Origin of the sequence: Halorubrum sp. Atlit-8R (assembly GCF_003666025.1) — an archaeon.
Lineage (GTDB): Archaea > Halobacteriota > Halobacteria > Halobacteriales > Haloferacaceae > Halorubrum > Halorubrum salinarum.
In genome coordinates this window covers 221675-277768 of the sequence record NZ_QPLV01000004.1, presented here as the reverse complement: position 1 = coordinate 277768, position 56094 = coordinate 221675, and the positions used below count along the sequence as shown (strand labels likewise).

General features: G+C 71.7%; 51 protein-coding genes (2 of these 51 only partly in view). 24 read left to right on the top strand and 27 right to left on the bottom strand.

Going from position 1 to position 56094, the window contains the following annotated elements; translation table 11 throughout:
- Positions 1-430: the 3' portion of an MBL fold metallo-hydrolase gene (locus tag DVK05_RS12330; protein WP_121563662.1), read on the top strand. Its footprint begins 212 nt before the window's first position; the window shows 430 of its 642 coding nt (coding positions 213-642); the start codon falls outside the window, past its left edge; its stop codon occupies positions 428-430.
- Positions 431-535: 105 nt separating this feature from the next.
- Here DVK05_RS12330 and DVK05_RS12325 read toward each other — a convergent pair whose 3' ends face one another.
- Both DVK05_RS12325 and DVK05_RS12320 read right to left on the bottom strand, forming a co-directional pair.
- Complete coding sequence (locus DVK05_RS12325; RefSeq protein WP_006111655.1) at positions 536-685, bottom strand: 50S ribosomal protein L40e; 150 nt, start codon at positions 683-685, stop codon at positions 536-538.
- A gap of 137 nt (positions 686-822) precedes the next feature.
- Positions 823-1092, bottom strand: a complete 270-nt coding sequence (locus DVK05_RS12320) for a co-chaperone YbbN (RefSeq protein ID WP_004598787.1) — start codon at positions 1090-1092, stop codon at positions 823-825.
- A gap of 169 nt (positions 1093-1261) precedes the next feature.
- Here DVK05_RS12320 and DVK05_RS12315 point away from each other — a divergent pair, with 169 nt between their 5' ends.
- The 3 genes from DVK05_RS12315 (at position 1262) to hisE (ending at position 2433) form a co-directional block, all read left to right on the top strand.
- On the top strand, positions 1262-1423 hold the full coding sequence (locus tag DVK05_RS12315) for a preprotein translocase subunit Sec61beta (RefSeq protein ID WP_077152317.1): 162 nt from the start codon (positions 1262-1264) through the stop codon (positions 1421-1423).
- Positions 1424-1513: 90 nt separating this feature from the next.
- On the top strand, positions 1514-2107 hold the full coding sequence (pdxT, locus tag DVK05_RS12310) for a pyridoxal 5'-phosphate synthase glutaminase subunit PdxT (protein WP_121563660.1): 594 nt from the start codon (positions 1514-1516) through the stop codon (positions 2105-2107).
- A complete protein-coding gene (hisE, locus tag DVK05_RS12305) occupies positions 2104-2433 on the top strand; it encodes a phosphoribosyl-ATP diphosphatase (RefSeq protein ID WP_121563658.1) in 330 nt (109 codons plus the stop codon). The genes pdxT and hisE overlap by 4 nt, the downstream gene beginning before the upstream one ends.
- 3 nt (positions 2434-2436) lie before the next feature.
- Here the strand turns inward: hisE and DVK05_RS12300 are convergent, their stop codons facing one another.
- Positions 2437-2832 (bottom strand): hypothetical protein, encoded by a 396-nt coding sequence (locus tag DVK05_RS12300; RefSeq protein WP_121563656.1) that lies wholly within the window; start codon positions 2830-2832, stop codon positions 2437-2439.
- Positions 2833-2952: 120 nt separating this feature from the next.
- Here DVK05_RS12300 and DVK05_RS12295 point away from each other — a divergent pair, with 120 nt between their 5' ends.
- Together DVK05_RS12295 and DVK05_RS12290 are read left to right on the top strand one after the other, a co-directional pair.
- Positions 2953-3885, top strand: coding sequence for a glycerophosphodiester phosphodiesterase (locus DVK05_RS12295; RefSeq protein ID WP_233559378.1), 933 nt, complete (start codon positions 2953-2955; stop codon positions 3883-3885).
- A 68-nt stretch (positions 3886-3953) separates the two neighbouring features.
- On the top strand, positions 3954-6284 hold the full coding sequence (locus DVK05_RS12290) for a hypothetical protein (protein WP_121563654.1): 2331 nt from the start codon (positions 3954-3956) through the stop codon (positions 6282-6284).
- Positions 6285-6305: 21 nt separating this feature from the next.
- On the opposite strand, the gene DVK05_RS12285 is transcribed toward DVK05_RS12290, so the two are convergent.
- Positions 6306-7085 (bottom strand): creatininase family protein, encoded by a 780-nt coding sequence (locus tag DVK05_RS12285; RefSeq protein ID WP_121563652.1) that lies wholly within the window; start codon positions 7083-7085, stop codon positions 6306-6308.
- Positions 7086-7215: 130 nt separating this feature from the next.
- Between DVK05_RS12285 and leuS the strand changes: the two genes are divergently transcribed.
- The 6 genes from leuS (at position 7216) to DVK05_RS12255 (ending at position 18753) form a co-directional block, all read left to right on the top strand.
- On the top strand, positions 7216-9900 hold the full coding sequence (gene leuS / locus DVK05_RS12280; RefSeq protein ID WP_121563650.1) for a leucine--tRNA ligase: 2685 nt from the start codon (positions 7216-7218) through the stop codon (positions 9898-9900).
- A gap of 78 nt (positions 9901-9978) precedes the next feature.
- Positions 9979-11415, top strand: a complete 1437-nt coding sequence (gene kynU, locus DVK05_RS12275; protein WP_121563648.1) for a kynureninase — start codon at positions 9979-9981, stop codon at positions 11413-11415.
- 58 nt (positions 11416-11473) lie between these two features.
- Entirely contained in the window at positions 11474-13741 is a 2268-nt protein-coding gene (locus DVK05_RS12270; RefSeq protein WP_121563646.1) for a PAS domain S-box protein, read from the top strand.
- A gap of 100 nt (positions 13742-13841) precedes the next feature.
- Positions 13842-16757 carry a DEAD/DEAH box helicase gene (locus DVK05_RS12265; RefSeq protein ID WP_199712324.1) on the top strand — a complete coding sequence of 972 codons (2916 nt, stop codon included), beginning with the start codon at positions 13842-13844 and terminating at the stop codon, positions 16755-16757.
- Positions 16758-16802: 45 nt separating this feature from the next.
- Positions 16803-18308, top strand: coding sequence for a stage II sporulation protein M (locus DVK05_RS12260; RefSeq protein ID WP_121563644.1), 1506 nt, complete (start codon positions 16803-16805; stop codon positions 18306-18308).
- Between the two features lie 97 nt (positions 18309-18405).
- Positions 18406-18753: a PLD nuclease N-terminal domain-containing protein gene (locus DVK05_RS12255; RefSeq protein WP_121563642.1), complete on the top strand. Its 348-nt coding sequence runs from the start codon at positions 18406-18408 to the stop codon at positions 18751-18753.
- A gap of 41 nt (positions 18754-18794) precedes the next feature.
- On the opposite strand, the gene DVK05_RS12250 is transcribed toward DVK05_RS12255, so the two are convergent.
- The 4 genes from DVK05_RS12250 to DVK05_RS12235 all read right to left on the bottom strand — a co-directional run bounded on the left by DVK05_RS12250 (position 18795) and on the right by DVK05_RS12235 (position 22680).
- Complete coding sequence (locus DVK05_RS12250) at positions 18795-19184, bottom strand: DUF6276 family protein (protein WP_121563640.1); 390 nt, start codon at positions 19182-19184, stop codon at positions 18795-18797.
- A 104-nt stretch (positions 19185-19288) separates the two neighbouring features.
- Entirely contained in the window at positions 19289-19990 is a 702-nt protein-coding gene (locus tag DVK05_RS12245) for a V-type ATP synthase subunit D (RefSeq protein WP_053772454.1), read from the bottom strand.
- Between the two features lie 162 nt (positions 19991-20152).
- Positions 20153-20905 carry a hypothetical protein gene (locus tag DVK05_RS12240; RefSeq protein ID WP_233559376.1) on the bottom strand — a complete coding sequence of 251 codons (753 nt, stop codon included), beginning with the start codon at positions 20903-20905 and terminating at the stop codon, positions 20153-20155.
- Positions 20905-22680, bottom strand: coding sequence for a hypothetical protein (locus DVK05_RS12235; protein WP_121563636.1), 1776 nt, complete (start codon positions 22678-22680; stop codon positions 20905-20907). Before DVK05_RS12235 ends, DVK05_RS12240 begins: the two co-directional genes overlap by 1 nt.
- Before the next feature lie 177 nt (positions 22681-22857).
- On the opposite strand from DVK05_RS12235, the gene DVK05_RS12230 reads away from it, so the two are divergent.
- Positions 22858-23985 carry a hypothetical protein gene (locus tag DVK05_RS12230; protein WP_121563634.1) on the top strand — a complete coding sequence of 376 codons (1128 nt, stop codon included), beginning with the start codon at positions 22858-22860 and terminating at the stop codon, positions 23983-23985.
- A 51-nt stretch (positions 23986-24036) separates the two neighbouring features.
- Here DVK05_RS12230 and DVK05_RS12225 read toward each other — a convergent pair whose 3' ends face one another.
- The 8 genes from DVK05_RS12225 to ahaH all read right to left on the bottom strand — a co-directional run bounded on the left by DVK05_RS12225 (position 24037) and on the right by ahaH (position 32236).
- The gene (locus tag DVK05_RS12225) at positions 24037-25458 is read right to left on the bottom strand and encodes a V-type ATP synthase subunit B (protein ID WP_053772453.1); all 1422 of its coding nucleotides are present in this window, start codon (positions 25456-25458) and stop codon (positions 24037-24039) included.
- Positions 25459-25460: 2 nt separating this feature from the next.
- Positions 25461-27224: an ATP synthase subunit A gene (locus DVK05_RS12220; RefSeq protein WP_053772452.1), complete on the bottom strand. Its 1764-nt coding sequence runs from the start codon at positions 27222-27224 to the stop codon at positions 25461-25463.
- Between the two features lies 1 nt (position 27225).
- The gene (locus tag DVK05_RS12215; protein ID WP_121563633.1) at positions 27226-27555 is read right to left on the bottom strand and encodes a V-type ATP synthase subunit F; all 330 of its coding nucleotides are present in this window, start codon (positions 27553-27555) and stop codon (positions 27226-27228) included.
- Positions 27552-28598 carry a V-type ATP synthase subunit C gene (locus DVK05_RS12210; protein WP_121563632.1) on the bottom strand — a complete coding sequence of 349 codons (1047 nt, stop codon included), beginning with the start codon at positions 28596-28598 and terminating at the stop codon, positions 27552-27554. Before DVK05_RS12210 ends, DVK05_RS12215 begins: the two co-directional genes overlap by 4 nt.
- Complete coding sequence (locus DVK05_RS12205; RefSeq protein ID WP_121563631.1) at positions 28595-29173, bottom strand: V-type ATP synthase subunit E; 579 nt, start codon at positions 29171-29173, stop codon at positions 28595-28597. Before DVK05_RS12205 ends, DVK05_RS12210 begins: the two co-directional genes overlap by 4 nt.
- Before the next feature lie 21 nt (positions 29174-29194).
- The gene (locus DVK05_RS12200) at positions 29195-29449 is read right to left on the bottom strand and encodes a hypothetical protein (RefSeq protein WP_004598766.1); all 255 of its coding nucleotides are present in this window, start codon (positions 29447-29449) and stop codon (positions 29195-29197) included.
- 200 nt (positions 29450-29649) lie between these two features.
- Entirely contained in the window at positions 29650-31875 is a 2226-nt protein-coding gene (locus DVK05_RS12195; RefSeq protein WP_121563630.1) for a V-type ATP synthase subunit I, read from the bottom strand.
- Positions 31876-31879: 4 nt separating this feature from the next.
- Entirely contained in the window at positions 31880-32236 is a 357-nt protein-coding gene (gene ahaH, locus DVK05_RS12190) for an ATP synthase archaeal subunit H (RefSeq protein ID WP_121563629.1), read from the bottom strand.
- Positions 32237-32413: 177 nt separating this feature from the next.
- On the opposite strand from ahaH, the gene minD reads away from it, so the two are divergent.
- On the top strand, positions 32414-34096 hold the full coding sequence (gene minD / locus DVK05_RS12185; protein WP_121563628.1) for a cell division ATPase MinD: 1683 nt from the start codon (positions 32414-32416) through the stop codon (positions 34094-34096).
- A gap of 59 nt (positions 34097-34155) precedes the next feature.
- Here the strand turns inward: minD and DVK05_RS12180 are convergent, their stop codons facing one another.
- Positions 34156-35127, bottom strand: a complete 972-nt coding sequence (locus DVK05_RS12180; protein ID WP_121563626.1) for a transcriptional regulator — start codon at positions 35125-35127, stop codon at positions 34156-34158.
- Positions 35128-35339: 212 nt separating this feature from the next.
- Between DVK05_RS12180 and DVK05_RS12175 the strand changes: the two genes are divergently transcribed.
- Together DVK05_RS12175 and DVK05_RS12170 are read left to right on the top strand one after the other, a co-directional pair.
- The gene (locus DVK05_RS12175) at positions 35340-36785 is read left to right on the top strand and encodes a tRNA(Ile)(2)-agmatinylcytidine synthase (protein WP_121563624.1); all 1446 of its coding nucleotides are present in this window, start codon (positions 35340-35342) and stop codon (positions 36783-36785) included.
- 67 nt (positions 36786-36852) lie between these two features.
- Entirely contained in the window at positions 36853-37206 is a 354-nt protein-coding gene (locus DVK05_RS12170; RefSeq protein ID WP_121563622.1) for a VOC family protein, read from the top strand.
- 46 nt (positions 37207-37252) lie between these two features.
- Here DVK05_RS12170 and DVK05_RS12165 read toward each other — a convergent pair whose 3' ends face one another.
- A complete protein-coding gene (locus DVK05_RS12165) occupies positions 37253-37483 on the bottom strand; it encodes a hypothetical protein (protein ID WP_121563620.1) in 231 nt (76 codons plus the stop codon).
- A gap of 106 nt (positions 37484-37589) precedes the next feature.
- Positions 37590-37766, bottom strand: a complete 177-nt coding sequence (locus DVK05_RS17380) for a hypothetical protein (protein WP_199241222.1) — start codon at positions 37764-37766, stop codon at positions 37590-37592.
- Between the two features lie 93 nt (positions 37767-37859).
- On the opposite strand from DVK05_RS17380, the gene DVK05_RS12160 reads away from it, so the two are divergent.
- Both DVK05_RS12160 and DVK05_RS12155 read left to right on the top strand, forming a co-directional pair.
- Complete coding sequence (locus DVK05_RS12160; RefSeq protein WP_121563618.1) at positions 37860-39020, top strand: aminopeptidase P family protein; 1161 nt, start codon at positions 37860-37862, stop codon at positions 39018-39020.
- A gap of 302 nt (positions 39021-39322) precedes the next feature.
- Positions 39323-39622 carry a DUF5789 family protein gene (locus DVK05_RS12155; RefSeq protein ID WP_053772440.1) on the top strand — a complete coding sequence of 100 codons (300 nt, stop codon included), beginning with the start codon at positions 39323-39325 and terminating at the stop codon, positions 39620-39622.
- Positions 39623-40071: 449 nt separating this feature from the next.
- Here the strand turns inward: DVK05_RS12155 and DVK05_RS12150 are convergent, their stop codons facing one another.
- Positions 40072-41307: a cation:proton antiporter gene (locus tag DVK05_RS12150; protein ID WP_121563616.1), complete on the bottom strand. Its 1236-nt coding sequence runs from the start codon at positions 41305-41307 to the stop codon at positions 40072-40074.
- Positions 41308-41395: 88 nt separating this feature from the next.
- Positions 41396-41878, bottom strand: a complete 483-nt coding sequence (locus DVK05_RS12145; protein ID WP_121563614.1) for a cation:proton antiporter regulatory subunit — start codon at positions 41876-41878, stop codon at positions 41396-41398.
- A gap of 153 nt (positions 41879-42031) precedes the next feature.
- Between DVK05_RS12145 and DVK05_RS12140 the strand changes: the two genes are divergently transcribed.
- The 5 genes from DVK05_RS12140 (at position 42032) to DVK05_RS12120 (ending at position 46629) form a co-directional block, all read left to right on the top strand.
- Entirely contained in the window at positions 42032-42403 is a 372-nt protein-coding gene (locus tag DVK05_RS12140) for a hypothetical protein (protein ID WP_121563612.1), read from the top strand.
- A gap of 36 nt (positions 42404-42439) precedes the next feature.
- On the top strand, positions 42440-43297 hold the full coding sequence (locus DVK05_RS12135) for a hypothetical protein (RefSeq protein WP_121563610.1): 858 nt from the start codon (positions 42440-42442) through the stop codon (positions 43295-43297).
- An 80-nt stretch (positions 43298-43377) separates the two neighbouring features.
- On the top strand, positions 43378-44679 hold the full coding sequence (locus DVK05_RS12130) for a ribonuclease R family protein (protein WP_121563608.1): 1302 nt from the start codon (positions 43378-43380) through the stop codon (positions 44677-44679).
- A gap of 40 nt (positions 44680-44719) precedes the next feature.
- Positions 44720-45178, top strand: coding sequence for a hypothetical protein (locus DVK05_RS12125; protein WP_121563606.1), 459 nt, complete (start codon positions 44720-44722; stop codon positions 45176-45178).
- Between the two features lie 62 nt (positions 45179-45240).
- A complete protein-coding gene (locus DVK05_RS12120; protein WP_121563604.1) occupies positions 45241-46629 on the top strand; it encodes an MmgE/PrpD family protein in 1389 nt (462 codons plus the stop codon).
- A 21-nt stretch (positions 46630-46650) separates the two neighbouring features.
- On the opposite strand, the gene DVK05_RS12115 is transcribed toward DVK05_RS12120, so the two are convergent.
- From DVK05_RS12115 to DVK05_RS12105, 3 genes are all read right to left on the bottom strand, one after another.
- Positions 46651-47103, bottom strand: a complete 453-nt coding sequence (locus DVK05_RS12115) for a universal stress protein (RefSeq protein ID WP_121563602.1) — start codon at positions 47101-47103, stop codon at positions 46651-46653.
- A gap of 108 nt (positions 47104-47211) precedes the next feature.
- Positions 47212-48525 (bottom strand): MFS transporter, encoded by a 1314-nt coding sequence (locus DVK05_RS12110; protein ID WP_121563600.1) that lies wholly within the window; start codon positions 48523-48525, stop codon positions 47212-47214.
- Positions 48526-48625: 100 nt separating this feature from the next.
- Positions 48626-49819: an MFS transporter gene (locus DVK05_RS12105; protein ID WP_121563598.1), complete on the bottom strand. Its 1194-nt coding sequence runs from the start codon at positions 49817-49819 to the stop codon at positions 48626-48628.
- A gap of 164 nt (positions 49820-49983) precedes the next feature.
- Between DVK05_RS12105 and DVK05_RS12100 the strand changes: the two genes are divergently transcribed.
- On the top strand, positions 49984-51231 hold the full coding sequence (locus tag DVK05_RS12100; protein ID WP_121563596.1) for an acyl-CoA dehydrogenase family protein: 1248 nt from the start codon (positions 49984-49986) through the stop codon (positions 51229-51231).
- A gap of 434 nt (positions 51232-51665) precedes the next feature.
- Here the strand turns inward: DVK05_RS12100 and DVK05_RS12095 are convergent, their stop codons facing one another.
- From DVK05_RS12095 to DVK05_RS12085, 3 genes are all read right to left on the bottom strand, one after another.
- The gene (locus DVK05_RS12095) at positions 51666-53933 is read right to left on the bottom strand and encodes a TRAP transporter fused permease subunit (RefSeq protein ID WP_121563594.1); all 2268 of its coding nucleotides are present in this window, start codon (positions 53931-53933) and stop codon (positions 51666-51668) included.
- Positions 53934-53986: 53 nt separating this feature from the next.
- Complete coding sequence (locus DVK05_RS12090; RefSeq protein WP_233559373.1) at positions 53987-55057, bottom strand: TAXI family TRAP transporter solute-binding subunit; 1071 nt, start codon at positions 55055-55057, stop codon at positions 53987-53989.
- 154 nt (positions 55058-55211) lie between these two features.
- Positions 55212-56094, bottom strand: partial view of an acetyl-CoA hydrolase/transferase C-terminal domain-containing protein gene (locus tag DVK05_RS12085; RefSeq protein WP_121563591.1) — the 3' portion only. 632 nt of this gene lie beyond the right edge of the window; the window shows 883 of its 1515 coding nt (coding positions 633-1515); its start codon lies off the right edge, out of view — the gene reads right to left on this strand; the stop codon is at positions 55212-55214.

The window sequence follows — 56094 nt, the reverse complement described above, 5'->3', positions numbered from 1 at the left end:
GGCCGACCGGTTCGACCCCCGGGTGTTCGCGTACGCGGACCACCCGCGCCGCGACGTGGCGCTCGAAGACGGCGACGAGGTGCTCGTCGGGAGCGAGGCGTGCGAGGTCGTCCACACGCCCGGCCACGCCGACGACCACGTCTCGCTCGTCGGCGAGGAGCGGCTCTACTCCGGCGACGTGGTCGTCTACAACGACGGCGCCTTCGACGACGGCTCGTTCGGCCGGACGGACATGGCCGGCCAGTCCCGCGAGCGCCTGATCGAGAGCCTCCGCGAGATCCTCGACCGCCTGCCCGACACGACCGCGGCGATGTTCCCCGGCCACGGCGACGTCTACCGCGCCGCCGACGGCCCCGACACCGTCCGCGAGGTGATAGAGCGCGCGGCGGAGCGCGCCGAGCGCCGCGAGCCGAAGTACCCCGACGAGTGAGCGCGGGGCGCGACCGAGGCCGGATACGAAAGGGAGACGCGCGGCTGTTCGTCGAGGGGGAATAGCTCGGAGGAAGGGCCGAGGGCGGCCCGGCGGCCGACCGGATTACGCGGCGCGGCGCTCGGTCGCCTTCGGGCGGAGCTTGGTGTAGCCGCACTTGCGGCAGCGCTCGGCCTCGGAGGCGTTCCGGGCGTTACAGCGCATACAGATCTGTCGGTCGAGCATGCGGCGTTCGGCGGCGTCGAATTTAGCCATACCCTCACTGCGCGTGCGGTGCTGTAAAAGGTTGCGAGACGCCGCGGCGGCGGGTCGCGCCCCCGAAGCGGCTGTCTGAAAGCGTTCGGGTGCGGCCATCGGCCGCGAGAAGAACGGCTACCGAACGGGACCGACGGTCAGGCGCCCGCTTCCGTGAGGGCGGCCTCGATGTCCTCGCGCTGCGTGACGCCGACGAAGCGGTCGACGACGCCGTCGTCGTTCTCGACGATGAGCGTCGGGAGCGAGCGGACCTGGTACTGGTTCGCGACGTCCTGCTCCTCGTCGACGTCGACCTTCTGGAGCTCGAACGCGTCGCCGAGGTCCTCCTGAATCTCCTCCAGGATGGGGTCTTGGGTCTTACACGGGCCGCACCACTCGGCGTGGAAATCCAGCAGTCGAACGGTCATAGTCGGCGTCAACTATCGCCGGCCCGCGCATAAGGGTTTCCCACTCGTGTACGCCGGCGGTCCACGCGGCGCGATCGGCGGCCGCGACCCGGCCCGAGGACGCGGCCGCGGCCCGTCGGCTCGGACGGCGAACGAAACGTTTACGCCGCGTCGCCGTCCAGCAACGGACATGAGTGGTTCCAACTCCGGCGGGCTGATGTCCAGCGCGGGACTGGTCCGCTACTTCGAGAACGAGGACCGGAACGCCATCTCGATCGACCCCAAGACGGTCGTCGCGTTCTGCGTCCTCTTCGGCGTGTTCGTCCAGATCCTGTCGCTGACCGTCGCGTAGGCTCCCCTTCTCCTCGCACCGACGGACCGAGCACGAACCGTTCGCCCGCGTAGCGCGCCCTTTTTCCACGCGCCCGCCCCACCCCTTCGTATGAAAGCAGGCGTCATCGCCGTTCAGGGCGACGTGGCCGAACACGCCGCCGCGGTCCGCAACGCCGCGGCCGCCCACGACGAGTCCGCGGAGGTCGTCGAGGTCCGGGACGCGGGGATCGTCCCCGACTGCGACGTCCTCCTGATGCCGGGCGGGGAGTCGACCACCATCTCCCGGCTGATCCACCGCGAGGGGATCGCCGCCGAGATCGAGGAACACGTCGCGAGCGGGAAGCCCGTCCTCGCGACCTGCGCCGGGCTCATCGTCTGCTCGAACGACGCGAAGGACGACCGGGTCGACCCGCTGGGGCTGGTCGACGTCTCCGTCGACCGCAACGCGTTCGGCCGACAGAAGGACTCCTTCGAGGCGAAGGTGCCGGTCGCCGGCCTCGACGACCCCTTCCACGCCGTGTTCATCCGCGCGCCCGCCATCGACGAGGTCGGGCCGGGGGTCGAGACGCTCGCGACGGTCGACGGGCGCCCGGTCGCGGTGCGCGACGGCCCGGTCGTCGCCACCGCGTTCCACCCGGAGCTCACCGACGACCCGCGGATCCACGACCTCGCCTTCTTCCCCGAGCGGGAGGTGGTCGCGTGAGCGACCAGGGCCCGGAATCCGGCGAGGAGTCGGCGACGCCGCCCGACGCGGTCCTCGACGAGCTGTTCGCCACCATCGAGTCGCGGAAGGATGAGCTGCCGGAGGGGTCGTACACGGCCTCGCTTTTTACCCACGAGAAGGGCGAAAACGCCGTCTTAGAGAAGATCGGCGAGGAGACGACGGAGGCGATCCTCGCGGCGAAAGACGACGACCGCGACGAGCTCACCGCGGAGAGCGCCGACCTCGTCTACCACCTGCTCGTGCTGTTCGCGATGAAGGACCTCGACGTCGACGACCTCCGCGGAGAGCTCCGCGACCGGTTCTGATCCTCAGCGCTCGCGTTCGAGCTCGCGGTCGATGTCGTCGACCTCCTCGGTCTCTAACTCCTCGCCGATGCGGCGCTCGAACTCCGTCTCGCTGATCTGTCCCTCGACGTACTGCTGGCGGAGGCGGTCCTGCCGGCTCGTCGCGGCGTCGGCGGAGGCGGACGACGAGGACCCGATCGAGTCGAGCGAGTCGGCGCCGGCGTCCCCGTCGCCGAGCAGCCACGAGCCGGCCTTGTACGCGGCGTACGCGAGCCCCGCCAGCACGGCGAGCGTGACGATCCCGGAGACGACCGCCCACGCGAGGCTCAAGAGGGCCGAGACCACGCTGACGACGATGCTGATCCCGACGAGCACCGCGATCGCGATCGCCGCGTAGTAGAGGGCCTGCTTCCCGTCCATGCCCCGGAATCGGGCTGCCGGCCGCAAATACCTTCTCCCGGGCGAGCGCGGTCGCCGACCGGGCGTCGCCGACCGCGAGCTTTTGTCCGCGGGGCCGAACTGCCCCACGAGGACGGCCCCGTGACCGACCCCAGCGCGCCCGAGCCGGCGACCGCCCCGTCCCGCAGAGCGGTGCTTCGGCGGTGCGGGTCGCTCGCGGTCGGCGGGGCGGCGACCGCGGGGTCCGCCGCCCTCGCGGGCTGCGTCGGGCGCGAGAGCGGCGGGACGACCGCGGCCGACGGCGAGCGCGGCGCCCCCGACCCGCCCCTGATCGCGCACCGCGGCTTCGCGGCCGAGAACCCGGAGAACACCGTCGCGGCGGTCGAGGCGGCCGCGGCGACGACCGACCGGATCGAGCTCGACGTGCGCCGCTGCGGGACGGGCGAGCTCGTCGCCTTCCACGACGCGACGCTCGGCCGGGTGACGGACGCGACCGGGCGCATGAGCGAGACGCCGTACGAGCGGCTCGCGGCGCTCTCGGTCGAGGGGTCCGGCGAGCCGGTGCCGACGCTCGCCGAGGCGCTCGACGCCGTACCGCCGGGCGCGTGGGTCATGCTCGACCTGAAGGAGCGGGGCGTCGCGGCGGACGCGGTCGCGGCCGGCGCGGACCGGGAGTTCGATCTCGCCGTCGCCGCCGACGACCCGGCGGCCATCGAGGCGGCGACCGCGGCCGACCCGTCGGTGCCGACCGTCTACGGCGTCCGCGAGTCGGTCCCGGCGCGGGCCCTCCGACCGCTGGTTCCGGGGCCGGTCGGCGGCGCGTCGCTGCCCCAGTGGGCGTACCCGCCGCAGGACGTGGCCGGGATGATCGAGACGGCGACCGATCTGGGGTGTGCGGCCGTCTCGCCGCGGTACGAGCTGTGTCTCGGGACCGACCTCGTCCGGCGCGCGCGGGACGCCGGACTGCGGGTGCTGCCGTGGACCGTCGCGTCGGCCCGGGAGTACGAGGCCGTCGCGACCGCCGGCGTCGACGCCGTCGTCTCGGACGTCTCCCGCGGCCGCCGCGAGACGTGACAACCGAGACGAAAGAGCGGCGCAGGGCGACAGAAAGGTTATTCCTCCGGCTCTCATGGTTCCACGGAATGGATCGGCACTCCGACGCCGGCGACGGCGCGACCGGGGGCGACCGGGGCGGAGCGCTCGGCGGCGGCGAACCGAACGAAGCGTCCGACGGGACGAGCGCGACCGGCGTCGACCGGCGGACGGTCCTCGGCGCGCTCGCGGGCGCCGGGAGCGCCGCGGTCGCCGGCTGCTCGGGCTCGCGGCCGGACGACGCCGCGACCACCGACCTGGAGTCGGACCGGCTCGACGAGCTCGCGGCGCGGTTCGCGCCGACGCTGTACTTCGACGCCGCGGAGCCGTGGTTCCCGACGGACCCGCGGCCGTACACGGTCGAGGAGGACGGCGAGACGGTCGTCGACGGGTTCGAGGCGTTCAACGGCTACCACGAGCGGTACGACGAGGCGGGCGAGCCGCCGGCCCCGACGGTGTTCTACAACGGGATGCGGTACGAGGACTCCCCGCTCGCGGTCGTCCAGTTCTGGTTCTACTCCGCGTTCGACCAGTTCACGGCGAACTTCCACTGGCACGACTGGGAGGTGCTCCACGTGTTCGTCGACCTCGACACGGGCGACCCCCAGCTGTACGTCGCCAGCTCGCACTCCCGGAGCGTCCCGAACAACGAGTTCCTCGACCCGGACCCGAACGTGGTCCCCCGGATCCTCCCCGAACTCGGCTCGCACTCCAGCACGCTCTCGGTCAACGAGGAGGCGGACACCTTCCAGCGCGTCGGCGAGGAGGGGCTCCTCGCGGACATCACGAACACGACGATAGACACCGTCGAGGACCTCCTCGGGATCCCGATCGCGTACGGCCTCCCCCGGGACGAGGGGGCGCGGCTCCCCTTCGTCGTCCCGGAGTACGAGGGCGAACCGATCTACGACCACCCCGACCTCCCCGCCGTCAGCGAGGGGTCGCTCGTCGACGGCGCCCTGACGATCCGCTCGCTCGACGCGCTGCGCTCGCCGCCGACCGACCTCCCGCTCCGCGAGACGGGGGTCGCCTTCCGCCACGGCGGGCGCCCGGCCGACGGCGAGGACGCCGCGCTCGCCGAGGAGGCCGCCGAGTCGGTCGTCGAGTACGACCTCGTCGAGAGCGCCGAGCTGGAGGACATCGCGGCGTTCACCGGCCCGCAGCTCAGCTTCGAGTTCGCGGTCCCGCAGGCCGTCGAGGACGCCGTCGCGAGCCACATCACGACCACCGGCGTCCCGTGGGACCAGCCCCGCTACGAGAACCCCGCGCTCGACATCACGGCCGGCAACCACCGGTCGGAGATGGCCGCCCGGTACGACGCGATCGCCGACGATCCGTCGTTCGGCGACGACGCCGCGGAGGCCCTCGACTCTGTCGTCGCCCGGGTCACGCGGGCGACCGAGAGCGACGAGGCCCCCGACGGCGAGGGGCTGACGACGACCGGATCGAGCGTCGAGTCGTTCGTCCTGATCGAGAGCGACCCCGAGGCGGTCCCGACGTTCGCCGGCGGCGTCGCGGTCGCGAACGGCGTCCCCGAGGGCGACCACCGCGTCACGGTCAACGGCGCCGGCCGCGCGCCCCACAGCGAGACCCTGACCGTCTCGACGGACGAGCCCGTGACGACCGCGGGCGTCGACGGCGAGATCCCGCTCGTCGCCCGCGAGGACGCGCGGAAGGTGGAGCTGTCGGACGCCGACAGCGACGTCGACCTGACCCGGACCGCGATCGAGGACGACTTCGCCGGGCGGATCTACGACTCCGCGATCGACGGGAGCGACGCGGCCTACGTCCACGCCGGCGGCGCGTACACGACCGAGGTCCGCGACGCCGACGACGAGGTCGGCGCGTACCGGGTGAATCCGGACCCGGCGGCGTCGGCCGGCGACGGCGACGGCGGCGACGACGGTGACGCCGACTCCGGCGGGCCCGACCCGATCCGGATCGAGCGGCCGGAGACGGGCGCGGCCCCGCTGGCCGGCTACGTCGCCGACGTGGCCGAGGAGACGCGGGCCGCGGTCGCGGCCGCGTCGGGCGGCGACGACGACGGCGACAGTGACGACGGCGGGGAAAGCGGCTCCGGAGGCGGGGGCTCCGGGGGCGGCGGCTCCGGCGGCGGCCCGTCGAACGCCGTCAACGGGCTCGAACGCGCGCTCGCCGCGGCGGTCGACCAAGCGAGACGGGCCGAGGAGCGGGCCCGGGAGGGCGACGCCGAGGGCACGAAGCGACAGCTCGCGAACGTCGCCGACCGGATCGCTCGGATCGAGGAGCGTCTCGCGGCCGCGCGAGAGGGCCTCCCGCCCGGACTCGCGAACGCGACCGGGAAGCGCGTCGAACAGGCGACGAAGCGCGTCGAGCAGGCGCAAAACGCCGACAAGCTCTGAGGCGGCGCGCCGCTCCCCCGGCTACTCCGCGAGCTCGTCGACGAGGAGGCAGATGTCGGAGACGGCCGACTCGACGAGCGCCTCCCCCTTCTCCGCGGTCGCGACGGTCGGGTCGCCGACGTTCCCGGCGGGCGTCAGTTCCTCCATGTCCCTCGCCGTCAGCGACCAGCCGACCTCGTTGTCCCCGAGCGCGTCGTAGTCGGTCAGCGGCAGCGACTCCGCGGGCGGGTCGACGTTCTCCGCCCGGTCCATGTGGACCAGCTCCGGGAACAGCGCGAGCATGATGCTGGTCTCGAACTCGGAGGCGTGGAAGGAGACCTCGCCCGTCCGGACCTCCTCGGCGACGTCGGCGAAGACGTTGACGAGGGGGACGTGAAACGCCCGCACGTCGCGCTCGGATCGGAGCCGCCGGACGACGACCTCCAGCTCCGGGTCCTGTGCGAGGTAGTGGCCGTTCAGCAGGAGGACGTTCTCGATCCCCCACTCGCTCGCTGAGGCGCAGATGTCGAAGAGGTACCGCTGGAACGTCTCGGTCGAGACGGTGAACGTCCCCGGCTTGAACGTGTGGTGCGGGCTCACGCCGTACCAGACCGGCGGCGCGAGCAGCGCCGGGCTCCGCGCGATCACGCGCTCGCCGATCGCCTCCGGCATGTACGCGTCGACGCCGAGGGGCATGTGGCGGCCGTGCTGTTCGGTGCTGCCCACCGGCACCAGCAGCGTCCGGGTCTCCTCCAAGGCGGCCTCGATCTCCGGCCACGTCATCTCGGCGACGCGTCCCGATCCGGGCTTCGTGTCGGACATACCGCTGCGTCGGACGGCGGGGATAAAACGCGAGCGGTGCGGCCGCTCGCCGCCCGCGGGGCGGTGTGTCACGGGCCACCAGTGGATGGAAAGCTATACGACGCCGAACCGACCACGAGTATATAAGCAGATGTCTCAGGAGGGATACGACCACGCGACGGTCGAAGAACGCTGGCAGGAGGCGTGGGAGGACGCAGACGTGTACCACGTCCCGGACGACGCCGACGATCCGACGTACGTCCTCGGGATGTACCCGTATCCGTCCGGGAAGCTCCACATGGGGCACGTCCGCAACTACACCATCACGGACGCGTACGCCCGCTACCGACGGATGCGCGGCGACGACGTGCTCCACCCGATGGGGTGGGACGCGTTCGGGCTGCCCGCCGAGAACGCCGCCAAGGAGCGCGACACGAACCCCCGCGACTGGACGTTCGACTGCATCGACACGATGCGCGGGCAGATGAAGTCGATGGGGTTCGGCTACGACTGGGACCGCGAGGTCACCACCTGTACCCCCGAGTACTACCGGTGGAACCAGTGGCTGTTCCGCCGCTTCCACGAGGCCGGCCTAGTGGAGCGGCGCGACGCCGAGGTGAACTGGTGTCCCTCCTGTGAGACCGTCCTCGCCGACGAGCAGGTCGAGGGCGACGCGGAGCTGTGCTGGCGCTGTGACACCCCCGTCGAGACCCGCGAGCTCGACCAGTGGTTCCTGAAGATAACCGAGTACGCCGACGAGCTGCTGGAGGCCATCGACGAGCTGGAGGGGTGGCCCGACTCCGTCCGGCAGATGCAGCGCAACTGGATCGGGCGCCAGTACGGGAGCGAGGTCGACTTCGAGGTGGAGGGCCACGGCCCCGTCACCGCGTTCACGACCCGGATCGACACGATCCACGGCGCGACGTTCTTCGCCGTCGCGCCCGACCACCCGATCGCCGAGGAACTGGCCGCGGAGGACGACGACGTGCGGCGGTTCATCGAGGAGGAGGCCGACCCCGACGGCGACGAGCCGAACGGCGTCGAGACCGGCCTCACGGCCACCAACCCCGTCACGGGCGAGGAGATACCCGTCTACGTCGCCGACTTCGTCCTCTCGGACGTGGGGACGGGCGCGCTGATGGCGGTCCCTGGCCACGACGAGCGCGACCACGCGTTCGCGACGAAGAAGGGCGTCGAGATCCGGCCCGTGATCGCGCCGGAACCGGACGACTGGGACGGCGAGACGGTCCCCGACGCGCCCGACGTGGACGAGGCGGCGTTCACCGACGACGGCGTCGTGATCGACTCCGGCGAGTACACCGGCCTCGACAGCGAGACCGCGCGGGAACGGATTACGGAGGACACCGAGGGCGCGAGCGAGGCGACCCAGTACCGCCTGCGCGACTGGGGCATCTCCCGGCAGCGCTACTGGGGGACGCCGATCCCGATCGTCAACTGCGACGACTGCGGGGCGGTCCCGGTGCCCGACGAGGACCTGCCCGTCGAGCTGCCGGAGTTCATCAACACGACCGGCAACCCGCTGGACGCGGCCGACGAGTGGCAGGCGACGACCTGCCCCGAGTGCGGCGGGCCCGCGACCCGCGAGACGGACACGATGGACACGTTCGTCGACTCCTCGTGGTACTTCCTGCGGTACGTCTCGCCGGATCTGACGGACGCCCCGTTCGACCTGGAGCGCGCGAACGACTGGATGCCGGTCGACCAGTACGTCGGCGGCATCGAGCACGCCGTGATGCACCTGCTGTACTCGCGGTTCTTCACGAAGGTGCTGGCCGACGAGGAGGGCCTCGACCACCGCGAGCCGTTCACGAACCTGCTGGCGCAGGGGATGGTCCAGCTGGAAGGCGAGAAGATGTCGAAGTCGAAGGGGAACGTCGTCTCGCCCCAGCGGATCGTCGACGAGTACGGCGCCGACACCGCGCGGCTGTTCATGATGGAGGCCGCCCAGCCCGAGCGCGACTTCGACTGGTCCGAGGAGGGCGTCCGCTCCACGCACCGCTTCCTGACCCGCCTCAGCGACCTCGTCGAGGCGTACGCCACGGGCGAGGTGGCGCTCGCCGGCGACGGCGACGCCGAGGCCGCCGACCGCGACGAGATCGACGACTACGTCGCCGACGAGACCGACGCCGCGGTCGCCATCGCGGGCGCTGAGTACGACGACCTGACGTTCAACGTCGCGCTGCGGGAGGCCCAGGAGCTGGTCCGCACCCTCCGGAGCTACCGCGAGGGCGCCGACCCGCACCCGGCCGTCTTCGAGCGCGGGCTGGACGTGGCCGTGCGCCTGCTCGCGCCGGTCGCGCCGCACCTGGCCGAGGAGCTGTGGGAGACGCTCGGCCGCGACGGGTTCGTCGCCGAGGCCGAGTGGCCGACCGCGAGCGTCGACCGCGACACCGTCGAGCGCCGGCGCCGGCTGGTCGCGAACACCCGCGAGGACGTGCGCGACATCGTCGACGTCGCGGGGATCGAGGACCCCGAGCGGATCGACGTGGTCGTCGCCCCCGACTGGAAGTACGACGCCCTGTCGATCGCGATCGACAGCGACGCCGACAACCTGATCTCCGAGCTGATGGCCGAGGACCACATCCGCGAGCGGGGCGACGACGCCGCCTCGTACGGCCAGGACCTCCAGGCGAACCGCGAGGCGCTGCGGGAGACCCTCGACGGCGACGCCGAGTACGACGCCCTGCGCGCGGCCGCGTGGCTGATCGAGCGCGAGTTCGACGCGCCGGTCCGCGTCGAGCGCGCCGCCGACGCCGACGAGGGCGTGGTGAGCAAGGCGGAGCCCGGTCGCCCCGCCATCGACATCGTCGAGTAGCGGCCGACGCCCGGCGAGGGATCCGGCGGGCGCGGCCGCCCCCGGAAACGCTTAGTCGCCGGCGCGGTCCCTTCCCGTATGGACGATCCGTACGCTCCCGCGCGCGAGGCGCTCGCGGGCGAGGGGCTCGGTAGCGGCGGCGGCGAGGACGGCACCGACGGGGATGCGGCCGGCGCCGACCCCGCCGTCGTCGCCGCCCGGCTCGACGACGCGGACCCGCTCGCCGGGTTCGCGGACCGGTACCGGATCCCGGACGACCTGCTCTACATGGACGGCAACTCGCTCGGCCCCGCGAGCGACGCCGCCCTCGCGAGCCTCGACCGCGTCGTCGACGAGTGGCGCGACCTGCTGATCGCGGGGTGGACCGACGCCGACCCGCCGTGGTTCGAGGTCGGCGAGCGGCTGGGCGACGCGCTCGCGCCGTTGGTGGGCGCCGACCCGAGCGAGGTGGTCGTCGGCAACTCGATCACGGTGAACATCCATACGCTCGTTGGCACCTTCCTCGACGAGCTGCTGGCCGGGAACGGCCCGGACCGCGAGGGGTTCGAGCGCGCCGACGGTGAGTGGGCGCCGGGCGGCGACCCCGAGGTCGACCCCGCGATTCTCGTCAACGAGCTCGACTTCCCCTCGGACCACTACGCGATCCGCGCCCAGCTCCGGCAGCGGGGGATCGACCCCGACGAGAAGCACCGGGTCGTGCCGAGCCGCGACGGGCGGACGATCGACCCCGAAGACGTCGAGGCCGCGCTGGACGCGCACGACGACGTGGGGATCGTCTTCATGCCGACCGCGCTGTACCGGTCGGGGCAGCTGTTCGACGTGGAGCGGATCACCGAGGCGGCCCACGAGGCGGGCGCGTACGCCGGCTTCGACGCGGCCCACTCCGCGGGCGCCGTCCCGCACGAGTTCGACGCGGCGGGCGTCGACTTCGCGGTCTGGTGTACGTACAAGTACCTCAACGCGGGCCCCGGGTCGATCGGCGCGCTGTTCGTCGCGGAGCGGCACCACGGGCTCACGCCCGCGCTGGCCGGCTGGTGGGGCCACGAGAAGGCGACGCAGTTCGAGATGAACATGACCTACACGCCGGCCGACTCCGCGGGCGCGTGGCAGATCGGCACGCCGCCGCTGCTCGCGGCCGCGCCGCTGGAGGGCTCCGTCGAGCTCCTCCGAGAGGCCGGGATCGAGCGCCTGCGCGAGAAGTCGCTCGCCCTGACGGACTTCCTCATCGCCCTCGTCGACGACCGACTCCCCGCGGTCTCGGTCGGGACGCCGCGCGAGCGCGACGCCCGCGGCGGCCACGTCGCCCTCGAACACCCCGAGGCGGAGCGGCTGAGCGCGGCGCTGAAGGACTGCGGCGTCGTCGTCGACTTCCGGCCGCCGAACGTGGTGCGCGTCTGTCCCGCGGCCCCGTACACCTCCTTTGCCGACGTACTCGAGGTGGTCGACGAGATCGAGGCGATCCTCGACGGCGGCGCGCACGAGAAGTACGCGACGAGCGAGGGCGGCGTGACGTAGCGGGCGCGAGACCTCTCGGATCGGAATTACTTATATTCCGGCCGGGTAACTCAGACGCATGAACGGTCGACAGGGACCGCCCTCCGAGTCGGAAGCCGATCTCGCGGTCGGGGACGAGGAGCGGGGCGTCTACGAGACGATCTTCTGCGAGATGGAGGACGCGGTCTTCCTGATCGACGTCGAGGCCGGAAACGCGGGGTACGACTTCCGGTTCCGACGGACCAACGCGTCTCACCAACGGAACACCGGTATCTCCCTCGAAGAGATCCGCGGCAAGACGCCGCGGGAGCTGCTGGGCGAGGAGCAGGGCGCGGCGGTCGCGGAGAACTACCGCCGCTGCGTCGAGGCCCGCGAGACGATCGAGTACGAGGAGGCGCTCGCGCTGCCGGAGGGGCGGAAAGAGTGGCAGACGCGGCTGAGCCCGGTCGTCGACGAGGGATCGGTGACGCGGATCGTCGGCGTCGCTCGCGACGTCACGGAGCAGCGAGAGCGGGAGCGGACGGTCCAACGGATCAAAGACCGACTCGAACTCGCGGTCGAAGGCGCGAACCTCGGCGTCTGGGACTGGGACATGACCACTGACGAAGTCGAGTTCAACGACCAGTGGGCGGAGATGCTGGGCTACTCGCTCGACGAGATCGAGCCGCACCTCGACGCGTGGGAGCGCCGCGTCCATCCCGACGACCTCCCGGCGGTCGAGGACGCTCTGTCGGCCCACGTCGACGGCGAGACCGAGTACTACGACGCGGAACACCGGATGCGGACCGCGTCGGGCGAGTGGAAGTGGATCCGTGACATCGGGAAGGTGGTGGAGCGCGACGAGGACGGCGGACCGGTGCGCGCGGTGGGGATCCACCTCGACGTCGATGAGCAGAAGCGACGGGAGGAGGAGCTGCGACGGACCCGACGACTGATCGAGCGAACGCAGGAGAGCGCGTCGATCGGGTGGTGGGAGGTCGACCTGGTCGACGAGTCGCTGACGTGGAGCGACGAGGTGTACCGCATCCACGAGCTACCGACGACGGAGCCGGTCGAGCTGGAGGACGGAATACAGTTCTATCATCCGGACGACCGCGACGCCATCGAGAGCGCCTTCGAGCGGCTACGAACGGAGGGCGAGTCGTACGACCTCGAGCTGCGGATCGTCACGGCGACCGGTGAGACCCGGTGGGTCAGAGCCATCGGCGACCCTCAGTTCGGCGAGGACGGAGCGGTCACCGGAGCGCTCGGACTGTTCCAAGACATCACGGAGCGGAGAGAGTACGAGGCCGCCCTCGAATCGACGCGCGAGGAGCTCCGGCAGATCATCGACCTGGTGCCGGACCTCGTGTTCGTGAAGAACCGCGAGGGCGAGTACCTCCTGGCGAACGAGGCGACCGCGGCGGCGTACGGAAAGACGCCCGAGGAGGTCGAAGGGAGGACCGAGGCAGAGATCATTCCGGACGTCGAAGACTCGGAGGCGTTCCGACAGGACGACTTGGAGGTGATCGAGTCGGGCGAGCCGAAGGCGGTCGGCGAGGAGACGCTGACCACGGCTGACGGGGAGACGCGCATCTTCCAGACGACGAAGATACCGTACGAGGCCCCGGACACCGGCGAGGACGCGGTGTTGGGGTACGCCCGCGACGTGACGGAACTCAAGGAGTACGAGCGGACGCTGGAGGAACAGCGGGACAACCTCAAGCTCCTGAACCAGGTCGTCCGCCACGACATCCGGAACCAGCTGATGGTCGTCGAGTCGTACACCGAGTTCCTCGAAGAGTCGCTGCCGGACGAGCAGAGTCGGAGGTACGCGCGGACCGTCATCGGCGCGGCGCGGCAAGCCGCAGACATCACGGAGACCGCCAGAGACGTCACCGACGTACTGCTACAGGTCGGTACCGACCAGACGCCGGTCGACCTCCGCACCGAACTCACCGAGCAGATCGAACAGATCCGGTCGGACAAAGACCGCGCGACGGTCACCGTGGACGAGACGATTCCGGACGTGACGGTGTTGGCGGACGACCTGCTGGAGGCGGCGTTCCGGAACCTCCTGACGAACGCCGTCGTCCACAACGACAAGGACGTGGCGGAGATCACGGTGTCGACCAGCGTGTCGGACGAGACGGTGCGCGTGTCGATCGCGGACAACGGTCCCGGGATCGCGGACGACCACAAGGCGCAGATCTTCCAGGAGGGCGAGAAGGGACTCGAAAGCGGTGGAACGGGGATCGGGCTGTACCTCGTCAAGACGCTCGTCGACAGGTACGGCGGCGACGTGTGGGTCGAGGACAACGAGCCGACCGGGAGCGTGTTCACCGTCGAGCTCCGCCGCGCCGACTGAGCGCGTCGGGGCGGGGCGACGGCCCGGACGGCGTGAGCGGATCGATCGCGCACGGCGACGGGCTTAATCGCCCGAGCGCCCAATCGAGAACGATCACACAATGGCGGAACCGTCGGGCATGGACGCGTTCGCGCACCTCGGGAGCGAGGTCCGCGAGGCGCTCTCGGACCGGGGGTTCACGACGCCCACGGAGCCCCAGCGCGAGGCGATCCCGCCGCTCGCGGCCGGGCGGAACGCGCTCGTCTTAGCCCCCACCGGCACCGGGAAGACGGAGACCGCGATGCTCCCCGTCTTCGACGCGCTCGCCGAGGCCCGAAACTCGCCCGGCGACCCGCCCCGCGAGGGGATCTCCGCGCTGTACATCACCCCCCTCCGCGCGCTCAACCGCGACATGATGGACCGGCTGGAGTGGTGGGGCGAGACCCTCGGCGTCGAGGTCGCGGTGCGCCACGGCGACACCACGCAGTACGAGCGCTCGAAGCAGGCCGACGACCCGCCGGACGTGCTCATCACGACGCCGGAGAGCCTCCAAGCGATCTTGACGGGCTCGAAGATGCGCGTCGCCCTCGAAGACGTCGCGCACGTCGTGGTCGACGAGGTCCACGAGCTGGCCTCGGCGAAGCGGGGCGCCCAGCTCACGGTCGGCATGGAGCGGCTCCGCCGCGTCGCGGGGCCGTTCCAGCGGATCGGGCTCTCCGCGACGGTGGGCGACCCCGACGAGGTGGGGCGGTTCCTCGTCGGGACGGGGACGCGGGACCCGGACCGCGAGGGAGACCGCGACTTCGAGACGGTCGAGGTCGCGGCCGGGACGCGGACCGACGTGCGCGTCCTCGACCCCGAGATTACGGACCGCGACACGACGCTCGCGGGCGAACTCGCGGTCGACGAGACGACCGCGAGCCACGTGCGGACGATCCGCGAGATCGTCGCGGACAACGAGTCGACGCTGATCTTCGTCAACACGCGACAGACCGCGGAGGCGCTCGGCTCGCGGTTCAAGACGCTCGCGGAGAAGGAGCGGGAGCGCGGGGTCGACGCCCCCACCGAGATCGAGCTCCACCACGGGTCGCTCTCGAAGGAGGTCCGGATCGACGTGGAGGACCGCTTCAAGTCGGGCGACCTCGACGGGCTCGTCTGTACCTCCTCGATGGAGCTCGGGATCGACGTGGGGCGCGTCGACCACGTGGTCCAGTACGGGAGCCCGCGCGAGGTCGCCCGGCTGCTCCAGCGCGTCGGGCGCGCGGGCCACCGCCGCGACCTCGTCTCCGAGGGGACCGTCGTCGCGCAGGGGGGCGACGACACCCTCGAAGCGATGGCCATCGCGCGGCGGGCGGGCGAGGAGCTCGTCGAGCCCGCGAACATCCACCACGGCAGCCTCGACACGGTCGCGAACCAGATCGTCGGCCTCGTGATGGACGAGGGGGAGCTCCACGCCCGGGAGGCGTATCGGACGATCACGGACGCCTACCCATTCAGGGACCTCTCCGAGCCGCGGTTCCAGGAGGTCGTCCGCGAGCTCGACGGGAACCGGCTGCTGTGGCTCGACGAGGAGACGGACACGCTGGAGAAGTCGGGCGGCACCTGGCAGTACTTCTACGCGAACCTCTCGATGATCCCCGACGAGGCAACCTACGAGGTGTACGACATGTCCTCGCGGCGGGGTATCGGGACCTTAGACGAGCAGTTCGTCGTCAACTTCGCCGGCCCGGGCGAGACGTTCGTCCAGCGCGGCGAGATGTGGCGGATCACCGAGATCGACGAGGAGGAGGAGCGCGTGAACGTGACGCCGATCCCGGACCCGACCGGCGAGGTCCCCTCGTGGGTGGGCCAGGAGATCCCCGTCCCGAAGCCCGTCGCCGAGGAGGTGGGCCGGATCCGCGGCGAGGCCGCGGCCGCGCTGGAGGCCGGGTCGACTCCCGAGGCCGTCGCCGCCGACCTCGCCGAGCGATACCCGACCGACGCGGAGACGGTCGCGGCCGCGCTGAAGTCCGTCGTCGACCACGTCGACGCCGGCCACCCGGTCCCCACGGACGAGCGGATCGTGATCGAGGGGAGCGCGCGCACCGTCGCGGTCAACGCCGCCTTCGGGCACGAGGTCAACGAGACGCTCGCGCGCCTGCTCGCGGCGCTGGTCGGCCAGCGCGCCGGCTCGTCGGTCGGGATGGACGTCGACCCGTACCGGATCGAGTTCGAGGTCCCCGGCGGCGTCGGCCCCGGGACGTTCCGCGAGGTGCTGGAGACGACCGACCCCGACCGGCTGGAGGCGTACCTCGAACTCGCGGTGAAGAAGTCCGACGCGCTGAAGTTCACGCTCGCGCAGGTCGCCGCGAAGTTCGGCGCCGTCAAGCGGTACAAGGAGGGGAGAGGGAAGTTCGGCGGCGACCGCCTGCTCGCCGCCCTCGAAGACACCCCGGTCTACGACGAGGCGCTCCGCGAGGTGTTCCACGCCGACCTCGCTGTGCCGGAGACCGCGGACCTGCTCGCGGCGGTCCAAGAGGGCTCGCTCGACCTCGCGATCGCCCGCGAGCGGACGCCGCTCGGCACCGCGGGCCGGTCCGCCGGCACGGAGTTCCTCGTCCCCGACAACGCCGACGCCGACGTGATCGAGACGGTCAGAGAGCGCATTCAGGACGACCGCGTCATCCTCTTTTGTCTCCACTGTACGGACTGGAAACACACGACGAAGGTCCGGCGCGTCCGCGACCAGCCCGAGTGCCCCGAGTGCGGGTCGACGCGGATCGCGGCGCTGAACCCGTGGGACGACGAGACGGTCGCCGCGGTGCGCGCGCCCGAGAAGGACGACGAGCAGGAGCGCCGCACCGAGCGCGCCCACCGCGCCGCGAGCCTCGTCCAGACCCACGGGAAACGGGCGGTGATCGCCCTCGCCGCCCGCGGCGTCGGCCCGCACAACGCCGCGCGGATCATCAATAAGCTCCGCGAGGACGAAGACGAGTTCTACCGCGACGTGCTCCGCCAGGAGCGGGAGTACGCGCGCACGCAGTCGTTCTGGGACTAGTTCGCGGACACGCTCTTTTTTGTGTGGCACGGCCGAAGCGAGGGCATGGACCTCTCCGCCGCCGTCTCGGCAACGACAGCGACCCTCCGTCGCCGCCCCGCACAGCTCCTCCCCTTCTACCTCCTCGGCACCGCGGTCCCGGTGATCGCCCGCCTCGGCACGTTCGCCGCGCTGGCGGGGATCTACCTCCACCTCGAACTCTCCGGGCGGCTCGCGGCCGCCGGCGACGCCCTCGCCGGGGTCGAGCCCCCGCCGGAGACGCAGGACCCGGAGGCGCTTCAGGCGTGGGCCGAGGGCCTGACGCCCGCGTTCGAGCCCCTGTTGACGCCGACGGTCGGGGCCCTGTTCGTCGCCGGCGTGCTCGCCTCGGTCGCCCTCGCGATAGTCGCGTACGCCGTCGTCTCGGCCGGGCAGCTCTCCGCGGTCATCGCGAGCCTCCGCGACGAGCGGGGGCTCGTCGGCGGGATCGCCGGCGCGCGGTCCCGCTGGCTCACGTTCCTCGGGGTGTACGTCGCCGAGCTCCTCCTCTGGATCGCCGTCGTCGCGCTCGGGTCGATCGCGGTCGGCGCGGCGTTCCTCGCGAACCCGTTCCTCGGCGCCGCGGTCGCAGTCGCCGCCCTGCTCGTCGGGTTCGTCGCCTTAGCGCTCGTCCGGATCCTGTTCGCGTTCGCGCCGGTCGCCGTCGTCGTCGACGACGCCGGCGTGGTCGGCGCGGTCGAGGGCGCGGGCGGCTTCGTGCGCTCGAACCCCGTCGACGCCGCCGCCTACCTCGTGGTCGCGATCGGCTCGCTGGTCGCCGTCGCGTCGGTCGCCTCCGGGCTCGCGTTCCTCGGCGGCGGCCCCGTCGTGGCGCTCGCCAGCGCGGTCGTCGTCGCGCCCGCGCTCGACCTGCTGAAGACCGTCCTCTACGGCGACTACCGCGGCACGGTCGACCCCGTCTCGCCGCCCGAGGCCGGCGTCAGAGCGCAGTTCGTCGGCGGGGCCCGCCGCGGCTGGCGGGCGCTCGGGAGCTTCGTCCGGTCGACGCCCGGCCACCACGCCCTCGCGCTCGGGGTGGCCGTCGGCTTCGGCGCGCTCGGCTGGCTGGCCGCCGCGCCGTTCGCCGAGACGGTCCCGACCTCGATCGAGTCGCGGCTCGTCGGGCAGATCCCGCCCGTGGCGACGCTGACGTACTTCGGGAACAACTGGGGCGTCGCGATCGCGACCGCCTTCTCCGGGACGGGGTTCGTCCTCCCCGCGCTCTCGTCGCTCGCGTTCAACGGCCTCGCGCTCGGCGCCACCGCCGCCTTAGAGGAGAACCTCCCCGCGCTCGTCGCGTTCGTGGTCCCCCACGGGATCTTCGAGATCCCCGCGCTCGTCGCCTCGGGCGCGCTGGGCGTCCACCTCGGCGCGGTCTCGTGGCGGACGTTCCGCGGCCGCGCGAGCCGCGAGCGGCTCGCCGACGCCTTGGAGACCGCGTTCTGGGTGACGGTCGGGCTCGGAATCCTGTTCGGCGTCGCCGCCGTCATCGAGGGGTTCGTCAGCCCGTTCTACTGGCGGCCGTTCCTGTGAGCGACGGCGACCGCCGCCCCGGCGGCCTCCGTCACCGCGCCGGAACGGGGCGCTGACGCCGCCCGCAGCCTTATTACCGCGCGGTCGAAGCGACGGTATGACACCGCTCGTCGCCGTCATCCTCGTCGGCGTCCCGCTCGCGTGGCTCGTCGGCTTCGCCGCCTACGCGTACGTCGACGCGCCCAAGTACGGGATGGATCCGCGGAAGTGGGCGCTGATCGCCTTCTTCGTCCCGCTGTTCGGCTTCTTCGCGTACGTGTTCGAGCGGGACGAGCGCGACTACGACCCGGAGACCGACCCGTACGCCGGCGGCGACGACGGCCGCACCGGCGGCTTCGCCGTCCACGAGTCGCGGCAGGGAGAAGAGCGGCTCGGCCCGGCGGGCACGGAGGCGGACGACGGCGACGACGACGAGTGGAACGACCCGGACGGGGTCGACCTGTAGGCGCTCGGCGACCGGGAGCGCACCGCTCGACGCGCGTCCGCTCAGAGCGCGTCGATCAGGGCCTTCCGGCGCCGGTCGAGGTCGAACGCGGCGTCGGCGGCGTCGAGCCGGCCGAGGAACGCGAACACGTCCGCGCCCGCCCCCTCGGCGTGACGGACCAGGGCCTCGATCGACGCGCGGTTCGTGGCGAACGACTCCAGCTTCCCGCAGCAGAGCGCCAGGGCGATCCCGGCCTCGCCGGACGGGAAGGCGGGGTCGACGCGGGCGAGGTCGGGGTCGTCGGTCGCCGCGTCCGCGACGCCCGCCTCGTCGGCCGCGGCGACGCGCAGACACCGCGTACAGATCGCCGCCGGATCGGCGGGGGCGTGTTCGCGGAGCGCCGACGGCACCGCGAAGGTGACGGCCTCGGCGTCGCAGTGTGGACAGGACACGCCCGTCGCTACGAGCGGGGCGGGCTAAAAGCCGACGGCGGGAAAACGAGCGGCGACCGGCGCGGAAGCGGTGATGGCGATTCGAGAGCGGCGCCGCGAGGGCGTCAGTCGGCGGGCTCGGGCTCTTCGGTCTCCGCGGCCGCGACCTCCGCGGTCGCCTCCTCGGCCTCCGCCCGCTCTTCTTCCTCCTTCTTCGCTTTGATCTTCTTCATGCGGAAGATCTCCTCGCGCTCCTGTTCTTCGAGCTTCTGCTCGATGTACTCCTGGTTCTCGTAGAGCGTCGGGAGCAGCGTGAACTCCAAGGCGTTCACGCGGCGCTTCGTGGTCTCGATCTCGGTGAGCATCTTCTTCATCGCCGTCTCGACCTCGGCCGCGAGGATGATCTTCTCTAACAGCTCCTCGTAGGCGTCGGCCGCCTCGTCGATCCGGGCCGAGGAGCCCAGCAGGCCGTAGCCCCGCTCGTCGAGGCTCTTCTGGACCTTCGAGGACTCGATCTGCGGGACCACGACGCCCATGATGTTCTTCGACTGCGTCGTGATCTCGGGGTGCTCTTTCAGCGCCGCGGCCGCGCCGCGGACGGCGACGTCGCCCTCCATCGCGCGGGCCATGTCGATCTTGCGCTGGGCCGTCTCGTAGTTCTCGGAGACCTCGGACCGGACGTCCTGCGCCTGGTCGAGGATGTCCATGAACTCCATGATGAGCCCGTCGCGCTTCTGTTCGAGCGTGTCGTGACCGCGCTCGGAGAGCTCGATGCGGTCCTCGATCGCCATCAGGTTCTTCCGCGTCGGTTTGACGTCCTTGGCCATCTTGGGGGAAGCTTCCGCTCCGAGGCGGTTAATTCTTTTCAGACGCGGCGGATCGGCGGTCGCGAGCCGCGACCGGATCCGAGCGTCCGGCGGCGGCGACCCGAGTAGCGAGACCGAACCGGGGGCCGAGCCCGGAACGCTCGGAACCGGCGCGCACCCTGGTCAGCGTCGGCGCCACCCGGCGTACCCGAGCGCGCCGACGGCGATCAGCGCGAGGGTCGGCGCCAGCGGGGTCGGCAGCGATCCGGCGGTCGAGTTGGCGGTGGGCGCAAAGGTGGCCGAGAACCCGGTGAGGTCCGTCCCGGGCTCCCAGGCGGCCCCGGCGTCGGTCGTCGCGGCCGCGGGGACGCTCGCGTTCGCGACCGCGTAGCCGTCCGGACCGACGAGGACGAACGCCCGGTCCGGACGGAAGTCGCTCGCGAACGGCTCGGCGACGGTGAGTCGGTGGCCGTCGACCGCCGCGAGGTTCGACCACGAGGCGGTGAGCCGGATCGTCCCCACGTCGGCCGCCGTCGAGACGGTCGCCTCGGCGTCTGAGACGCGCATCTCGCGGCCGGTCGCGTCCACGGTCCGCGCCGCCACTGCGGAGAGCCGATCGCGGAACCGCGCCGTCGCGTTGGCGGCGTCGCCGTCGATCCGCTCGAAGGCGGCCGCCTCGTCCGCGTCCGTGAGGTCGTACGTGAGTCGAAGCGTCACGGTCGCGTCGCCGTCAGCGGCGACGGCGACGACGAACGCCGACCGGTTCGCCCCGACGAGCGAGTCGGCCTCGGACACCGCGACCGACCCGTCGGCGGTGGTCGCCGGGCTGTCGGCGGCCGGGCCGATATCGGTCGCCCCCGCGGCGCCGCCGACGGCGATCACGGCGAGGAGCGTCAGCACGGCGACCGCTGCGACCGGTCGCGCTCGCGGCGACATCAGTCGTCGTCCTCCGACTCGTCGCTGTCGTCTTCGTCCTCGTCGCCGCTGTCGTCTTCGTCTTCGCTCTCGGCGTCATCGCGTTCCTCGTCGTCGCTCACGTCTCCGTCGTCACGCTCATCGTCATCCTCACGCTCGTCGTCGTCCTCGCGCTCGTCGTCGTCCTCACGCTCGTCGTCGCCCTCGTCTTCGCTCTCGTCCGCTTCCTGGTCCTCGTCTTCGCGCTCATCGTCGTCCTCGTCGATCTCCCGTTCGTCGACGTCGATGTCGCCCGCCGCGAGCGTGCCGTCCGAGCCGGGCTCGAACGACAGCTCCGCCTCGAACGCGCCCTTGAACAGCGTCACCTCGAACTCGTCTTCGTCGGGGGCGCCGAACGAGACCCGACCGTCAGCGTCCGTCTCGCCGACGCGCTCCCCGTCGACGAGGACGGTCACGTTCGGGGCGGGCTCGCCGTCGTAGGCGACCGCGACGGTCGCGGTGCCGTTGTCGACGGACCCGGTGACCGAGAGCCGCTCGCCGATCGCCGCGTCGGCCGCCTCGTCGGCGTCGGTCGCCCGGAGCCGCAGTTCCAGTTCGCCTTCGCCGTCCCCGGCTTCGGCCTCGATCTCGGCCTCCTCCGCGTCGGGCAGCGTCAGCGTGATCCGGCCGTCGGCGTCGGTCTCGCCGACGATCCGGTCGCCGAGCGTAACCGTCGCGTTCGCGACCGGGTCGCCGCCGGCCGCGACGGCGAGCGTCACCGTCTCGTTCGGCGCCGCCGTCCCGTCGGCGATCGTGATCGACAGCGGCCGGTCCTCGTCGCCCTCGTCCCCGTCGTCGTCGCGCTCGCGCGGTTCCAGCTCCTCTTCGAGCGCGAACACGGTGCCGGTCTCGCCGTCGACACTGACCTCGGCCTCGCCGGTCGCGTTCGGGCCGCGGAAGGCGAACTCGAACTCGTAGTAGCCGTCGTCGTCGCGGTCGGCCGAGCGGAGCGCCCACGACCCGTCGAGGTCGTCGGCGAGCGCGTCGGTCGCGGCCGCGACGGCGTCGCTCTGACTCACCGCGAACGTCCCGTTGCCGGGGCGGTCGCGCACGAACTCACGGGAGCGCTCGCCGTCGTCGCCCTCGACTTTGATCGAGAGGCCGGCCTCGCCGTCGTCGACGGTGAACGCGCCGCGCCGCTCGCCGGTGTACTGCGCGAGCAGGGCGCGGGCGCCGCCGTCGGCGACGCGGTTCAGCCGGTCCCGCGCCGCCTCGTTGGCGCTGCGGTCGTAGCCGGCCGCGCGGAGCTCGAACGCCGAGACGTCGTCTGCGCGGTCGTCGAGCCGGTCGAACCCGCGCTGGACCGTGGCCGCGCGGCCGGCGAGCGCCGCGAGCCGCTGCGCGAACTCGCCGCGCGTCAGGTTTCCGGCCGCGTAGGCCTCGCGTGCCGCGTCGCGGTCGGCGACGACGGCGTCGGCGCGGTCCCGGAGGGTCTGCGCCTGCTCGGCGAGCAGCGCCGCGCGCTCGGACTCCGTCCCGGACTCGAACGCCGCGGCGAGCGACGCCGCCTCCACCTCGGCGCTCACCTCGTCGTCGGTGACGGCGATCACCGTCGCCAGCTGCTGGCCGACGGTCGCCCGCTCGGTCGCCCCGCCCGCCGCGGAGCCGTTCCGCGTCGAGTCGTCGTCCGCGGTCTGGTCAGTCGCCTGTGCCGCCGCCGGGCCGTCGGTCGCCGGTGCCGCGAGCGCTCCGCCGGGCACCGCCGCCCCGAGGAGGCTCACGGCCACGAGGACCGCCAGGAGTTGTCGCGCTCTCATCGTCGCCGACGAGGGGCGGCACCCACATATACCGGGTCGACCGTGGCGGTGAGTTTCGCACCGTTTCGATCGATTCCGCCTCGATACGGGACGGTTGCGCCGAGTTTCGTCGCGTTTCACGCCGTGAGGGCGGGAGCATCTGTGGATTTAACTCCGGTCGCTGAGTAACGTGTGGCAATGCCACCGAGGGGACCGGGGCCGCGCGCGCTCGCGGCGGTCGCGGTCGCGCTGTGCTGTCTCGTCGCCGCGACGCCGCCCCCCGTCGCCGCGCAGTCGGTCGCCGCGCCGCAGGTCGGCGATCAGCCGGATCCCGACAACACGATCACCCGGATCGACCTCGCCGCCGACGGGAGCGCGACGTGGGAGATCACCTTCCGCACTCGGCTCGAAAACGACACCGAGACGGCGGAGTACGAGCGGTTTCAGGAGCGGTTCCGGTCGAACACCAGCCGGTACCTCGGCCCGTTCGCGGAGCGGATGCGCGGGGTCGTCGCGGCCGCGAACGACTCCTCACCGCGGGCCATGCGGGCGACCGGCTTCGCCGCCGAGACGGCGATCCAGGAGGTGCCACGACGCTGGGGGATCGTCCGCTTCCGGTTCGCGTGGACCGGTTTCGCAGCCGTGGAGGACGACGCCGTCGTCGCCGGCGACGTGTTCGGCGGCGGCTTCTTCATTAGCGAGGACGACACGCTGGCGGTCGCCGCGCCCGACGGCTACGTCGTCGAGTCGGCGTCGCCCGCGCCGGACGAGACCGCGGAGGGCGTCGTCGAGTGGCGGGGCCGGGAGGACTTCGACGACGGACGCCCCCGCGTCCGCGCCGTGCCGACCGCCGGTAGCGGTGCGACGGGTGGCGACGACGGCCCCGGGACGGGCGACGACGGCGGGAGCGGCGTCCCCGCGGTCGCGCTCGGACTCGGTTCGGTCCTCCTCGTCGCCGCGCTCGCCGCCGCGGCGTACGGGATACGGACCGGGCGCGTGTCGCTCGCCCCGGCGCCCGGCGCCGCGGGCGCGTCAGGGAACGCCGATGCGCCCGCCGCTGCGATCGACGAGATCGGGGCCGCCAGCGTCGAGGACGACGCAGATCCTGCGGCCGACGCCGCCCTCCTCACCGACGAGGACCGCGTGCGGAGCCTCCTCCGCGAGCGGGGCGGACGCATGAAGCAGTCGGCGATCGTCGACGAGCTCGACTGGTCGAAGTCGAAGGCGTCCCGCGTGCTCTCGGGGATGGCCGAGGACGGCGACGTCGAGAAGCTGCGGATCGGCCGCGAAAACGTGATCGATCTGGTCGAGGACGACGGAGAGTAACCGGCCGTCGCCGTCGCTCGCGGCGGGCGAAAAGTGAGAGGAACGAGGGACTCAGTCGGCCGCTTCGAGGACTTCGCGCTCGGACTCGTCCTCGCGGTAGTGCTCCTCGATGAACTCCTCGTCGATCCGGTTGAGGGCGTCCTTCGGCAGCATCGAGAGGAGGTCCCAGCCGATCGAGAGCGTCTCGTCGATGTCGCGGTTCTCGTCGAAGCCCTGGTCGATGAACTCGGACTCGAAGGCGTCCGCGAAGTCGAGGTACTTGTTGTCCAGCTCCGACAGCGCCTCGCGACCGACGATGTTCACGAGGTCGCGGAGGTCCTCGCCCTCCGCGTACGCCGCGAACATCTGGTCTTTCACGTCGGCGTGGTCGGCGCGGGTGAGCCCCTCGCCGATGCCGTCGTCCATCAGCCGCGACAGGCTGGGGAGGACGTTGATCGGCGGCTGGAGGCCCTGGCTGTTGAGGTCGGGGTCGACGTAGATCTGCCCCTCCGTGATGTACCCGGTCAGGTCCGGGATCGGGTGGGTGTCGTCGTCGCCCGGCATCGTGAGGATCGGGATCTGCGTGACCGATCCCTCGCGGCCCTTGATCCGGCCGGCGCGCTCGTACAGCTGCGCCAGGTCGGTGTACATGTACCCGGGGTACCCGCGGCGGCCGGGCACCTCCTCGCGGGCCGCCCCGATCTCGCGGAGCGCCTCGCAGTAGTTGGTCATGTCCGTCAGGATGACGAGGACGTGGTAGTCCTTCTCGAAGGCGAGGTACTCGGCCGTCGTCAGGACCATCCGCGGCGTGACCGTCCGCTCGACGGCGGGGTCGTCCGCGAGGTTCATGAACACGACGGAGCGTTCGAGCGCGCCGGTGCGCTCGAAGTCCTCCATGAACTCGTTGGCCTCCTCCTGGGTGATCCCCATCGCGCCGAAGATGACGGCGAACTCGGAGCCCTCCTCGTCGTCGCCCTCCTCCTCTTCGGGCACGCTGGCCTGCCGCGCGATCTGCATCGCGAGCTCGCTGTGCGGCTGGCCGGAGCTGGAGAAGATCGGGAGCTTCTGCCCCCGGACCAGGGTGTTCATTCCGTCGATGGCGGAGACGCCCGTCTCGATGAACTCCTCGGGGTACTCCCGGGAGTACGGGTTGATCGCCGCGCCGACGATGTCCTGGCGCTCCTCGGGAACGATCTCCGGGCCGTCGTCGATCGGGCGGCCGGAGCCGTCGAGCACCCGCCCGAGGAGGTCCTCGGTGACGGGCATCTTCATCGTCTCGCCCAGGAAGCGGACGGACGCGTCTCGGTCGATGCCTGAGGTGCCCTCGAAGACCTGGATCGCGACCACGTCCTCCGAGGATTCGAGCACCTGTCCGCGCAGCGTCTCCCCCTGTGCCGTCTCGATCTCGACGATCTCGTCGTAGCCGATCGCCTCGTCGACCTCGGCGTACACGAGGGGACCGCTGATCTCGGTGATGGTTTGATACTCTTTCATGGTCAGTAGAGGCTCCGGAGCTCCTCGGTGATCTCCGCTTTGAGATCCTCGACGTACTCCTCGTAGTCCTCTTGGACGCCGATACGGTTAATCCGCGGGGCCGAGTCGATGTCGATGATCTCCTCGACCGGGACGCCGGCGTCGAGCGCGTCGAACGCCTCGTCGTTGAACGTCTGGATCGTCGTCAGCATGAGGTACGTCTTCTCCGGCGGACAGAACGTGTCGACCGGGTGGAACGCGTTCTGCTGGAGGTACGCCTCGCGCAGGTAGCGCGCGACCTCCAGGGTGAGCTGCTGGTCGTCGGGCAGGGCGTCCTTCCCGACGAGCTGGACGATCTCTTGCAGCTCCGTCTCCTCGTCGAGCACGTCGACCGCCCACTGGCGCCGCTCGGCCCAGTCGTCGGCGACCTCGTCTTCGAACCAGGGGTCGAGCTGGTCTTTGTACAGCGAGTAGGACTCGTTCCAGTTGATCGACGGGAAGTGGCGGCGCTCCGCCAGGTCCGCGTCGAGCGCCCAGAACGTCTTCACGATACGCAGCGTGTTCTGGGTGACCGGCTCGGAGAAGTCGCCGCCGGGCGGCGACACCGCGCCGATCGCCGAGACGGAGCCCTCCGTCCCGTTGATGTTCTCGAAGTAGCCGGCGCGCTCGTAGAACTGCGCCAGGCGGGCGGCGAGGTACGCGGGGTACCCCTCCTCGCCGGGCATCTCCTCCAGCCGGGAGGAGATCTCGCGCATGGCCTCCGCCCACCGCGAGGTGGAGTCGGCCATCAGCGCCACGTCGTACCCCATGTCGCGGTAGTACTCGGCGATCGTGATCCCCGTGTAGATACAGGACTCACGCGCCGCGACGGGCATGTTCGAGGTGTTCGCGATGAGCGAGGTGCGGGCCATCAGCGGGTTGCCGTTGGCCGGGTCCTCCAGCTCGGGGAAGTCCTCGATGACCTCGGTCATCTCGTTGCCGCGCTCGCCGCAGCCGACGTAGACGATGATGTCCGCGTCGGCGTACTTCGCGAGCTGGTGCTGGGTGACCGTCTTCCCGGAGCCGAACGGCCCGGGGATGGCGGCCGTCCCGCCCTTCGCGATGGGGAACAGGCCGTCGAGGATGCGCTGGCCGGACACCAGCGGCGTCCGGGGCGTCTTCTTGTCGTTGGCGGGGCGGGCCTCGCGCACCGGCCACTCCTGGTGCATCGAGATCTCCTCGCCGTTGTCCAGTTCGACGACCGTCTCGGTGACGTCGAAGGTCCCGGACTCGGCGGCGACGACCTCGCCGCCCTCGTAGTCCGGCGGCACCATGACCTTGTGGTCGATGGTGACCGTCTCCTCGACGATCCCGACGATGTCGCCGGGCTCGACGACGTCGCCTGCCTCGACCTCGGGCTCGAACTCCCACTCCTCCTCGAGGTCGATGCCGGGCGCGTCGACCCCGCGGTCGAGGTACGGACTGCCCATCTTGCCCTCCAGCACGTCCAGGGGGCGCTGAACGCCGTCGTAGATGGCGTCCAGCATCCCCGGGCCGAGGTCGACCGACAGCGGCTCGCCCGTGTTCTCGACGGGTTCGCCGGGGCCGACACCGGAGGTCTCCTCGTACACCTGAACGGTCGTGAGGTCGCCCTCGATCTCGATCACTTCCCCCATGAGCCCTTCGTCGCCGACGTAGACGACGTCGTTCATGCGGGCGTTGAGATCGCGGGCGGTCACGACCGGACCGCTCACGCTCTGAATGACGCCGCTGTCTGTCTCGGCGTCGGTTGTGTCTGCTTTGCTCATATTAGTCGTCTTCCTCCATCAGGTCGATGCCGATGGCGCGTTTGATCTGGTCGCGCAGCCCGCCGCTGCCGGCGCCGGAGCCGCCGAGCGTCACGAGGACCGGCTCGATGCTCCCCTCGACGGCCTCGCGGGTCCCCCGCGAGAGGTGGTCGAGGTCGTCGTCGTGCATCACGATGATGCCGACGTCGTCGTCGTCGAGCGTCCGCTCGACGGCGTCGTCGAGCCGCTCGTCCTTCTCCTCGTCCGGCACGTTCTCGAACGCTCGGACGCCGGCGAGGCGGAATCCGGTCGTGAACTCCGGGCTGCCGACGACCGCTATCTCCTGGCTCATGTTATCACCAGCTCCGATTCGATCTCGTCAGGCGAGAGGCCGGCCTCCTTCCCGCGGGCGATCGCCCGGATGTTCTCCGTCTCGCGCTCCTTCGCGAGGATGTAGGAGATCACCGGGGTGACCGACACCGGGTGGATCGTGCCGAGGCGGTCGCCGTACGCCAACAGCGCGCCGTCGATGGCGTGCTCGAACGCGATGAGGCTGTCCGCCTCCTCAAGCTCGCGCAGCGCGGGCCCGAGCTCGTCGCCGTACTGGCTGTCGCCGATGTACTCGACGAGCTCGTCGAGGTTCTGCGCCAGCCGCGCGAGCGACGAGCGGGTGAACAGGTCGCCGCCCTCGATGAAGTACGCCGCGGGGTCGATGTCCGCGCCCGAGCGGGCGAGCCGGAGCGCGTTCGTCGCGTTCCGGAAGTCGACCTCCGCCTTGAGGAACGCCTCGTACTGCCGGGTCGGCTCGTCGCCGCCGAGCCCGGAGAGGAGCCGCTCGTAGAACGCGCGGTCGACCGCGTTCTCCAAGGGCACCAGCACGCCCGTCTCCTCGTACTCGGCGAGCGCTTCTCGCAGCGGCTCGCCGTAGATCGTGTCTTCGAGGACCTCGATCACGCCGTCGATCGAGTCCGCCTCCAGCAGCCGACGGATGCGCCGGTCGTCGAACTCGCCGGCGCGGATCAGGTCGACCTCGACGGCCGACTGGTCCGCGTCGGTGTAGACGCCGCGGATGACCGTCTTCACGTTCCAGGCGTCGAACTTCCGGAGGTAGCGGGCGATGAGGTCGTACAGCGGCCCCTCGCTCCAGTCGAGGATGGCGTCGAACTGCTCGGCGAGGTTCCGGTTCAGCGCGTACTCGATCAGGTCCACGCCGCCGTGGCGGCTGCCGAGCGCGTTGATCTCCTCGCCGTAGCTCGACTCCTCCATGAACCGGGCGATCTCGGCCGGCCCCATCCGGGTCAGCTTGCGGTACTCCTCGTCCCCGTAGAGGCTGCCGCGGCGGGCACGAACCCGCGCGACGACGTACTCGGGGTTCGAGCTACCGGCGGCGCTCATTGGTCGAACAGCCGCTCCGAGATGTTCTTCAACTCGTCGTCCCAGACGGACTCCAGGACCGAGTCGAACGTGTTGTTCACGCGAACGCGGGAGGTGTCGCTCTCGGCGACGACGCCGCCGAGGCAGTCGACCTCGCCGTCGACCTCGGCGTTGCGGTCCGCCACGAGCTCCTCGAGCAGCTCGACGTCCTCGGCGCGGGTGTAGACGGCGACGTCCTCGTCGTCGTCGAACTCCGCGAGGGTCGCGTCGAGTAAGGCCTCCGTGAGGTCGCGGCGGTCGTCGCCGTCGAGGTCGGCTATCGCCGCCTCGACCTCGTCGTGGACGTCCTCCAGGACGTCGCGGCGGGCGCCCAGCCGCTCCTGTTTGGCCTCGAGCTTCGCCGACGAGAGCGTCTGTTCGCGCTCCTGGTCGATCTGGCTCTCGACCTCTGCGAGCCGCTCCTCGCGGATGCGGTCCGCGTCGGCCTCCGCCTCCTCGATGACCTCGTCGGCCTCCGCCTCGGCCTGTTCGCGGATCTCCTCCGCACGCGCGCGAGCCTCATCTTCAACGTCCTCAACGACGGTTTCCAAACTCATTGGTTGAAAAACGCTGGAGAGTTACCCGACGATGAAGACCACGACGAGCGCGAGGATGACGATCGTCTCGGGAAGGACCGTCAGGATGAGCCCGTTGACGAAGAGGTCGTCGTCCTCGGCCATCGCGCCGACGGCGGCCGACCCGATACCGCGCTCCGCGTAGCCTGCGCCCAGCGCCGCGAGCCCGACGGCGAGCGCCGCCGCGGCGTTGGGGTCAGTCAGCGTTCCACCGGTCGACAGTACGAGGTTCCCGAGTTCGTTGGTAGCTTCAAACATTGGTAGTAGTTGCTGTTGCTCGTCTCCGAACGGTTGCTATTTGCCCCTAGAGGAGTCATAAAGCTTCCCAAAACGACCGAACAGAATCCGGGAGAACGGCGGGGAAAGCGGGTGCTATCCGCGTCAGAACCCGACGGAATTGCCGGGTTCGACCGCGGTCGAAGCGGCGAGACCGAGCGGCGACCGACGACGGGGCGTCGTCAGTCGTCGCGGGTGTACTTCCGGTCGCGGCCGAACGGGAGGTACGCGCGGCCGCCGCCCTCGTAGAAGTTCCCGAAGAACTCCACGTACTCGAGGCGGACCGCCTGAATGCCGGCGGACGTGACCCCGAGCAGGAGGACGACGACGTGGCCGACGACGGCCACGACGATCCCGCCCACCAGGGCGACGATCCCGACCAGACCGATCGAGGCCGGGTCGAACGCCGTGGTGATCCCCGCGAACACGAGCTCGTAGTCCGCGGTGTTCTGTACCTCGGCGAGGTAGTCCGCGCTGAAGATGAAGTGGAAGCTCCCGTCGCCGCCGTCGTCGATGTAGGCGCCGAACGCGAGCAGGTTGACCGCGAGCGCCATCCCGCCCTTCGCGAGCAGGACGGCCATGATCCGGGCGTACGAGATGACGTTGACGATCGGCGAGAGGAACTCCGCGAGCTCCGGCGGCTCGCCGATGCCGAGCAGCACGATCCCGAGCAGGGCGCCGACGGCGCCGGCGATGCCGACGACGACCGGGAAGCCCTGGAACGAGATCGCGCCGAACGTCAGGATCGAGACCGCCTCGAACAGGAAGTCGGGCTTCGGACCGGGCACGTGCTGGCTGAAGATCCAGATCCACGCGCCGTTGAGGATCAGCAGCCACGAGCCGGCCTCGTAGACGGCGTGTTTGAGGTCGTGCTGCTGGGCGGTGCTCACGAACGAGAGCACGTGACCGACGTTCAGGTGAACGATGCCGAACACGACGCTCACGACGAGGAAGGAGAGCCCCCAGTTGAGGTCGGCGGGCGAGAGCCCCTTCCCGGCGACCGGCCAGTGGATGCCGAGCAGCTGGTAGGCGTGGTAGCCGAACAGGTCGATGCCGAAGTAGATCCCGAACAGTATCGTGAAGCCGCCGGCCCACATCGCGACGGAGCCGAGCTCGCGGAACGCCCCCTCGTAGTTCGAGTACATGAAGAACCCGATGGCGGCGTAGAGGATCCCGTACCCGACGTCGCCGATCATGAACCCGAACATCGCCGGGAACGTGAGGAAGACGAGGAGCGTCGGGTCGAACTCCGAGTACTTCGGCCGCCCGAACGCCTGAACGAGGAGTTCGAACGGGCCGGCCGCGCTGCCGTTGTCCTGGACGACCGGCGGGTCGTCGGCGCCGTGCGCCGCGTGGCCGCCGTCGGTGGCGACCGCCGTCTCCGCCTCGCGGTCCGCGTCAGCGGCGCTCTCGTCGGCGCCCTCGACCTCGTCGGCCGAGCCGCCCGCGTCGCCGCCCTCGACCGGCTCCGTGTGGTGGTCGCCGTCGGGCGTGAACGAGGCGCGTTCGAGCTCCTCGACCTCGACGTGGTCGCCGACCGCGTCGACGATCGCCGCCTCGAAGTCGGGGTACGTCTCGGTCGGCACCCACCCCTCCGCGACGAAGGCGTTCTCGGTGGTCGCGAACGAGAGCGGCGCCTCCTTCTTCTCGGCCTCGATGGTGAGCTGCTCTTCGGCGCGCAGCAGGAAGCCCGCCGCCTCCTCTTTCACCGACTCGAGCTGGCGCTCGACGCCGGCGAGCTCGTCGCGGAGGTCGGCCTGCTCGGCCTCCAGCTCCGCGACGTACTCCTCCGGGCTGGCGTCGGCGTCCGGCACGTCGAGCAGCGCGATGTCGACGCCGACGAGCGCGTCCTGGACGACGCCCTCGGCGTCGGGGTCCGTCGGCCGCGCGACGATGGCGAGCACGTCGCCGCCGACGAACACGTCGAAGACGTCGATCGAGTCGGCGTCGGCGAGCGCGGCCTCGACGGCGTCGGGCTTTGCCTCGCCGACGACGACCTCGACCGAGTCGTAGCCGCGCAGGTACTCGAGGTCGATCCCGAGCTCGGCGAACGGCTCCATCCGGTCGATCTCCTCCTGGCGGTCGCGGATCGCGGCCTGGAGCTCGTCGCGCTCGTCGTTGAGCTCGTTGACCCGCTCGCGGACCCGTTCGAGCTCGGCGACGAGCTCGTCGTCGTCGAGCGACCGGGCGACCTCGGCGTCGTCCTCGTCGACGTCGAGGATGCTCTCGAGCGATCGGACCGTGACGAGGCGCTCGTTGACGGTCTCCGCGCCGTCGAGCGACGTCCCGGGCTCGAACCCCTCGTACCGGTCGTCGTAGTCCGTGACGTGCAGGGAGTGGTGGGCGTACGCCGCCTCGATGACGTCGTCGATGACGCGCTTCGAGCCCGTCACCGACACCCGGCTCATCTGCTCAGGCCTGAGCATCCACCGCCTCCTCGGCCTGGTCGTGGACCGCCGCCTCGAACTGTTCTACGGCGTATTCGACGGCCGATTCCACCCGCTCGCGGGCCTCGCGTTCGAGCTCGTCGCGGTCGTTACGCCCCGATTCGAGGATCTCTTCGCGCCGCTCCTCGATCTCTTCTCGGGCCGCTTCGAGCCGCTCTTGGGCCTCGGCCTCCGCCTCCTCCTCGGCCTCGGCGCGGATCTCGTCCGCGCGCTCTCGAGCTTCGGCGAGGCGCTCCTCGGCGTCCGCTTCCGCGTCAGCGATGATCTCGTCCGCCTCCCGTTCGGCCTCCTTGATCGAGTTGAGCACCTCTGGTCTCGCCATGCTACTAATCGCCTGAAACTCTACAAGCGACGTATAAGGTGTTTGCGAAAGCCCGCGGGGTTGCGCGCCGATTCCGGGGCGATCTCGCCCGGATTCCGGGCGGGACCCGGCCGCGACGGCCGGGAGATCCGCGCGCCGCCGCCTACATTTAAGTAGCAGTCGCCGGACCCTCACCGTATGGCAACGGTGTATGCGGTCGCGTCGGCGAAGGGTGGGGTCGGGAAGACCACCACGACGGCCGCGCTGGCGACGATCCTGGCGGACTCGGGCGCCGACGTCGTCGCGATCGACGCCGACCTCGGCATGGCGAACCTCGCGGGCGCCGTCGGGGTGACGCCCGGCGAGACCACCCTCCACGACGCCCTGGCCGGCGAGGCGGACCCGGAGGACGCGGTCCGCGAGGGTCCGTCCGGCCTCCGGGTCGTCCCGGGGGCGACCGAGCTCGACGCGTACGCCGCCGCGGACCCGTCGGGGCTCCGCCGGGTCGTCGAGGCGTTCGACGACGCGGACTACGTGTTCGTCGACGCGGGCGCCGGGCTGTCCCACGACTCCACGCTCCCGCTCGCGATCGCCGACGAGGCGCTGCTCGTCTCGACGCCGGAGCGGAGCGCCCTCGGCGACACCGAGAAGACGCGGCAGCTGACCGAGCGGCTCGGTGGGACCGTCGCCGGCGCCGCGATCACCCGGGTGACCGACGACACCGACGAGGTCGTCACCGCCCTGCTCGACGCCCCCGTCCTCGGCCGGATCCCGGACGACGAGGCCGTCGCCCGGGCCGCGGCGGCGAACCGCCCGCTGCTGGCCGCCGCGCCCGACGCCCCGGCGACGCACGCGTACCGCGACCTGGCCCGAGCGCTGACCGGCGCGGACGTGGAGGGGGCCGGGCTCGACGAGCCCGCGGCCGAGGCGGCCGCCGGCGCGAGCGGCGTCGAAGCCGAGGGCGACGACGAACCAGCGGAACCGCAGGAAGCCGATGACGAGGCCGAGGAGGAGCGGCCGGACGCGCCCGACGACGACGCGGTGATCGTCGACGACGACCCCGACGAGGACGGAAGCGGAGGCGATCAAGACGACGAGGACGAGGGCGGCGAAGCGACGGATCCCGACGACCCTGACGACGCCGACCGAGAAGACGAGGACATCATCGTCGCGGACCCCGACGCGACCGGCGTGGCGGAGCCGGGCGACGGCGACGACATCATCGTCGCGAGCGAGAGCGAGGCGGCGGGAGACGTCGCGGCCGACGACACCGACGAAGACGGCGACGACGACACGGGTGACGGCGGGAGCGAGGCCTCCGACGATGACAGAGGCGAGACGACCGACGAGGGAACGCCCGACGACGCCGGCGAGCCGGAGGAGTCCGTCGACGAGGGCGACGGGGCGGCTCGCGAGGGCATCGGCGCCGACCGAGAGGCGACCGAGAGCGACGAGGCCGGCGGACCCGGCGCCGGCGACGAGTCCGTGAGCGGCGGGAGAGCGGCCGCCGAGCTCGAGGCCACCGGCCCCGAGGCCGCGGACGACGACGCGGAGTCGGACGCGATCCCCGACGCGGACGAGACGGCGCGCGGAGCGACCGCCGGGCGCGACGCCGGCGGCGACGGGCCCGAGGGCGGTTCGGGCGCCGACTCGGAGACCGACGACGACATCGACGACGAGCTCGCGGGGAGCATCCCGTTCCGCGACGACGACACCGGGACGATGAACACCGTGCTGTCCGAGGAAGACGACGAGAGCGGGACGGACGCGGACGACGGGGAACGCTCGGCGGACGCGGACGCCGAGGCGGAGTCGACCGCGGACGCCGACGACGACGAGGAGAAGGACGGCGGCTTCTTCAGCCGGCTACTCGGCCGGTGAGGGCGGAAGCTCGCCGGCGGAAGTGAGACGGGAGAACCGGGTGGGGCGCGGCGGTCCGGTCAGGCCTCGGAGGGGGCGCGGGCGCGGTCGCGGATCAGCTCGCGGATCTCCTCGGGGTCGGTGACCTCGGCCAGCTCCTCGCAGGAGACGAGGGCGGTCCCGTCGACCGACTCGCGCTTCTCGTCTTCCTCCGTGAAGTACACCGAACGGGTCCGGGCCACCTCGCCGATCGAGGACATGATCCGGGCGCGCTTCTCGGCCGCGGCGGTGAACGCCGAGTGGCCGGTGAGCACGCGCGTCGTCGGGCTGTCCTCGTCCTCCGAGACGGCCTTGAACGGGGCGCGGGCGGTCGGGTGGACGGTGAAGCCCGCGCTCGTGAGCACGTGGAGGACGTGCTCGTCGTCGGGGTCCGCCTCGGGCGCGGAGGGGGTCGGATCCGAGTCGCGGACCTCGTCCGCGCCGTCGAGCACGTCCACCGGGCTGGAGAACGGCTGGTCGAACAGTTCCTCCAGCTGGATCGCCACCTCGATGGAGGCGTTCATCCCGTCCTCGTACTTCGAGACGGTGCGCCGGGAGACGCCCAGCTCGTTCGCGAGCCGGCCGAGCGACCAGCCGCGCTCCTCGCGTTCGTCGGCCAGCAGGTCGCCGTCGAGGCTGACGTACAGGCCGCCGGGGGCGGCGTAGATGAGCGGCGGCATCCCCTCGACGAACAGGTCGTAGGCGGTGTCGGGGTTGATCACCGGGACGCCGTGACGGAAGTAGACGACGCCGGGCTTCAGCTCCTCGTCGCGGGTTCGGATCCCGATCACCATCGGCGTCCCCCTGAGGTACTCGCCGAGCCGACGCATCTCCGCGCCGGTCTCCGCGTCGAGCGCGTCGACGTTGCCGAGGATCTTCAACAGGAGGAGGTCCTCGTCGCGGCGGGCCGCCACGTCGAAGCTCTTGGGCCGGACCGCACACCGGTCGCTGACGAGGAACCCTGCGTCCTCCAGCATCGCGGTGACGTTCCCGATGAGCGCAGTCCGGGACATAGCCGGAATAAGCGTCTCGCCGTATATATGCGTTGTGTCGTCGGTGTGGCGACGAAACCGCCGCCAGCCTGCGATTTCCGCCGTTCGAGGCGGGAAACGGTTAAATACTCGACCGGCCGCGAAACGCGGTCGGCGAGCCCCGGAGTTCCCCTCGGCGGTCGGGGGAGGCCGGCCTCGAAAGGGGCTTGACGCGCCGCCGCGAACGCGGGCACATGCCGATCGTCGCCGTCGACGACACCGACTCCCGCGAGCGCGGGATGTGTACGACGTACGTGGCGACGCGGATCGCGGCGCGGCTCGCCGACGGCGGCGCCCGGATCCGGCGGTGCCTCCTCGTCCGCCTGAACCCGGCGGTGAAACACAAGACGCGCGGGAACGCCGCGGTCGCGCTCCACGCCTCGGGGGTCGACGCGGAGCGGGCCGCGACGGTCGCGGTCGAGACGGTCGAGGAGTTCGCGGCGGCGTCGGACCCGCGGACCTCCCCCGGCGTCGTCGTCGCCGACCGCGACGCCGGCGGCGACCCCTTCGACCCGACCGGCGCGCCGATCCCCGAGGCGGTCGCCGCGTTCGCGCGGCGCGCGCTCCGGGAGCGGCTCTCCGTCGCGGAGGCGGTCGAGACCGCGGAGGAACACGGGTTCCGACACGCCGCGGTGGGCCCGGCCGGCGGGGCGGAGGGCGCGGACGAGGCCGTCGCGGGGCGGGGCCGGATCGGCGCGCTCGCGGCGGTGGGCGCGTCGGCCGCGTTCGACGACTGGACCTTCGAGCGCATCTCCTACCGCGAGCTCGACCGCTGCGGGACGCCGCGCGAGGTCGACGCCGACAGCGTCTTCGACGCCGCGGCGGAGGGCTACCCGACGGTCTGGGACACCGTCGACCGCGAGACCGGCGCGGCCGTCTGCGTCCCGAACGCCCCCGGCCCGATCCTCCACGGGATCCGCGGCGACGACCCGGCTGCGTGCCGCGAGGTCGCGGAGAAGATTGAGGGCGAGCCGGTCGAGCGCGCGGCGACGTTCCTGACGAACCAGGGCACGGACGCGCACCTCGCGCCCGGCCGGATCGGCGACCTCCGCGACGGCGCCGGCTACCGGGTGGCCGGGAGGGTCGCGGGCGAGCCGGAGACGAAACGGGGGGGACACGTCCACGTCGACGTCGCGGCCGACCGCGACGCGGTCGCCGCCGACGGCGCGGCCGACGCCGGGGACAGGAGCGACACGGAGAACGGGACCGATGCCGAGGACGAGAGCGACGCCGACCGCCTCCGCGCCGTCGCGTTCGCGCCCACGGGCCGGTTCCGCGACCGGGTTCGCGCGCTCCGGCCGGGCGACCGGGTCACCCTCTGCGGCGAACACGAGGTGCGGGCGGACGCGGCGGGGCCCGAGAGCACCCTGAAACTGGAGAAGTTCGCCGTCCGCGACCTCGTCCGGACCGCGCCCGCGGTCCCGACCTGCCCCGACTGCGGGCGGTCGATGTCGTCGGCGGGGAGCGGACAGGGGTACCGGTGTCGCGACTGCGGGACGAGCGCGCCGGGGAAGGTCGCGGAGTCGGTCGAGCGCGACCTCGAACCGGGGTGGTACGAGGTGCCGCCGAGCGCGCGCCGCCACGTCGCGAAGCCGCTCGTCCGCGGCGGGTTCGACGCGCCCACGCACCCGGAGCGGTGAGGTCGCGTCCGGCGACGTCGACCGCGTCGCCCGGAGCGATGAAGTGCCTCCGCCGCGAGCGACCGCTATGACCGGCATCGTCTTCCACGCGACGGAGCGGCGCGACGCGGTCGTCGAGTTCTACCGCGAGCGGCTGAACGCGAGCGTGCGGCTCGAACAGCCCGACTGTACGATCTTGGAGTTCGACGGGTTCCTGTTCGGGTTCTGCGAGCGCGACGCGGCCGACGACTGCGGCATCCTCACCTTTGTCTACCCGGACCGGGACGGGGTCGACGCCGCGAGCGAGCGGCTCGGCGACGCGGTCGTGACGGAGCCGCGAGAGAACGAGACGTACGACATCTACCAGTGTTTCGCCGAGGACCCCGAGGGGCGGACCGTCGAGTGTCAGGTCTTCCTCGACGAGGGCGTCGACATCGAGTAGGTGCCCGCGCCGCGCGTCGAGGGCCCGCGCTACCCGCCGAGGTCCCCTACCCGTCGAGGTCGCGCTCCTCGCGCCACGCCGTCGCCCGCTCCTCGGCCGCGTCCCGGTCGTCGAACCGCTCGCGCTCGTAGGCCGACTCGTCGGTCGCCTGTTTCATCACGTCGAGGCGGACGACGAAGCCGCCGGCCGAGCGCTCGCGGAGCCTGACGGTCGCGTACCCGTCCGATCGCTCCCACTCGGTGACCGTGCCGTCGTCGCGCTCCAGCGACCAGCTCATACCCGGGCGGACGCGCCCCGCGGCTAAAGCGGTGCGGTTCCGCGGCGGCCGAGCGGGGGCCGTCCGCCGGCCGACGGTTCGGGCCGGGCGCGCGGCGTCGGTCGGGTCAGTCGCCCGTGCTCGGCGACCGACCGGCGCTCGGCGACCCCTCCGCGTTCGGCGACGCGGCGTACCCGCACACCGGGCAGAGGACGTAACCGAGCGAGTCGTACGGCACCGACGTCGAGGGGGCGCTCACGTCGCACTCCGGGCAGTCGAAGGTCGCGGCGTTCTCGGTCGACATGCTATCACGTAGCGACCGATCCGGCGTAGTTATGCGCCGCTTGCTGTCACCGCAAGGCCACCCTACTTATATACCGAGGCCGAACCCCGGCCCGTGACAGACGACGCACACGCGGACCGGTCGGGAGGGGAGCGACCGACCGACCCGCACGAGCGGCGGCGCGAGCTGGCGGCGCGGCGGCTGGACGAGGCCGGCGCGGCGGGGCTGGTCGCGTTCCCGAGCCGCAACCTCCAGTACCTCACCGGCTTCGCCGAGGAGCCGGGCGAGCGGCACTTCTTCCTCGTCGTGCCGGCGGCGAGCGCGGCCGACCCGGAACCGGCGCTGCTCGCCCCGGCGCTGTACGAGACGCAGGTCCGGGAGGCGACGACCGTCGGGGAGATCCGGACGTGGAGCGACGGGGACGACCCGGTGGCGGCGACGCGCGAGCTGCTCGCCGACCGCGGGCTCGACTCGGGGCGGCTGCTCGTCGACGACACGATGTGGGCGCGGTTCACGCAGGACCTCCGCGCGGCGGCGCCGGACGCCGAGTGGGGGCTCGCGAGCGAGGCGCTCGCCGACCTCCGGGTGCGGAAGGACGAGGCGGAACTGGCGGCACTCCGCGAGGCGGCCGGGGTCGCGGACGCGGTCGTCGGCGACCTCCGCGACCTGGGCGCCGACGCGGTCGGGATGACCGAGGCCGCCCTGGCCGACTGGATCGCGGACCGATTGGCCGAGCGCGGCGGGCGCGGGGTCAGCTTCGAGACGGTCGTCGGGGCGGGCGAGAACGGCGCGAAGCCCCACCACGGCCACGGCGACCGCGAGATCCGGGCGGGCGAGCCGGTCGTCTTGGACTTCGGGACGCGCGTCGACGGCTACCCCTCGGACCAGACCCGGACGCTCGCCTTCGGCGGCAAGCCGAGCGAGGCGTACCGCGAGGTCCACGAGGTCGTGCGCGAGGCGCAGGCGGCCGGCGTCGAGGCGGTCGGGCCGGGCGTCCCCGCGTCGGCCGTCGACCGCGCCGCGCGCGAGGTCATCGAGGCGGCCGGGTACGGCGACGCGTTCGTCCACCGGACCGGCCACGGCGTGGGCCTGGACGTCCACGAGGAGCCGTACCTCGTCGCCGGCAACGACCGCCCGCTGGAGCTGGGGATGGTCTGCTCCGTCGAGCCCGGGATCTACCTCGACGGGCGGTTCGGCTGTCGGGTCGAGGACCTCGTGGTCGTCACCGAGGACGGCTGCGAGCGCCTGAACCGGACCGACCGCGGGTGGGCGTGACCGGCGGCGAGGCGAGCCGCGGGACCGGCGACTCGTGGCCGTGGCCGTCGTCGAGGGCGACGCGCCGCTCGGCGTCGGAGCGGCGGAACGGAAAACGCGGAGACCGGCGTGCCGACGTTCGACACGCGAATACGGGAGTCGTGTGCCGTGCCCCCAACCGGTAAATGCCGCCGGATGATATAACAGTATTACCGAATTATTCCGGGTGTATTCCCCCAGTCGGACCGAGCGGGCGGGGCTCGCCCGGCGGGCGACCGGACGGCATCGAAACCATTAGTGTCGCCCGAGCGGAACCGCGGGGCATGAGCGACACCGATGCGGACGAGGACGAGGAGGCGGAAGCGGCGCCGGCCGTCGAACTCGGCGACGGGCCGGACGTGGCCGGCGAGCCGGTCGCCCGCGTCGCGTCGCGGCTCACGTGGCCCGCGACGCGCAGCGACGTCCGCGAACAGGAGGGCGACGCCGAGATCCGGACGCCCGACGGCCCGCAGACGCTCGACGACGTGCTCGCGGACTCGGAGGTGCCCCTCTTCGAGAGCCGGAGCGACTTCCTCCAGGCGGTCGAGGACGTCGTCGGCCGCGGCCCGGTCGCGACCGAGTAAGCGACGAGCGCGGCGACGCCGTTTCTACGAGACCCCCGAGACGACAAGAGATGTCTACTCCCTGGCGGTGGCGCGTGCCGACGAGCGCCCGACAGGGCGCGAGTCGCACGCGCGAGGGACGCGGTGAGCGACGGGCGACCGAAGGGAGCCCGGAGCGAACCGCGAGGCTGGGGAGGCGCGAGGTGCTGTGCGGTCGCGGTCGGGTGGGAATCAAAGGGGCAGCGGTGAGGCGGGCGCAGGCGTTCACGAGAGCGAAGCTCTCGTGAGCCAATCAGAACGCTTTGCGTTCTGATGACGACGTAAGGACCGCAGGGAGGGGAGCGAGCGGAGCGAGCGGGCGACTGAGGACCGCAGCGAGCGTGCGCCCGCCTCACCGCTGGGGCTTTGGCAGTGTTCGTCACCGATCCGTAGTCGCTACCACGTAAACGAGGATCTGCGTCGCCGAGATCCTATCCACTCGCCCCGCCGCTGTCCGATCCGTCCGGATCCAGCCACGCGGTCGCGAGCGACTCGAACGGCGCCGAGTAGCTCATCAGCGTCGTCCCGAGCACCGCCATCACGAGGACGTAGGCGACCGCGAACGCGTTGATCGTCGCCGCGAGCGCCGGATCGAACGAGCCGGCCTCCGCGCCGGAGACCGCGACGGTCGCGATGATGAGCGAGAACTCGCCGCGGGTGGTCATCCCCAGGCCGACGCGCGTCGAGCGGCGGGCGTCGAGGTCGAACGCGCGCCCCGCGAAGTAGCCGGTGACGGCCTTCGTCGGCGTGGTCACGACGACCGCGAGGGCGACGAGCGCCGCCACGTCGGCGAACAGCGCGGGGTCGGTGACGAGCCCGATCCAGAAGAAGAACACCGCGGCGAACACGTCGCGGACCGGCTCCAGGATCGTCTCGATGTCGTGGACCCGCCCGGTCGCGGAGAACGCCATCCCGACGAAGAAGGCAGCGACCGCCTCGCTGACGCCGAGCGCGAGCGCCGCGCCGGCGACGAACACGACAGCGGCGACGGCCCGGAGCGCGACGAACTCCATGTTGTCCGTCGCCACCAGCCGGTCGAACGCCGGCGTGCCGAAGCGGACGGCGGCGAGTAACACGAGGATGAACCCGACCGCGATCCCGACGTCCGCGGCGGCCGCGGCGACGTCGCCGCCGCCGAGCACGAGGGCGGACGCGACCGCGAGGTACACCGCGATGAACAGGTCCTCGTAGACGAGGGTGCCGAGCAGCGGCTCCGCCTCGTCGTTGGCGATCCAGCCGAGGTCGATGAGCGACTTCGTGATCACCGCCGACGAGGAGATGTAGACGATCCCCGCGATCAGGAACGCCGGGAGGAACGCCCCGAAGACGAGCCACCCGAGGACGAGCCCGACCCCGAAGTTCGCGAGGTCGATCGTCCCGGCCGTCCCGATCGGGCCCCGCCGGGCGAGCAGCCGGTCGAGGTTGAACTCCAGGCCGAGGAAGAACAGCAGGAAGACGATCCCCAGCTCCGCGCCGAGGGAGATGAACTCCGTCTCGGGGACGTAGACGGTCCCGACGACCGGGAGCGAGAGCCGCCCGAGGACGTACTGCCCGAGGAGCGTCCCGACGAGGATGTACGCGGGGATCACGGACTGCCCGAGGCGACTCGCGACCGCGCCGGCGGCCGCGACCGCGACGAACATGACGCCGACGTCGAGCAGCGCCACTACCGCTCACCCCGAGCGCCGACGGTCGCGGTCACCGGACCGCACGGAGCGGCCGCGGCGCCGAGGGGCGACGCGCCGAGTCCGCCGGTCATTCGGTGAGTATCTCTTCGAACGCCTCGCAGTTCTCCGGCGTGCCGACCCCGATCAGGGTGTCGCCCTCGCGGAGGGTGGTGTCGGCGCCCGGGCTGTCGAGCACCTCGTCGTCGCGCTGGATGGCGACGACCGCGAGCCCGGTTCGGTTGCCGATGTCGGCGCTCTCCAGCGTCTCCCCGACGAGCGGCGAGCCCGGTGGCAGCTCGTACCACTCCAAGAGGATACCGCCCGGCAGCGTCGTCTCCTGGGTCTCGGGCTCGACGGGCTGGAAGTACGCCCCCTCGATGATCGAGCCGATCGTCCGCGCGAGGTCGTCGGAGAACTCGAACGCCTTCTCGGAGTCGGCGTCCGGGTCGGACCGGCGGAACACCTCGCGTTTGCCCGTGTTGTGGATGACGACGACCATCTCCTCGCCGCCGCCCAGCTCGATCTCGAACTTCTTCCCGACCCCGGGGAGGTCGGACTCGGTGATCGTCATACGGAGCACAGAGAGCCCACCGTAATATGTCTGTACGTCGCCGGGCGAGGGGGACGAGTCCCGGTGGGTCGTCCGACTCCGGCGGGCGCCCGAGTCGGACGCGCGTCGGCCGCCGCACCAAACGCTAAGTGGGCCGGGTCCGAGGGGACGGGTATGTGGGGCTCCCGCGGGAGTCGGGACCGGCGGACGGTCGTGTGTATCGCGTGCGGCGACTCGGTGCTGCGGGAGGACGCGCGCGAGTACGACAAGGAAGGCGACCGCTGGAGCCGGCGCGACAAGGAGTTCGAGTACCTCTGTGCCGACTGCGACGACGAGATCTGCCACCAGCCGCGCGACGGGCTCGAATCGCTGCTCCGGTCGATCGAGGCGAACGGGCTCAGCGACGAGGAGTTCCTCGGGCGCTACGTCGACGCGGTGGCGGACGACGGCGCCCGGAGCGACGAGGGCGACGCGGGCGCCCGGTCGGACCGCGGCCGATCTGACCGCACGCGCTCCGACCGCGACCGCTCAGACCGCGACCGGTAGTTCTACCAGGCGCGGATTTGTACCCCGACGGTAGGCATGTGCGCCCTCCACGCAGCGGCCGCGACGCCCGTTCCGGCGGCCGTCGACCCCCTCGGCTCAGTCCCGACCGCGATCAGCGCCCTCGACCCGGTCCCGACCGCGATCGGCGCCGGCGCGCTGGTCCTCGGCATCGTCCTCCTCGCGCGCGGCGCGAGCGGCGCCCGCGACGCGGTTCGGGTCCTTCGAACCACGCCCACTGACCCGGCCGGACTCGACGGCGCGGAGCGGGGGATACGGGTCACCGGCCGCGCCGCCGCGGTCGACGACGAGACGCTCCCGGCGCCGTTCGGCGGCGACCCGTGCCTCTGCGTCGAGTACGACGTGTCCGAGCTGCGCAGCCAGGGGAAGGGCCAGTCGTGGGTCTCGATCGACGAGGGGGAGGCCGGCGTCCCCTTCCGGGTCGACGCCGGCGGGACCGGCGTCCGCGTCGACCCCGCGGCGGCGACGTTCTCGCTCGACGTCGACGAGAAGGTCAAGCTCGACGCCGGCGAGGAGCCGCCCGAGCGCGTCCGGGGGTTCATCGAGGCGGTCGACGAGGTCGACGACACGGAGACCGGGTACGAGGTCGGCCCGCTCACGATCGGCGACGACCCGCGGCGGCGGTACGTCCAGCGGGCGCTCCGCCCGGGCGACGAGGTGACGGTCGTCGGCGACGCCGCGGCGTTCCCGGACGCGCCGGTCGGCGAGGTGAAGTCGCGGGTCGCGGACGGCGCGCCGTTCGTCGTCTCGGACGCGACCGCGCGCCGGACCGCGCTCCGACTGGTCGGCGCGTCGGCGGTCCCGGTCGTCCTCGGCGCGGTCGCGCTCGCGGTGGCGGGGGCGACGCTGGCGCCGCTGCTCGCGGCGGCCGTCTGAGCGGCGACGCTCGGGCGGGCGCCGCGCGCCGCCTCACGCCGCCCGACAGGCCTTTCTAACGCACCCGCGTTGGTGGAGGTATGTCAGACGACGAGCCGAAGCCGGGGTCCGCCGAGGACCAGGGCCCCGTGACGATCACACCGGCGCTCGCGGACCGACTCGCGGAGAAGCGCGAGGAACTGTTCGAGGAGTTCGGGATCCGCGACGAGTTCCCGAGCGAGGTCCTCCGCGAGGCCGAGGCCCGGACCGAGGGCGTCTACGAGGAGATCGAGGCCGAGATCGACGAGCGCGAGGACCTCCGCGACCTCACCACGTGGACGACCGACCCGGTCGACGCGCAGGACTTCGACGACGCCATCTCCATCGAGCGCGAGGACGGGGCCTACCGGCTGTGGGTCCACATCGCCGACGTGACCCACTACGTCACGCCCGACACCGCGATGTGGGACGAGGCCGTCGAGCGGGCGAACACCGTCTACCTACCCGACTACACGATCCACATGCTCCCGCCGGTGCTGGCCGAGACCGTCTGCTCGCTCGTCCCGAACGAGGACCGGCTCGCGCACACCGTCGAGATGGAGATCGACGAGGAGACCCTCTCGTTCGAGGACATCGACATCTACAAGTCCGTCATCAACTCCGACGAGCGGCTCACCTACAAGGAGTGCGAGAACCGGCTCGACGACCCCGACCTCCCCCTGAGCGAGGAGAACCAGCTCGCCTTCGAGCTCGCGGATCGGATGCACGAGCAGCGCAAGGAGGACGGCTCGCTCGTCCTCAACCCCCGGCGCGACCGCGCGCACACCATCATCGAGGAGTCGATGCTGAAGGCGAACAAGGCGGTGACGCACACCCTGATGTGGGACCGCGGCGTCGAGGCGATGTACCGCGTCCACCCGCAGCCGACCCCGGACCAGTGGAACGAGGCGCTGAAGGAGATCCAGGAGCTCGACGGCGTCTCGATCCCCGGGAAGGCGTGGGGCGACGACCCGCGGAAGGCGGTCAACGCCGCCCTCGAAGAGTCCCCGGAGCGCCAGCTCAACAAGATCCAGCGCGCCGTGCTGAAGGTGATGCCCCGGGCGAAGTACATGAACGACCCGTTCGGCGGTCACCACGCGCTCAACTTCGACATCTACGGCCACTTCACTTCGCCCATCCGCCGGCTCTCCGACACGATCAACCACTGGATCGTCCACGAGAACGACGTGCCCGAGACCCTCGTCGAGCTGTGCGACCACGCCAGCGACAAGCAGAAGGACGGCGAGACCGCCGAGCGGCTCTACAAACAGTTCCTCCAGGAGCAGGGGCTCGACCCCTACGCGGTCAACAACCGCGGCGTCGAGGTCGTCGAGGACCCCGACGAGGCGAAACACACCGCCTGAGCGGCGAGGGATATACGCCCGTGCGGCCGCAAGGCGTGGTATGGACGCCCACGACCACGGCGACGCGGACCGGCACGCGAAGGACCCGCTCGAACCGACCGGCGACCCCGAGCGCGACGCGGAGCGCGCGGCGACGGTCGGCGGGTTCACCGGGGCCGTCCTCGGGGCCCGCGGCGGCCCGATCGGCGCCGGCATCGGCGCCTTCCTCGGCGGCTCGACCGGCTACGCGGTCGGCTACGCGCTGAGCGAACTGGAGTCGGCGGACCGCGACGAGTTCGGTGGCGACGGCGACCCGGGCGGCCACGAGGCGACGGAGTCCGGATCGGACGCGGCCGACGAGGGGCCCGTGACGATCGACGTCGAGGCCGAGGGCGAGGCAGACGGCGACGGCGACGACGACCCCGGCGCGCACGCTCACGAAGCCGACGAGGGCGAGGAGGATGACGACCACGAGGGAGAAGTCGCCGACGACGAGAGAGGCGACGACCGCGACGACTGACCCCCGCGGCGCGCGGCTGCCGCGGAGCGAACCTTGATTGCCGGCGGCGACGACCCGCCGCCATGGTAACCCAGCGCATCGTCGACCACTGCCTGTCGGTCGACGCCGAGCGGCCGGCCCTCCCGGCGCACCTGCTCGACTGGTTCGCGGTCGCGGTCGGCGGCGCGACCCACGCCGACTCCACCCCGGCGATCCTCGACGGCGTCCGGAAGATCGCGGGCCCGACGCCCGACCCCGAGAGCGACGCCGCCGCGACGCTCCTCCCGAGCGGCGAGCGGCTGACCCCCGCGGACGCGGCGCTCGCGAACGGCGCGCTCGCGCACAGCCTCGACTTCGACGACACCCACCTCGCCTCCTCGCTCCACCCGGGCGCGCCGGTGATCGCAGCCGCGCTCGCGGCGGCCGAGGGCGAGGGCCCGGAGACGCCCGCGGACCGGTTCCGTGAGGGCGTCGCGGCCGGCTACGACGTGGCCTGTACCGTCGGCGAGGCGGTCGGCCCGGACGCCCACTACGACCGCGGCTTCCACGTCACCGCGACCTGCGGGACCTTCGGGGCCGTCGCGGCGGCGGGCGTGGTCCGCGGGCTCGACGCCGACGAACTGCGGGACGCGTTCGGGATCGCGGGGAGCCAGGCGGCCGGCTCGCTCCAGTTCCTCGCGAACGGCGCGTGGAACAAGCGGCTCCACCCCGGGCTCGCGGCGCGCCGCGGCATCGAGGCGACCGACCTCGCGGCCGCCGGGGTCGTCGGCGCGGCCGAGCCCCTCGACGGCGAGCACGGCTTCTTCTCCGGCTACTCAGACGAGCCGAACCCCGCCGCCGTCGGCCGGATCGGCGAGCGCGACGCGGTCGCGGAGACGGGCCGCAAGCCGTACCCCTGCTGCCGCTACCTCCACGCCGCGATCGACGGGCTCCGAGAGATCGCTCCCGATGTCGACCCCGACGCGGTCGAGGGGATCGAGATCGCGATCCCGAGCGCGGGCGTCCGGCTCACGGGCGAGCCGATCGCGGCGAAGCGGCGCCCCGAGGGGTTCGTCGACTGCCAGTTCTCCGCGCCGTTCGCCGCCGCCGTGACGCTGACCGAGGGGACCGCCGACGCCGAGGCGTTCCTGCGCGCGGTCGGGCGCCTCGACGGGCCGCCGCGGTGGGACGACCCCGCGGTCCGCCGGCTGATGGACGCGACGACCGTGGAGACGGACCCGACGATCGAGGCGCGGTTCCCCGAGGAGTGGGGCGCGCGGGTGACCGTGACCGCCGGCGGCGAGACGCGCGAGGCGTCGGTGCGCGTCCCGCTCGGCGAGCCGGAGAAGCCGATGTCGGCCGCGGAGACGGAGGCGAAGGCGGCGGGCCTGCTCGCGGGCAGCGGCGTCGACGCCGACCGGCTGGCGGCCGTCGTCGAGTCGCTCGACGGGCGGTCCGTCGCCGACCTCGTCGACGCGGCGACGGCGGAGTGAGGCGAAGTGCGGCGTCGGCCCTCAGTCGTCGCCGGACGGCTTCCCGACGATGACCGGGCGGTCCGCGTTGAGGATGACGGACTGGCTGACGCTGCCGAACAGCGCCTTCCCGACCGGGGAGCGCTCGCGCATCCCGAGCACGATCGAGTCGACGTCGCGGTCGGCCGCGACCGCGAGGATCGCGTCCGCGGCGTCGCCGACGTGGAGCTCCCGGTCGTGGGAGATTCCGAGCTCGTCGAGCCGGGCCTCGACGGCCTCCAGCGAGTCGGGGATCCCGCGGAGGTCCTCGATCGACTCGTTGATCTCGTCGATGACCGACGACCCCGCCTCGTCGGCGGGCGCGTCGACGGACTCGTACACGTGCAACAGCGTGACCTCGATCTCCGCGGCGTCGGCCGGGAGCGATTCGAGGATGTCGACCTGCGAGAGCGCGCGGTCCGTCTCGATGTCGACGGGCAACAGGACGTGGTACATACGGCGAGATTGAACGCCGCCCTTCTTAAACACCCCCGCCGGATCCGAGGCCCCGCGAACGCCGCGCCCTCGTCGAGTCAGTCGGGGATGAGGCGACGGCGCTCCGGATCAGTCCCGGCGCGTCGCGAACCGGGCTACGGCGGTCGCCGCCAGCGCGCCGAGCGCCGCGATGACCGCTAGGACGACGAACAGCTCGCGTGGCCCGGCGCGGGTGAGGACCGTCCCGGCCAGCGTGGAGCCGAGCGCGCCGATCCCGAAGATCCCGACGTACGTGTAGCCGAACGAGAGGCCGCGCGCCTCGCTCGGCGAGTAGGCCGCCACCGTCGCCTGCGAGAGGGGTTGGACCGTGAACAGCGCGACGCCGAGCGCGAGCGACACCGCGACGAAGGTGGCGACCGCGCCGGTCGCCGGGACGAAGAGCAGCGCGAGCGCCGACAGGGCGGCCATCAGCGCGACGAGACCGCGCTCCGGCGGGACGCGGTCGGCGATCCGGCCGCCGAGGTACTGGCCGAGCACCCCGACCGTGAGTACCGCCACGTAGAGGTACCGGCCCACGTCGAACTGGTCGGCGTAGGGGCTCTCGGGGTCGACGATCTGGAGGTCGACGAGGCCGCCGAGCACGTCGCCCAGCAGGTCCGGCAGGAACGTGAGGAACGTGCGGTAGTAGAGCCCGCTGAACGTGACGAACGCGAACACGATCAGGAACCCGCCCGCGACCAGGAGCCGCGTGTCCGTCGCGATCGACGACAGCGAGACCTCGCCTTTGGTCCCGCCGGCCGAGTCGCTCGACTCGCCGTTCGGATCTTTCCCGTCCGGATCAACCCCGTCCGGATCTTCCCCGTCGGAATCCTTCTCGTCCCCGGACTGAAGCGCAGCGTCCACGTCGACGGTGACCCCGTACGCCGCGACGGCAAGCGCGGGCAGCGCGAGCGCCGCCGTGACCAGCCGCCAGTCGAACGCCAACAGCAGCAGCGCGGTCGCCAGGGGGCCGAGCGCGATGCCGAGGTTGCCGCCGATCCCGTGGTAGCCGAGCGCGGTCCCGCGCTGCTCGACCGCCTTCGAGAGCAGCGACAGCCCCGCGGGGTGGTAGACGCTGGCGGTGAGCCCCCACACCGCGACGGCCGCGGCGAGGACGGGGAGCGTCGGCGCGACGCTCACGAGCAGGAACGACCCGGCCATCCCGACGAGGCAGGCGAGGATGAGCGGCTTCGAGCCGAACCGGTCGACCAGGATGCCGCCCGGCAGCGCCCCGAGGCCGAAGAGGCCGTAGCCGAGCGTGACGACGACGCCGAGCGCGGCGGCGGTCGTCGAGAACCGCCCGACCCACACCGTCAGCAGGATCGGGATCGACAGCTCGTAGGTGTGGACGAGCCCGTGCGACCCCGCGGTGAATCCGACGATCCGGCGCTCGGCGGCGTCCATGTCGGCCGACGGTTCGGCGGGTCGGCTGATAACGTCGGGGGTAGCCGCCGCGGTTGCCGAGAGTCGGGCGCGCGTCGGCCGGGGGACGGCGCCGGGATCGCTACTCCGCCATCGCCGTCTCGCCGACCGGCGGCTCGGCGCGGATGACGGCGACGACGAGGACGGCGGCGACGACGCAGATCCCGGCGAGTAGCGTCCAGCTCGCGCCGTACGTGGCGGTGTCCGCGAGGTAGCCGAACGCGGGCGGGGCGAACAGCGCCCCGGAGGTCAGGGCGACCTGACAGCCGGCGGTCGCGCTCCCCATCTGGTCGGCCGGGACGAGCGTCGCCATCACGGAGTAGTAGACGCCCGTGAACCCGAGGACGAAGAAGCCGAGCGCAGCGAACGCGACCGCGGCGGTCGCCTCCGTCGAGGTCCGGGCGACGACGAGGAACAGCCCCGCGCTCGCGAGCGTCTGGACGAGGAGGATGCCGCCGATCCGGACCTGCGGGTCGCCGGGGAGGCGGTCGGAGAGCCACCCGCCGAGGAGCCGCCCGGCGCTGCCGAACAGTTGGACGACCGCCAGCACGGTGCCGGCGAACGCGACCGACGCGCCGACGGACTCCTCGACGTAGAGGACGGTGTACCCCGTGGTCGTGAAAAGCGCCGCGCCGAGGAACAGCCCGGCGACGACGAGCAGGACGTACGGCCGGTTGCCCGCCAGCCCGCGGAGGTCCGGACGGCTCGCCGCCCCGCCGCCGGCGCCGCGGTAGAGGACCCCGAAGACGAGCGCGACGAGGAAGCCGAACCCCGCGGCGATCAGGAAGCCGGCCTGCCAGAAGAGGTAGCCCGCGAGCCCGGTGACGAGCAGCGCGCTGATCCCGCTCCCGCCGGTGACGCCGACCTGCTTGATCCCCATCGCGGTGTTCTGCCGGCCGGGCTGGACGCTGTCGTATATCGCCTTGTTCGTCCCCGGCATCGCGACGCTGTAGACGGAGCCGAGCAGGAAGACGGCGACGAGGAGGAGGGCGTAGGAGGGCGCGCCGGCGACGAGGACCATCCCCGCGGCGAGGCCGACGAGGCCGAGCGAGAGGGTCTTCCGCTCGCCGACGCGGTCGGTTATCGCCCCCACCGGCAGCAGGAACAGCGCGTACCCGAGCGTCAGCGTCGTGACGACGAGGCCGACCCGGAACCGGGAGAGCCCGAACTCGTCGCGGAAGAACGTCGTCGCGGCGAAGACGGTGTAGTAACAGACGCTCGCGGACACCTGCCACAGCGTCACCAGGGAGACGGTGCGCCAGTAGGAGCGGTCCATTCACCGCCCGCCACCACGTCCCGGTTCATAAGCGGTGCCGTCGCGGCAACCCGACGGCGCGGCGACCTCGCGGGCGACCACCTCGGGGGCGGCCGGATCGCCCTTTCCGCGGCGCGAACTGCCCGGTCACGAATCCTTATGAGCCGCGGCCGGGAGGTGCTCCCATGACGCAGGACTGGCGGGACTCGGTCGAACTCACCGAGCAGCAGTCGCTCGTGCGGCGCAGCGTCCGGGACCTCTGCGCCGAGTTCGGCGACGAGTACTGGCGCGAGCGCGACCGGACGGCGACGTACCCCACGGAGTTCGTCGACGCGCTCGCCGACGACGGCTGGCTGGGCATGCTCGTGCCCGAGGAGTACGGCGGCGTCGGCATGTCGACGAGCGAGGCCGTGGTGATGATGGAGGAGATCGCCGCGAGCGGCGGCGGCTTCGCCGGCCCGCAGTCGATCCACGGCGGGATCTACAACTCCGTCCCGATCGTGAAGTACGCCGACGAGGAGCTGAAGGCGGACCTCCTGCCGCGCGTCGCCGACGGCGACGCCCGCATCCAGGCGTTCGGCCTCACCGAGCCGAACGCCGGCTCCGACTCGACGGCGATGGAAACGCGGGCGGAGCGCGAGGCGCCGCGCGCCTCGGAGCGGAGCGGCACCGCCGCGGAGCGGGACGGCGACGAGTACGTGGTCAACGGCGAGAAGGTGTGGATCTCGCGGGTCGAGGACAGCGACTACCTCCTCCTGATGGCGCGGACGACGCCCAGAGACGAGGTGGACAAGCGCACCCGCGGCATCTCGATGATCCTCGTCGACCTCGAGGAGGCCTACGGGAACGGGCTGGAGATCGAGCGGATCCCGAAGACCGCGAGCCGCGCGGTCCACTCCTACCAGCTGTACTTCGACGACCTGCGCGTCCCCGCGCGGAACCTGATCGGCGAGGAGGGCGAGGGGTTCTACCAGGTCCTCGACGGGCTCAACGAGGAGCGGCTGGTGATCGCCGCCGAGTGCCTCGGGCTCGGCGAGGTCGCCCTGGAGCGCGGCATCGAGTACGCGAACGAGCGCGAGGTGTTCGGCGGCCCCATCGGCGCCAACCAGGCGGTCCAACACCCGCTCGCGGAGGCGTACGCCGACCTGCTCGCGGCCAAGAAGGTGATCTACAGCGCGGCCGACCGCCTCGACGACCTCGAACGCACCGCGGCGGGCGCGGAGGCGAACGTCGCGAAGTACCTCGCCGCCGAGGCGGCGTTCGAGGCGGCCGACGCCGCGGTCCAGACCCACGGCGGCTTCGGGGTCGCCCGCGAGTACGACGTGGAGCGCTACTTCCGCGAGGCCCGCCTGACGCGGCTCGTCCCGGTCACCCAGCAGCTCGCCCTGAACTACCTCGGCGAGCGCGTGCTGGGGCTGCCGCGGTCGTACTGACTCGCCGGGAAGAGTCGTTTATAAATCAACGGTGCGGTGGCGCGTGCCTGCGAGCGGCCGCCGAAGTCGGCCGCGAGGAGCACGCGCGAGGTCGCCGGCGCTACGCGCCGGCTGCCAGAGGGACCTTCGGTCCCTCGCTGGAGTCGGTGGTCCGGAGCGAAGCGGAGGACCACCGACGAGGCTGGGGAGGCGTGAGGTGCCGTGCGGCGCGGGGCGGGACTCAAAGGGGCAGTCGCGAGGCCGGCGCAGGCGACGCAAGCACCGCAAGGAGTGAGCGTAGCGAACGACTGAGGAGCGCAGCGAGCGTGCGCCGGCCTCGCGACTGGGGCTTTGGCGGTGTTCACCGTCGGTCCCTTCTCTACTATTTACAAATACGGAGCGGACGGCGTCGTTGTCACCGAGTCAGCTAAAAAAGCCCCGACGAATCGGGTCCTCTATCGCTTCCGGCCGGAGATCATGCCCGCCGCGCCGCGCAGGGTCCCCAGCGGGTTCGGGCGGCCGATGACCGTCTGGAGCCCGTACAGCGCGAGGACGGCCGCCAGGGCGCCGAACTGGACCATCTGCATCGGGTGGACCATCGCCAACACGCCGGCGACGAAGAAGGCGATCCGCAGCCCGTACGTCTGCCCGCGGCCGAACACGAACTGGTAGTTGATCCCGTGGATGATCGCGAGCGAGCCGAGCATCGCGAGCACGCCCGCGGACAGCGAGGCGTAGTTGAAGCTCCCGGAGACGAGTTCGGGGTGGTAGGCGAAGGCGAACGGGAGGACGAAAAGCGGCGCGGAGATGCGCAGCGCCTCCTTACAGCTCCCCCAGAAGCCGCCGCCGGAGATGCCGCAGGTGACCGCGACGCAGGTGGCGATGGGCGGCGTCAGCCCCGCCAGGATGGCGGCGTAGAACACGAAGAAGTGGCCCGCGAACTCGGGCACCGCGAACTGGTTGATCAGCGTCGGCGCGACGAGCAGCGCCACGACCGTGTACGCGGCGGTCGTCGGCATGCCGAGGCCGAGGATGATACAGATGATCATCGCCAGCATGAACGCGACGATGGCGATGCCGCCCGACAGGTCGAGCAGCGTGAGCGAGATGGCGGTCGGGACGCCCGTCGCCATCAGGATGTCGACGACGCCGTTGATCGCCGCGAGGATGATCGTCACCGGCGCGACGACGATGACCCCCTCGCGGAAGCCGTCGATCGTCTGTTCGAGCGTCTCGACGAACGCCTCGCGGTTGCTCTCGCCGTCGAGGGCCGCCTGGATCTGCGGGACGCCGATCCCGAAGGCGATCATCGACAGCGCGGTGTACAGCGCCGCGGTCATCACCGTGTACTGGAGCACGCCCAGCACGTAGATCAGGATGACGAGCGGCACGCCGTACTTCACGGACTCCAAGAGCACCGTCCGGCGGTCCATCTGATCGCCGATGAGGCCGTCCATCTCGGGGTCGTCGATCTGCGGGGCCGCCACGTAGTGGACGGCCATCGCGATGGAGACCACGAGGACGGCGGCGGGGATCAGCCCCGCGATGATGACGTCGACGTAGGTGACGCCGGTGATGAGCGACGCCATGATGAACGCCCCCGCGCCCATCACGGGCGGGAGCACCTGGCCGGCCGTCGACGCGACCGCCTCGATGCCGCCGGCGGTCTCCGGTTTGATCCCGTTCTCCTTCATCAGCGGGATGGTGAACGAGCCGGTCATCCCGGCGTTTGCGGTCTGACTCCCGTTGACGGAGCCGATGACCGCGCTCGCGATGACGGCCGTCTGGGCGATCCCTGAGTCGACGTACTTCGCCGAGCGGACCGCCAGCCGCAGGATGAGGTCGAACGCGCCGTACGCCTTCAGCAGGCCGGCGTACAGCAGGAACAACGCGATCCACGCGGCCACCAACCGGGTGAGGAAGCCGAAGAAGCCGTCGACGCTCACCACGAGGATCCGGAGGATGCGCGAGGGGCTCAGGCCGCCGTGGCTCAGGGCGCCGGGCATCTGCGGGCCCGCCAGCCCGTAGCCGATGCCGATCAGCACGACCGCGAGGAAGGTGATCCCGAACGAGCGCCAGGTCAGGTAGATCATCGCGAGCGTGAACGCGAACGCCAGCATGATCTGCGCCTCCGTCGCGCGCCCGACCGTGTCGATCGCGACCTGCTGGTAGTTCAGGAAGAGGTAGCCGCTCGTTCCCAGGGTTATCAGCCCGGAGACGACGAGCAGCGCCGTCTCGATCCAGTTGCCCTCGATCAGCGGCTCGTCGAGCTCCGAGAGGACGTACAGCCCGAGGATACCGCCGAGGAACGCGACCGCGTACTGCCCGCGGGGCATCTGCTGGGTGTACGAGTACCACATGACGATCATCCAGAACGGGATCGAGTAGCAGATGAGCGCCATGCGGAGCCGCTCTTCGATGCCGGAGCCGAGCCAGAGGATCGCCGCGGCCACGACCGCGACGCCGCCGACGCCGGCGATGCCGACCATCGTCGTCGACCCGTCAATCTCGGTGCCCAGCAGCGCGGGCGCGACGACGGTGGGGCCGAAGACGACGGCCACCCAGAGCGGCAGCGAGAGGAGGTACAGCCAGAGCTGTCTCCTGCCGCGGTCGCCGTCCGCGAGGTCGAGCGACTCCTCGTCGGCGAGCAGGCTGTCCTCCGCTACGTCGGGGTCAGTCGGCGGATCGGTCGGGTCGGGTGGTGTGTCGGGGTTGGTGGCCATCCGTCAAAGGGTGAAAGGGGGTGGTCAGGGTGGTTGTGCGCGCGTCGTCGGGACTACTCGTCGCCGCGGCTCCAGGAGTCCTCCCAGACGTCGTTCTCCTCGAAGAAGTTCGCCACGCCGGCGTGGATGTCGATCTCCGGGATCACGGTCTGGGTCATCGCTTCGGGCGAGTACTCCAGCGTCGTCGGGTCGGACTCGCGGAGCGTCTCCTCGTGCTCGATGGCGAGCCGGCAGATCTCCTCGGTCGCGCGGGCCGGGATGTCGGGGCTGAACGCCCACTGGCCGGCGAGCGACCAGGTCGTCATCGTGTCGGTGTAGGCGGTGACGTCCTGCTCGTACCCGTACGGCTCGACCTCCTCGAGGATCGCGCCGGGGTGCTCCTCGATGACCGAGCGGAACTCGTCGTCGACCTCCAGCAGGTTCAGGCCGCCGCCGGAGCGGACGTCGACGTTCTGACACCAGCCAGAGAGGGCGACGCCGTTCGCGCCGTACAGACAGAGCGCGTCGACGCGGCCCTCCTCGACGGCGCCGGGAATGTCGCCCGTGTCGAGGTTGAGGATCTCGTTCGGCTCCCACATGCCGGCCTCCTTGAGGATCTCCTCGGTGAGCAGTCGCGTCCCGAAGCCGGGCTGGATCGGGTAGATCGTGTAGCCGCCCTCGCGGAGGTCGGCGACGGACTCAACGCTGTCGTTGAGGCCGACCCAGTGGATCTGCAGCGAGGTGAACAGGAAGCCCTGGTTCGGCAGGGTGTCGACGGGGTCCTCCGCGAACGGCCCCTCCTCGTTGAGCGCCTTCGCCAGCGAGTTGTTGTCGACGCCCATCGCCGGGATGTCGCCGTTGTCGTAGGCGTACAGGTTCGCCGTCCAGCCCTGCGTCTCCTGAACGGAGATGTTCAGGAAGTCGCTGTGCTGGGAGGCGGCGCGGGCGAGCGCCTGGCCCGCCGCCTGCGTCGAGCTGCCGGTGGACGTCCCGCCGATGGTGACCGTCACGTCGCCGCCGCCGTCGCCGCCGTCACCGCCGTCGCCGCCGTCGCCGCCGCCGGAACAGCCGGCGAGTCCGACGGCGCCCATCGCGGCCGCGCCCTTCACAACGTCGCGTCGAGTCGTCTTGTCACTATCTACCATGTAGTTCCGCCAACATCGTGGACCGCTAAAAGGGTATCGTCGCGCCCGAGAATTGACGGAAAGCGAGGGGATCGACCGGAAAACGAAACTACGGTCCGAGTAACAGTCCGGGTTTTTTCACTGCTTACGCGTTGGAAAAACGGATCTCGCGCGGTTACGAGTCGGTCGACCCCCACGAGAACGCTGATGGAAGGTGATGCGGCGTGTTGCCCCCGTCCTCGGCCGCTCGCGCGCGGTACGCTTCCAGGTCCTCGCGGAAGGAGGGGTCGGCCACCGCGATCAGCTCTGCGGCGCGCTCGCGGGGCGACAGGCCGCGGAGGTCGGCGACGCCGTGCTCGGTGACGACCACGCTCGCGTCGTGCTCGGTGTGGTCGGCGTGCGGCGTCAGCGGGACGACCCGCGAGACGTCGCCGCCGACCGCCGTGGCGGGGAGCGCGACGACGCCGAGCCGGCAGTTGCGGGCGAAGTCGCCGCCGCCGCCGATGCCGTTGACGACGCGGGTGCCGCCGATGTGGGTGGCGTTGACGTTGCCGTACAGGTCGACCTCGACGGCGCTGTTGACGCCGACGACGCCGAACCGGTCGATGAGCTCCGGCGCGTTCGACACGTCCGCCGGGCGCAACACCACGTCCTCCGCGTAGCGCTCGACGTCCGCGAACAGCCGCTCTTGCCCCTCGCTCGACAGCGCGAGCGAGGTGGCGCTCGCGCCGCGGAGGTCGCCCGCGTCGAGCATGTCGAGGAGGCCGTCCTGAACCACCTCGCCCACGTACGCCACGTCGCGGTCGCCGAAGTCCACGTCCGCGAGCGCGCCCATCAGCGCGTTCCCGAGGCTACCGACGCCGAACTGGAGGTTCACGGCGTCGGCGAGCAGGGGGTTGCGGTCGAGTTCGGCCTCCAAGAACCCGCCGAGGTTCGCCGCGATGGCCTCGTCGGTGGCGGAGACGTCTCGGAACTCGTAGGGGTCGTCCGGGCGGTCCGTCTCCACGACCGCGGCGAGCTTCTCGGGGTCGAACCCGACCGCCGGGCCGCCGGTCTCG

Bases quoted from the DNA above. Each gene is read 5' to 3' on its own strand.
- DVK05_RS12260 (WP_121563644.1), top strand. From the start codon at position 16,803: ATGGACCTCTCCGCCGCCGTCTCGGCAACGACAGCGACCCTCCGTCGC.
- DVK05_RS12215 (WP_121563633.1), bottom strand. From the start codon at position 27,555: ATGAGCCAGGAGATAGCGGTCGTCGGCAGCCCGGAGTTCACGACCGGA.
- pdxT (WP_121563660.1), top strand. From the start codon at position 1,514: ATGAAAGCAGGCGTCATCGCCGTTCAGGGCGACGTGGCCGAACACGCC.
- leuS (WP_121563650.1), top strand. From the start codon at position 7,216: ATGTCTCAGGAGGGATACGACCACGCGACGGTCGAAGAACGCTGGCAG.
- DVK05_RS12315 (WP_077152317.1), top strand. From the start codon at position 1,262: ATGAGTGGTTCCAACTCCGGCGGGCTGATGTCCAGCGCGGGACTGGTC.
- DVK05_RS12120 (WP_121563604.1), top strand. From the start codon at position 45,241: ATGGTAACCCAGCGCATCGTCGACCACTGCCTGTCGGTCGACGCCGAG.
- DVK05_RS12195 (WP_121563630.1), bottom strand. From the start codon at position 31,875: ATGAGCCGGGTGTCGGTGACGGGCTCGAAGCGCGTCATCGACGACGTC.
- DVK05_RS12325 (WP_006111655.1), bottom strand. From the start codon at position 685: ATGGCTAAATTCGACGCCGCCGAACGCCGCATGCTCGACCGACAGATC.
- DVK05_RS12135 (WP_121563610.1), top strand. From the start codon at position 42,440: ATGTGCGCCCTCCACGCAGCGGCCGCGACGCCCGTTCCGGCGGCCGTC.
- DVK05_RS12225 (WP_053772453.1), bottom strand. From the start codon at position 25,458: ATGAAAGAGTATCAAACCATCACCGAGATCAGCGGTCCCCTCGTGTAC.
- DVK05_RS12220 (WP_053772452.1), bottom strand. From the start codon at position 27,224: ATGAGCAAAGCAGACACAACCGACGCCGAGACAGACAGCGGCGTCATT.
- DVK05_RS12100 (WP_121563596.1), top strand. From the start codon at position 49,984: ATGACGCAGGACTGGCGGGACTCGGTCGAACTCACCGAGCAGCAGTCG.
- DVK05_RS12285 (WP_121563652.1), bottom strand. From the start codon at position 7,085: ATGTCCGACACGAAGCCCGGATCGGGACGCGTCGCCGAGATGACGTGG.
- DVK05_RS12115 (WP_121563602.1), bottom strand. From the start codon at position 47,103: ATGTACCACGTCCTGTTGCCCGTCGACATCGAGACGGACCGCGCGCTC.
- DVK05_RS12235 (WP_121563636.1), bottom strand. From the start codon at position 22,680: ATGAGAGCGCGACAACTCCTGGCGGTCCTCGTGGCCGTGAGCCTCCTC.
- DVK05_RS12165 (WP_121563620.1), bottom strand. From the start codon at position 37,483: ATGAGCTGGTCGCTGGAGCGCGACGACGGCACGGTCACCGAGTGGGAG.
- DVK05_RS12140 (WP_121563612.1), top strand. From the start codon at position 42,032: ATGTGGGGCTCCCGCGGGAGTCGGGACCGGCGGACGGTCGTGTGTATC.
- DVK05_RS12155 (WP_053772440.1), top strand. From the start codon at position 39,323: ATGAGCGACACCGATGCGGACGAGGACGAGGAGGCGGAAGCGGCGCCG.
- DVK05_RS12090 (WP_233559373.1), bottom strand. From the start codon at position 55,057: ATGGTAGATAGTGACAAGACGACTCGACGCGACGTTGTGAAGGGCGCG.
- DVK05_RS12240 (WP_233559376.1), bottom strand. From the start codon at position 20,905: ATGTCGCCGCGAGCGCGACCGGTCGCAGCGGTCGCCGTGCTGACGCTC.
- DVK05_RS12110 (WP_121563600.1), bottom strand. From the start codon at position 48,525: ATGGACGCCGCCGAGCGCCGGATCGTCGGATTCACCGCGGGGTCGCAC.
- minD (WP_121563628.1), top strand. From the start codon at position 32,414: ATGGCAACGGTGTATGCGGTCGCGTCGGCGAAGGGTGGGGTCGGGAAG.
- DVK05_RS12265 (WP_199712324.1), top strand. From the start codon at position 13,842: ATGGCGGAACCGTCGGGCATGGACGCGTTCGCGCACCTCGGGAGCGAG.
- DVK05_RS12320 (WP_004598787.1), bottom strand. From the start codon at position 1,092: ATGACCGTTCGACTGCTGGATTTCCACGCCGAGTGGTGCGGCCCGTGT.
- DVK05_RS12180 (WP_121563626.1), bottom strand. From the start codon at position 35,127: ATGTCCCGGACTGCGCTCATCGGGAACGTCACCGCGATGCTGGAGGAC.
- DVK05_RS17380 (WP_199241222.1), bottom strand. From the start codon at position 37,766: ATGTCGACCGAGAACGCCGCGACCTTCGACTGCCCGGAGTGCGACGTG.
- DVK05_RS12255 (WP_121563642.1), top strand. From the start codon at position 18,406: ATGACACCGCTCGTCGCCGTCATCCTCGTCGGCGTCCCGCTCGCGTGG.
- DVK05_RS12300 (WP_121563656.1), bottom strand. From the start codon at position 2,832: ATGGACGGGAAGCAGGCCCTCTACTACGCGGCGATCGCGATCGCGGTG.
- ahaH (WP_121563629.1), bottom strand. From the start codon at position 32,236: ATGGCGAGACCAGAGGTGCTCAACTCGATCAAGGAGGCCGAACGGGAG.
- kynU (WP_121563648.1), top strand. From the start codon at position 9,979: ATGGACGATCCGTACGCTCCCGCGCGCGAGGCGCTCGCGGGCGAGGGG.
- DVK05_RS12125 (WP_121563606.1), top strand. From the start codon at position 44,720: ATGGACGCCCACGACCACGGCGACGCGGACCGGCACGCGAAGGACCCG.
- DVK05_RS12105 (WP_121563598.1), bottom strand. From the start codon at position 49,819: ATGGACCGCTCCTACTGGCGCACCGTCTCCCTGGTGACGCTGTGGCAG.
- DVK05_RS12175 (WP_121563624.1), top strand. From the start codon at position 35,340: ATGCCGATCGTCGCCGTCGACGACACCGACTCCCGCGAGCGCGGGATG.
- DVK05_RS12230 (WP_121563634.1), top strand. From the start codon at position 22,858: ATGCCACCGAGGGGACCGGGGCCGCGCGCGCTCGCGGCGGTCGCGGTC.
- DVK05_RS12170 (WP_121563622.1), top strand. From the start codon at position 36,853: ATGACCGGCATCGTCTTCCACGCGACGGAGCGGCGCGACGCGGTCGTC.
- DVK05_RS12130 (WP_121563608.1), top strand. From the start codon at position 43,378: ATGTCAGACGACGAGCCGAAGCCGGGGTCCGCCGAGGACCAGGGCCCC.
- DVK05_RS12200 (WP_004598766.1), bottom strand. From the start codon at position 29,449: ATGTTTGAAGCTACCAACGAACTCGGGAACCTCGTACTGTCGACCGGT.
- DVK05_RS12210 (WP_121563632.1), bottom strand. From the start codon at position 28,598: ATGAGCGCCGCCGGTAGCTCGAACCCCGAGTACGTCGTCGCGCGGGTT.
- DVK05_RS12290 (WP_121563654.1), top strand. From the start codon at position 3,954: ATGGATCGGCACTCCGACGCCGGCGACGGCGCGACCGGGGGCGACCGG.
- DVK05_RS12095 (WP_121563594.1), bottom strand. From the start codon at position 53,933: ATGGCCACCAACCCCGACACACCACCCGACCCGACCGATCCGCCGACT.
- DVK05_RS12270 (WP_121563646.1), top strand. From the start codon at position 11,474: ATGAACGGTCGACAGGGACCGCCCTCCGAGTCGGAAGCCGATCTCGCG.
- DVK05_RS12245 (WP_053772454.1), bottom strand. From the start codon at position 19,990: ATGGCCAAGGACGTCAAACCGACGCGGAAGAACCTGATGGCGATCGAG.
- DVK05_RS12205 (WP_121563631.1), bottom strand. From the start codon at position 29,173: ATGAGTTTGGAAACCGTCGTTGAGGACGTTGAAGATGAGGCTCGCGCG.
- DVK05_RS12145 (WP_121563614.1), bottom strand. From the start codon at position 41,878: ATGACGATCACCGAGTCCGACCTCCCCGGGGTCGGGAAGAAGTTCGAG.